47 protein-coding genes and 2 tRNA genes (1 of these 49 running past the window's edge) are annotated in these 57,671 nt (G+C 70.7%); 8 read left to right on the top strand and 41 right to left on the bottom strand.

The window, feature by feature from the left end:
• Positions 1-53: 53 nt before the first annotated feature.
• The 9 genes from AB0389_RS31305 to AB0389_RS31345 form a co-directional block, all read right to left on the bottom strand.
• Positions 54-126, bottom strand: a tRNA-Ala gene (locus tag AB0389_RS31305).
• A 104-nt stretch (positions 127-230) separates the two neighbouring features.
• Entirely contained in the window at positions 231-464 is a 234-nt protein-coding gene (locus AB0389_RS31310; RefSeq protein WP_114659166.1) for a hypothetical protein, read from the bottom strand.
• 240 nt (positions 465-704) lie between these two features.
• Positions 705-777, bottom strand: a tRNA-Ala gene (locus tag AB0389_RS31315).
• A 96-nt stretch (positions 778-873) separates the two neighbouring features.
• Positions 874-1,527 carry a histidine phosphatase family protein gene (locus AB0389_RS31320; protein ID WP_366398943.1) on the bottom strand — a complete coding sequence of 218 codons (654 nt, stop codon included), beginning with the start codon at positions 1,525-1,527 and terminating at the stop codon, positions 874-876.
• A complete protein-coding gene (rsfS, locus tag AB0389_RS31325; RefSeq protein WP_366398901.1) occupies positions 1,524-1,985 on the bottom strand; it encodes a ribosome silencing factor in 462 nt (153 codons plus the stop codon). Before rsfS ends, AB0389_RS31320 begins: the two co-directional genes overlap by 4 nt.
• Positions 1,986-2,147: 162 nt before the next feature.
• On the bottom strand, positions 2,148-3,881 hold the full coding sequence (locus AB0389_RS31330) for an LCP family protein (protein ID WP_366398902.1): 1,734 nt from the start codon (positions 3,879-3,881) through the stop codon (positions 2,148-2,150).
• Between the two features lie 19 nt (positions 3,882-3,900).
• Positions 3,901-4,554 (bottom strand): nicotinate-nucleotide adenylyltransferase, encoded by a 654-nt coding sequence (gene nadD, locus AB0389_RS31335; protein ID WP_366398903.1) that lies wholly within the window; start codon positions 4,552-4,554, stop codon positions 3,901-3,903.
• A gap of 35 nt (positions 4,555-4,589) precedes the next feature.
• On the bottom strand, positions 4,590-4,751 hold the full coding sequence (locus tag AB0389_RS31340) for a hypothetical protein (RefSeq protein ID WP_366398904.1): 162 nt from the start codon (positions 4,749-4,751) through the stop codon (positions 4,590-4,592).
• Between the two features lie 101 nt (positions 4,752-4,852).
• Positions 4,853-5,005, bottom strand: coding sequence for a hypothetical protein (locus tag AB0389_RS31345; protein ID WP_366398905.1), 153 nt, complete (start codon positions 5,003-5,005; stop codon positions 4,853-4,855).
• A 152-nt stretch (positions 5,006-5,157) separates the two neighbouring features.
• On the opposite strand from AB0389_RS31345, the gene AB0389_RS31350 reads away from it, so the two are divergent.
• Positions 5,158-6,327, top strand: a complete 1,170-nt coding sequence (locus tag AB0389_RS31350; RefSeq protein WP_366398906.1) for a M48 family metallopeptidase — start codon at positions 5,158-5,160, stop codon at positions 6,325-6,327.
• A 51-nt stretch (positions 6,328-6,378) separates the two neighbouring features.
• On the opposite strand, the gene AB0389_RS31355 is transcribed toward AB0389_RS31350, so the two are convergent.
• The 5 genes from AB0389_RS31355 to proB all read right to left on the bottom strand — a co-directional run bounded on the left by AB0389_RS31355 (position 6,379) and on the right by proB (position 11,749).
• Positions 6,379-7,554, bottom strand: coding sequence for a hypothetical protein (locus AB0389_RS31355; protein WP_366398907.1), 1,176 nt, complete (start codon positions 7,552-7,554; stop codon positions 6,379-6,381).
• Between the two features lie 200 nt (positions 7,555-7,754).
• Positions 7,755-8,441 carry a hypothetical protein gene (locus AB0389_RS31360; protein WP_366398908.1) on the bottom strand — a complete coding sequence of 229 codons (687 nt, stop codon included), beginning with the start codon at positions 8,439-8,441 and terminating at the stop codon, positions 7,755-7,757.
• Positions 8,442-8,540: 99 nt separating this feature from the next.
• Positions 8,541-9,824, bottom strand: coding sequence for a glutamate-5-semialdehyde dehydrogenase (locus AB0389_RS31365; RefSeq protein WP_366398909.1), 1,284 nt, complete (start codon positions 9,822-9,824; stop codon positions 8,541-8,543).
• A 120-nt stretch (positions 9,825-9,944) separates the two neighbouring features.
• Positions 9,945-10,469, bottom strand: coding sequence for a hypothetical protein (locus tag AB0389_RS31370; RefSeq protein WP_366398910.1), 525 nt, complete (start codon positions 10,467-10,469; stop codon positions 9,945-9,947).
• Between the two features lie 143 nt (positions 10,470-10,612).
• Positions 10,613-11,749, bottom strand: a complete 1,137-nt coding sequence (gene proB, locus AB0389_RS31375; RefSeq protein WP_366398944.1) for a glutamate 5-kinase — start codon at positions 11,747-11,749, stop codon at positions 10,613-10,615.
• 368 nt (positions 11,750-12,117) lie between these two features.
• On the opposite strand from proB, the gene AB0389_RS31380 reads away from it, so the two are divergent.
• Entirely contained in the window at positions 12,118-14,172 is a 2,055-nt protein-coding gene (locus AB0389_RS31380; protein WP_366398911.1) for a glycosyltransferase family A protein, read from the top strand.
• Between the two features lie 76 nt (positions 14,173-14,248).
• Entirely contained in the window at positions 14,249-14,848 is a 600-nt protein-coding gene (gene rfbC / locus AB0389_RS31385) for a dTDP-4-dehydrorhamnose 3,5-epimerase (RefSeq protein WP_366398912.1), read from the top strand.
• A gap of 78 nt (positions 14,849-14,926) precedes the next feature.
• On the opposite strand, the gene AB0389_RS31390 is transcribed toward rfbC, so the two are convergent.
• The 10 genes from AB0389_RS31390 to rplU form a co-directional block, all read right to left on the bottom strand.
• Complete coding sequence (locus tag AB0389_RS31390) at positions 14,927-15,721, bottom strand: class I SAM-dependent methyltransferase (RefSeq protein WP_366398913.1); 795 nt, start codon at positions 15,719-15,721, stop codon at positions 14,927-14,929.
• Between the two features lie 83 nt (positions 15,722-15,804).
• Positions 15,805-16,704 (bottom strand): dTDP-4-dehydrorhamnose reductase, encoded by a 900-nt coding sequence (gene rfbD / locus AB0389_RS31395; RefSeq protein ID WP_366398914.1) that lies wholly within the window; start codon positions 16,702-16,704, stop codon positions 15,805-15,807.
• Entirely contained in the window at positions 16,701-17,699 is a 999-nt protein-coding gene (gene rfbB / locus AB0389_RS31400) for a dTDP-glucose 4,6-dehydratase (protein WP_366398915.1), read from the bottom strand. Before rfbB ends, rfbD begins: the two co-directional genes overlap by 4 nt.
• A complete protein-coding gene (locus AB0389_RS31405) occupies positions 17,696-18,763 on the bottom strand; it encodes a glucose-1-phosphate thymidylyltransferase (protein WP_366398916.1) in 1,068 nt (355 codons plus the stop codon). Before AB0389_RS31405 ends, rfbB begins: the two co-directional genes overlap by 4 nt.
• A gap of 175 nt (positions 18,764-18,938) precedes the next feature.
• Positions 18,939-20,177 (bottom strand): glycosyltransferase family 2 protein, encoded by a 1,239-nt coding sequence (locus AB0389_RS31410; RefSeq protein ID WP_366398917.1) that lies wholly within the window; start codon positions 20,175-20,177, stop codon positions 18,939-18,941.
• Between the two features lie 239 nt (positions 20,178-20,416).
• Positions 20,417-22,531 carry a hypothetical protein gene (locus AB0389_RS31415; RefSeq protein WP_366398918.1) on the bottom strand — a complete coding sequence of 705 codons (2,115 nt, stop codon included), beginning with the start codon at positions 22,529-22,531 and terminating at the stop codon, positions 20,417-20,419.
• A gap of 139 nt (positions 22,532-22,670) precedes the next feature.
• A complete protein-coding gene (locus AB0389_RS31420) occupies positions 22,671-24,176 on the bottom strand; it encodes a bifunctional cytidylyltransferase/SDR family oxidoreductase (RefSeq protein WP_366398919.1) in 1,506 nt (501 codons plus the stop codon).
• 319 nt (positions 24,177-24,495) lie between these two features.
• Positions 24,496-25,932, bottom strand: a complete 1,437-nt coding sequence (obgE, locus tag AB0389_RS31425; protein ID WP_366398920.1) for a GTPase ObgE — start codon at positions 25,930-25,932, stop codon at positions 24,496-24,498.
• Between the two features lie 147 nt (positions 25,933-26,079).
• On the bottom strand, positions 26,080-26,337 hold the full coding sequence (gene rpmA, locus AB0389_RS31430; protein ID WP_114659184.1) for a 50S ribosomal protein L27: 258 nt from the start codon (positions 26,335-26,337) through the stop codon (positions 26,080-26,082).
• 14 nt (positions 26,338-26,351) lie between these two features.
• Positions 26,352-26,672: a 50S ribosomal protein L21 gene (rplU, locus tag AB0389_RS31435; RefSeq protein WP_366398921.1), complete on the bottom strand. Its 321-nt coding sequence runs from the start codon at positions 26,670-26,672 to the stop codon at positions 26,352-26,354.
• Between the two features lie 277 nt (positions 26,673-26,949).
• Between rplU and AB0389_RS31440 the strand changes: the two genes are divergently transcribed.
• The 5 genes from AB0389_RS31440 to AB0389_RS31460 all read left to right on the top strand — a co-directional run bounded on the left by AB0389_RS31440 (position 26,950) and on the right by AB0389_RS31460 (position 33,636).
• On the top strand, positions 26,950-27,570 hold the full coding sequence (locus AB0389_RS31440; protein WP_366398922.1) for a DapH/DapD/GlmU-related protein: 621 nt from the start codon (positions 26,950-26,952) through the stop codon (positions 27,568-27,570).
• 125 nt (positions 27,571-27,695) lie between these two features.
• Positions 27,696-28,859, top strand: coding sequence for an acyltransferase (locus tag AB0389_RS31445; protein WP_366398923.1), 1,164 nt, complete (start codon positions 27,696-27,698; stop codon positions 28,857-28,859).
• A gap of 74 nt (positions 28,860-28,933) precedes the next feature.
• A complete protein-coding gene (gene wecB / locus AB0389_RS31450) occupies positions 28,934-30,037 on the top strand; it encodes a UDP-N-acetylglucosamine 2-epimerase (non-hydrolyzing) (protein ID WP_366398924.1) in 1,104 nt (367 codons plus the stop codon).
• A 132-nt stretch (positions 30,038-30,169) separates the two neighbouring features.
• Positions 30,170-31,498, top strand: coding sequence for a glycosyltransferase (locus AB0389_RS31455; RefSeq protein ID WP_366398945.1), 1,329 nt, complete (start codon positions 30,170-30,172; stop codon positions 31,496-31,498).
• On the top strand, positions 31,495-33,636 hold the full coding sequence (locus tag AB0389_RS31460; protein ID WP_366398925.1) for a glycosyltransferase family 1 protein: 2,142 nt from the start codon (positions 31,495-31,497) through the stop codon (positions 33,634-33,636). Before AB0389_RS31455 ends, AB0389_RS31460 begins: the two co-directional genes overlap by 4 nt.
• Before the next feature lie 78 nt (positions 33,637-33,714).
• Here the strand turns inward: AB0389_RS31460 and galE are convergent, their stop codons facing one another.
• From galE to AB0389_RS31545, 17 genes are all read right to left on the bottom strand, one after another.
• On the bottom strand, positions 33,715-34,683 hold the full coding sequence (gene galE, locus AB0389_RS31465; RefSeq protein WP_366398926.1) for a UDP-glucose 4-epimerase GalE: 969 nt from the start codon (positions 34,681-34,683) through the stop codon (positions 33,715-33,717).
• A gap of 77 nt (positions 34,684-34,760) precedes the next feature.
• Positions 34,761-36,044, bottom strand: coding sequence for a nucleotide sugar dehydrogenase (locus AB0389_RS31470; RefSeq protein WP_366398927.1), 1,284 nt, complete (start codon positions 36,042-36,044; stop codon positions 34,761-34,763).
• 10 nt (positions 36,045-36,054) lie between these two features.
• Positions 36,055-37,674 (bottom strand): glycosyltransferase, encoded by a 1,620-nt coding sequence (locus AB0389_RS31475; RefSeq protein WP_366398928.1) that lies wholly within the window; start codon positions 37,672-37,674, stop codon positions 36,055-36,057.
• Positions 37,671-38,699, bottom strand: a complete 1,029-nt coding sequence (locus AB0389_RS31480; RefSeq protein WP_366398929.1) for a Gfo/Idh/MocA family oxidoreductase — start codon at positions 38,697-38,699, stop codon at positions 37,671-37,673. Before AB0389_RS31480 ends, AB0389_RS31475 begins: the two co-directional genes overlap by 4 nt.
• On the bottom strand, positions 38,696-39,814 hold the full coding sequence (locus AB0389_RS31485; RefSeq protein WP_366398930.1) for a DegT/DnrJ/EryC1/StrS family aminotransferase: 1,119 nt from the start codon (positions 39,812-39,814) through the stop codon (positions 38,696-38,698). Before AB0389_RS31485 ends, AB0389_RS31480 begins: the two co-directional genes overlap by 4 nt.
• Before the next feature lie 361 nt (positions 39,815-40,175).
• Positions 40,176-44,471, bottom strand: coding sequence for an Rne/Rng family ribonuclease (locus tag AB0389_RS31490; RefSeq protein ID WP_366398931.1), 4,296 nt, complete (start codon positions 44,469-44,471; stop codon positions 40,176-40,178).
• Between the two features lie 242 nt (positions 44,472-44,713).
• Positions 44,714-45,508, bottom strand: a complete 795-nt coding sequence (locus tag AB0389_RS31495; protein WP_366398946.1) for a TIGR03936 family radical SAM-associated protein — start codon at positions 45,506-45,508, stop codon at positions 44,714-44,716.
• Positions 45,509-45,700: 192 nt separating this feature from the next.
• Positions 45,701-47,629, bottom strand: a complete 1,929-nt coding sequence (locus AB0389_RS31500; protein ID WP_366398932.1) for a TIGR03960 family B12-binding radical SAM protein — start codon at positions 47,627-47,629, stop codon at positions 45,701-45,703.
• 69 nt (positions 47,630-47,698) lie between these two features.
• Positions 47,699-49,240 (bottom strand): CYTH and CHAD domain-containing protein, encoded by a 1,542-nt coding sequence (locus AB0389_RS31505; RefSeq protein ID WP_366398933.1) that lies wholly within the window; start codon positions 49,238-49,240, stop codon positions 47,699-47,701.
• Positions 49,241-49,288: 48 nt separating this feature from the next.
• A complete protein-coding gene (gene rodA, locus AB0389_RS31510; protein WP_366398934.1) occupies positions 49,289-50,488 on the bottom strand; it encodes a rod shape-determining protein RodA in 1,200 nt (399 codons plus the stop codon).
• Positions 50,489-50,491: 3 nt separating this feature from the next.
• Positions 50,492-52,672, bottom strand: coding sequence for a penicillin-binding protein 2 (gene mrdA / locus AB0389_RS31515; RefSeq protein WP_366398935.1), 2,181 nt, complete (start codon positions 52,670-52,672; stop codon positions 50,492-50,494).
• Positions 52,669-53,334 carry a rod shape-determining protein MreD gene (gene mreD / locus AB0389_RS31520; protein WP_366398936.1) on the bottom strand — a complete coding sequence of 222 codons (666 nt, stop codon included), beginning with the start codon at positions 53,332-53,334 and terminating at the stop codon, positions 52,669-52,671. The genes mrdA and mreD overlap by 4 nt, the downstream gene beginning before the upstream one ends.
• A gap of 11 nt (positions 53,335-53,345) precedes the next feature.
• A complete protein-coding gene (gene mreC, locus AB0389_RS31525) occupies positions 53,346-54,452 on the bottom strand; it encodes a rod shape-determining protein MreC (RefSeq protein ID WP_366398937.1) in 1,107 nt (368 codons plus the stop codon).
• Positions 54,453-54,530: 78 nt separating this feature from the next.
• Positions 54,531-55,550, bottom strand: a complete 1,020-nt coding sequence (locus tag AB0389_RS31530; protein ID WP_114621988.1) for a rod shape-determining protein — start codon at positions 55,548-55,550, stop codon at positions 54,531-54,533.
• 248 nt (positions 55,551-55,798) lie between these two features.
• Positions 55,799-56,212, bottom strand: a complete 414-nt coding sequence (ndk, locus tag AB0389_RS31535; protein WP_366398938.1) for a nucleoside-diphosphate kinase — start codon at positions 56,210-56,212, stop codon at positions 55,799-55,801.
• Between the two features lie 85 nt (positions 56,213-56,297).
• Positions 56,298-56,681 (bottom strand): DUF4233 domain-containing protein, encoded by a 384-nt coding sequence (locus tag AB0389_RS31540; protein ID WP_366398939.1) that lies wholly within the window; start codon positions 56,679-56,681, stop codon positions 56,298-56,300.
• A gap of 4 nt (positions 56,682-56,685) precedes the next feature.
• A protein-coding gene (locus tag AB0389_RS31545; protein ID WP_366398940.1) for a folylpolyglutamate synthase/dihydrofolate synthase family protein crosses the window boundary here: on the bottom strand, positions 56,686-57,671 show its 3' portion. The gene runs 532 nt beyond the window's last position; 986 of the gene's 1,518 nt are visible here — the last part of the coding sequence; the start codon falls outside the window, past its right edge; the stop codon is at positions 56,686-56,688.

Raw genomic sequence — 57,671 nt, forward strand, 5'->3', positions numbered from 1 at the left:
GCGTCGGGAGCCAGCGGTATGCGTTCGCCCCGCTTCTCTTCGTTCTTCACCTGTGGAGCTAAGGAGAATTGAACTCCTGACCTCCTGCATGCCATGCAGGCGCTCTACCAACTGAGCTATAGCCCCTCATGAAGCGCCACCGGGGTTTCCCTCGGCGACATCCCCAACTTTAACGGTCCTGCTGCCCACCACCAAATCGATTCCGGAAGCGGGCCCGCCACGGTGAACGGTCAGGCCGTGGCGAACGAGTAGAACCGTTTCAGCGTGCAGTGGTCGTCGAGGAGACGGCCGTAGATCGGCTCACCCTCCAGCTCCCGGTACGTCTCGATCGGGTCGCCTTTTATGATCAGGGCCCGCGCGCACTCCTCGCACCAGTACTGGTAGTCGGCGCTCAGCGGATCCATGTCCCTGACGATCGGCGTACCGCTGCCGCACCAGTCGCACGTACGCCTGTGGGCGCCCATCGCGCGCTCCTTCCCGGTCCGGTTCCTCGCCCCCTCCGGCGGTTCGATTCTGCCACGCCCAAGCCTGCTGGTCAGCCCGAAATGGCGTGCTCGCAGGGGCTTCTGTACCCACTGAGCGGTACGGGACACACCAGAGCGGAAACCGGCGCGGGAAGAGGTACGGGGAGCGGCACGGGGACAGCAAAAATCCCGCCCCAGGAAGGGACGGGATTCTGTGGGTGACACTGACCGTGTCGATTGTGGAGCTAAGGAGAATTGAACTCCTGACCTCCTGCATGCCATGCAGGCGCTCTACCAACTGAGCTATAGCCCCGCGTGTTCCCCGCGCTCCGCGCTGCGAACAAGAAGAACTTTAGCCTGTGACCTGCCGGAAAGCGAAATCCGGTGCTGCCACTGCCCGGGAGCGCTCTCAGTCGTCGTCTCCGAGGACCGGTTCCGGGAGGGTGCCGGCGTTGTGCTCCAGCAGCCGCCAGCCGCGCGCGCCCTCGCCGAGGACCGACCAGCAGCAGTTGGAGAGGCCGCCGAGCCCCTCCCAGTGGTACGCCTCCAGGCCGAGCAGCCGGCCGATGGTGGTACGGATCGTGCCGCCGTGGCTGACCACGACCAGCGTGCCGCCGTCGGGCAGCTTGTCGGCGTGGTGCAGCACCACGGGCGCCGCCCGGTCCGCGACCTCGGTCTCCAGCTCACCGCCGCCGCGCCGGACGGACTCGCCGCGCTTCCACGCCGCGTACTGCTCGCCGAACCGCCCGATGATCTCCTCGTGGGTCAGCCCCTGCCAGGCGCCCGCGAAGGTCTCGCGGAGCGCGGCGTCGTGCTGGATGCCGAGGCCGGTCACGGAGGCCAGCTCGGTGGCCGTGGCGGCGGCCCGCCGGAGGTCGGAGGCGATGATCGCGTCCGGCTTCAGCGAGGCCAGCAGCCGGGCCGCGCGCCGGGCCTGCGCGACGCCCTCGGCGGTCAGCTCGATGTCCGTGGTGCCCTGGAAACGGCGTTCCAGGTTCCAGGCCGTCTGGCCGTGCCGCCACAGGACGACCCGGCGGCCCCTGCCCCCCTGCGCGCCGTTCAGCTCAGCTCACCGTCCGCGTCACCGGCGATCCCGGCGTGGGCGGCGGGCTCGCCGTTGACGTCGGCGTGCTCCTTGGCCTTGCCGCGGGTCTTGACGGCGTCCTCGGGCAGCGGCAGCTCGGGGCAGTCCTTCCAGAGCCGCTCCAGGGCGTAGAAGACGCGCTCCTCGCTGTGCTGGACGTGGATGACGATGTCCACGTAGTCGAGGAGGATCCAGCGGGCGTCGCGGTCGCCCTCGCGGCGCACCGGCTTGGCGCCCAGCTCCTTCTGGAGCCGCTCCTCGATCTCGTCGACGATCGACTTGACCTGTCGGTCGTTGGGCGCGGAGGCGAGCAGGAAGGCGTCGGTGATCGACAGCACATCGCTGACGTCGTACGCGATGACGTCGTGCGCGAGCCGGTCCGCGGCCGCCTGGGCGGCGGCGTTGACGAGCTGGATGGAACGATCAGTAGCGGTCACTGGCAGGCTTTCGTAGACGGTCGTGGAGATGTCCAGGGTCTCACGGACCACCGACAGCCGACGCAGCCCCGGGCACGGTGGGGGCCCGGACGCCGCGGGGGCGCCGGGCGGGACCTGTTCCCCCTGCCCGGCGCCCCGGATCGTCCGGTCCTCCCGAACCGTCTAGTCGACCTTGTAGTCCTGGCCGAGGACGACCGAGACATCGGCGTTCGCCGCCGCCTTGCCCTTCTCCACCGCGCTGTCCGGCAGTGAGAGCGTCTTGGCGACCTCTTCCGCCTGCTCCTTGTTCGCGTCGTCACCGTAGGTGACGCGGGACGACGCCACGGCCTCCGCGGTCCCCGCGTCCACGAAGGTGTAGCCACCGTTGACGAGAGCGATACGGGCGGACTCCGCCGCGTCCTGGTTACCGCTCGCGTTCTTGACGCCGACCCGGGCCGCCGCGCCCTTCTCCGGGGCGCTGACCGAGCCGCCGAGGACGTCCTTGACCACGCTCTCCGAGGTCTCCTCGCTGAGCGTGCCGTCCTCCTGTACGGGCAGGAGGGCCGTCTTGTAGTCGCCCGCCTTGGCGTGCTCGGCGAGCTTGGCGAGGGAGGCGCCGAGGTCCTTCTCGGGCAGCGAGGGGTCGAGGATCTGCCCCAGCGTCTCGACGGTGAGCGTGGCGGAGTCCGCGTCGCTGGAGAGCTTCCGCAGCGCGCCCTGGATCACCTGGCCGAACCGCTGGAGCTGCTTGGCCTCCTCCTCGCCCGGCGCGCGGTAGGTGGCGTACGCGACGGCCATCTTGCCGCTGAGGGTCTGCTGCTCGCCCTTCTTCACCAGCGCGCCGTCACTCTTCTTCGCGCCGGGCACCTCGGTGTCGGTGTCCACGTCGATGCCGCCGACCAGCTCGACGAGATTGTCCAGATAGGGGGTGTCCAGCCGCCAGGTACCGGAGATCTTGGTGCCGAAGAGGGTGCCGATGGACTCTCGTGTGGTGTCCGAGCCGTCCTCGTCCACGGACTTGCCGAGCGTGACGGAGGTGCCGTCGTCGGCCGCCACCGAGAGCGAGTTGGGCAGCAGCAGGGTGGATCCCTCCCCGGCCGTGGAGTTGTTGACCAGCAGCGCCGTGGAGGTGCCCTTGTCCTTCGTGTTGTGCATATGGACGACGATCACATCGCGCTTCTGTGATCCCGTCGCCGTAGTCGCCTTCGCCTCCGAGGAGGAGAGGCCGGGCAGCAGGTCCGCGTACCAGAGGTAGCCGGCACCGCCGAGGACCACCAGGGCGAACGCCACGACCAGGGCCACGCCCCGGCTGCGGCTCTGGCGCTTGGCCTCCTCACGGCGCTCGGAGCGGCTCTCGGTGAAGTTGAGCCAGTCGATGACGTCTTCGGAGGACTCGTTCGGCTCTTCTATGAAGGAGAACTGCTCGGTCTTGTAGTCGCCGTCCCCTGCCGCCTTCCCGGCCCCGGCGGCGGGCGCCTTCTCCGGCTCGGCGGCGGGCGGTTCGGGCGCGGGCGCGCGCGTAGGCGCGGGCGTGGGCGCCGGTTCGGAGACGGGGGCGGGCGCCGGCGCAGGCACCGGCGCGGCCTGCTGCTGCTGCTGCTGCGGAACGCTCCACTGCTGCTGGCCCGCGTCATAGCCGTAACCGGCGTTCCCGTACCCCTGCTGCGCGTACTGGTCGTACTGCGGCTGCTGCGGCTGCTGCGGCTGGACCTGCTGAGCCTGCTGGCCCTGATCCGGCTGCGCGTACGGGTCGTAGCCGTACGTCTGTTGCTGCTGGACCTGCTGCTGGACCTGCTGCTGCTGAACCTGTTGCTGAGGCTGCTGGTACACCGGCTGCCCGTACTCGTCGTACCCGACGATCTGGGGCTGCGCGTAATACGGGTCGTACGGATCGTACGGCTGCTGTCGGTCGTTCACCGGTGCCCCTCTCCGTGGCTCATTCGCCGCGGTACAACTGCCGCTTGTCGATGTAGCGCACGACTCCGTCCGGCACCAGATACCAGACCGGATCGCCCTTGCCGACCCGTCCCCGGCAGTCGGTCGACGAGATGGCCAGCGCGGGGACCTCCACCAGGGAGACGCCGCCCTTGGGCAGTCCGTCGTCCGTCAGATCATGGCCCGGCCTGGTGACTCCGATGAAATGGGCGAGCGCGAACAGCTCCTCGTGATCACGCCAGCTGAGGATCTGGGAGAGCGCGTCGGCGCCCGTGATGAAGAAGAGGTCCGCGTCGTCGTTGAGGGTCCGCAGATCCCGCAGCGTGTCGATCGTGTACGTGGCGCCGCCGCGGTCGATGTCGATACGGCTGACCGAGAACTGCGGGTTCGACGCCGTGGCGATGACCGTCATCAGATAACGGTCCTCGGCGGGCGACACCGCGCGCTGGCTCTTCTGCCACGGCGTCCCTGTCGGCACGAACACCACCTCGTCGAGGTGGAACAGCGCGGCGACTTCGCTGGCCGCCACCAGGTGCCCGTGGTGGATCGGGTCGAAAGTACCGCCCATGACGCCGAGTCGGCGCTTACCGCTGCCTGATCCGGTGTCGGGAACCGTGACGGGACCGGGACCGGTGGACGCTTGCTGCTCTCCCATGCGCCCAGAGCCTACTGGCACCGGATCCCGGCCTGTCAGCGGTCGCGGTTGAAGCGGGTGGTGATCCACAGCAGCAGGAACAGCGCCAGGAAAGCGCCGCCCCCGGTGAGGAGGGGATTGAGGCTTTCGTGATTGCCGCCGTGCTCGCCACCCTCGGCGAGCATGACCAGATGGGCGGCGGTGCCGGTGAGGCTCATCTTCTGCGGGCCCTTTTCTTCGGGGATCTGGGATCGGGGGAAGTCGGAGCTGAGACTTCGGGCACATCGTATGCGGGGCCCCCGGGCACGCTCACGCCGACTCAGTCGTTGTGATCGTTGTCGCGGTATCCGCGCAGCAGGAGCCAGGCGAGCAGGGCGGCGCCGACCAGGGCGACGACCAGCACGATCCGTACCGTATTGCCCGGTCCCCGCTGGTCCGATGCCGCGGCGAGCAGTGTGGCGATTTCCGGCATGTCGGTGGTGCTCCTCGGTCATTTCGGGCCGGGGCCCGGGGTCCTTCCCCCGGGAAACTCGGCCGCGGGCCCCCGCCACACCGTAGCGGCAGCCTCTAGGCTGGGGGCCGTCAGGGGGACGAGCCTTGGACTCGTACGAACAGGGGATATCCATGACAGACGACAACCACGAGGCGGCCGGTCACGAGGCTGCGGCCGGTCACGAAAGCCTGCCGAGCAGACAGCGCAGGCGCTTCCCCGGGATCTCCTCGCGGGCGTACGAACACCCGGCGGACCGCTCGGCGCTGGTCGCGCTGCGCAAGCTGAGCGGCTTCGACACGGTCTTCAAGGCGCTCAGCGGACTACTGCCGGAGCGCAGCCTGCGGTTGCTGTTCCTCTCCGACTCCGTACGGGTCAGCGACGCGCAGTTCGTCCATCTGCACGCCATGCTGCTGGACGCCTGCGCCATCCTGGACCTGGAGAAGGTCCCCGCCATGTACGTGGCGCAGGACCCGAAGCCCAACGCGATGTGCATCGGGCTGGACGAGCCGATCATCGTGCTCACCACCGGGCTGGTGGAGCTGCTCGACGAGGAGGAGACGCGGGCGGTCGTGGGCCACGAGGTGGGCCACGCGCTCTCCGGCCACTCGGTCTACCGGACGATACTGCTCTTCCTCACCAACCTGGCTCTCAAGGTCGCCTGGATCCCGCTCGGCAATGTCGCGATCATGGCGATAGTGACGGCGCTGCGCGAGTGGTTCCGCAAGTCCGAGCTGTCGGCCGACCGGGCCGGGCTGCTGGTCGGGCAGGACATCCAGGCGTCGATGCGCGGGCTGATGAAGATCGCCGGTGGCAACCATCTGCACGAGATGAACGTGGACGCGTTCCTGGCCCAGGCCGCGGAGTACGAGGCGGGCGGCGATCTGCGCGACTCCGTACTGAAGATCCTCAACGTGCTGCCGCGCAGCCACCCCTTCACCACGGTGCGGGCGGCCGAGCTGAAGAAGTGGTCCGAGAGCCGCGACTTCCAGCGGATCATGGACGGCCACTACCCGCGCCGCTCGGAGGACAAGGACGCCTCGGTCACGGACTCCTTCCGCGACTCGGCCGCGCACTACGCGGATACGGTGCGCGGCAGCAAGGACCCGCTGATGAAGCTGGTCGGCGACATCGCGGGTGGCGCGGGCGATCTGGGCGGCAAGCTGCGCGACAAGTTCACGGGCGGCGGCGGCTCGGGCGGCGGCCGTTCCACCGGCAACGGCGACAACGGCGACAGCGACGGAAGCAGCGGCAACGGCAGCGGCAGCGGCGACGACGGCAACCGGGGCCCGGGCACGTCCTGACGGTCGGGAGGCACGGTCGGGAGCGGCCCGGTCGGGAGCGGCCCGGCACGCTCAGGCAGCCGGCCCGCTCCCCGTCACCGTCGGCTGCGCCAGCGGGGAGAGCGTGCCGCACATCGCGGGCGCCACAGGACCGGTCGTGTACGGGTCGGTCGCGGCCGGGTTGTGCGGCTTCGCCCGCTCCCCCGCCAGCAGCGGACGCAGCGTCCGCGGCACCTCGGCCGAGCACGCCTGGGGCCCGGCCTGCACCGCGCTGCTCACGAGCACGGTCTGGTGCCTGGGCAGATCGTCCGCGGCGAACCGGAAGCTCAGCTCCCGCCGTACGGTGAACAGCGACGCGTCCCGCACCGGACCGGCCACGGACCGGTCCGTGGCCCCGTCGCCGGGACCGGCCGGCCGCAGCGCGTAGACGAAGAGATGGTCCGAGACGACCTCCAGCGTCCCTGGCGACGTCTCCTGGTACGTCAGGGTGCCGCGTACCCGCACCTGGGAGTCGGCGCGCGCCACCTTCGCCGGGTCGAAGCGCACGAGCCAGCCGATCGGGTCGTGCCGCCCGTCGTTGGCGGGGTCGGTGAGGCCGCGGTCGAACTGCCCCTGCTGCTCCGGGTCGAGCAGTACCCGTACGGGCCGTACCGTACGGCCCATGAGGACGTCAGGGTCGAGCGAGGACGCCACGAGGTAGTCCTTGACGGTCGTCAGCGCGGCCATCACCTGCCCCTCCGCGAAGTCCCCGGTGGCGCGGGCGCCCGGCAGGGTGATCCCGGCGGCCCCCTCCCGGAACTGTGCGGCGGGGCTGTGCGCGAACAGTTCGTCGGGGGTGCCGCCCGGCACCCGTCCCTCGGGCACCAGCGGGAGCACCGAGATCCGCGTCTGCTCGACGGCGCGGACGGGCGGTGGCCGGTACGGGTTGCGCAGGCCCAGATAGACCGCCGTGCCGAAGGACAGCACCAGCACCATGAGCAGCAGCAGAAGCTGCTTGGGTCCGTTCCCGAAGCCTCCACGGCGGCCCGGTCCGCCGACCCGGTCCGTGCCGGGCGGGTCCGCCGCCGGCTTCGGCTGCACCTTCCGTACCGCGTGGGAGTGGTCGGTCATCCGCTCGCGCGCGGAGTACTCCTGGAGGCGGGCAGCACGGATGAACGACTCGTCGAAGACGGTGGATCGGTACTCGTCGTCCTCTCCGCGGGGGGACCCCTCGGGTTCCCCTTCGGGAGGGTCTCCGTGCCCTGCCATACCTTGAGGGTAGGTCGAAGGGGCCGAACGTAAACGCTGTGGCAGTCGGCAAGTTCCGGTGGGCCCGCACTCACCCGTTCAGGTAACGCCCCGGGCGCGGGACAGGGTTTCCGGGGCCGGGCTCAGGGCCCGGTCTCAGGGTGCGGGCTCAGGGCCCGGTCTCAGGGTGCGGGCTCAGGGTGCGGGCTCAGGGCGCGGGCTCAGGGTGCGGGCGGTACGGCCGAGGCGGCCGGTACGGAGCCGATCGCCGCGGAACCGTCCGACGCCGTGGGGCCGGGCGCCGTGCGTCCCGCCGCCGCGGGATCGGCCGCCGCCGGGTCGGTCGCCGTGGCGTGCGGCGCCACGGCCGAGGGACCGGCCGTGCCGTGCTCGCCCATGCCGGTCGTGGCGGGCTGCGGCACCTGGTCGTCGCGGCTGCCCGACGAGGCGCCCCGGTAGACGGCCGTGAAGGCGAGGGCGACCATCCCGATGCCCATCAGCAGCGCCAGCAGCCAGGCGACGGGCCGGTGCCAGCGGGCGCTGCCCCGGTAGGGCCGCAGGGTGCCGCCGTGGCGTCCGTAGGGACCGGCGTCCCCGTCGGGGTCATCTGGGTCGTACCCGAACTCGTGGCCGTACTCAGGGCCGTACGCGCCGTCGCGGCCGTACAGCTCGTCGTACTGGTCGTCGTCGTGCGGTCCGCCGCCCGACCTCGCGCGGGCGGCCTCCGCCTCGGCGCGCGCCTGTGCGGCGGCGAGCAGCCGTTCCACGGCGGAGGGTTCATGGATGGTGGCGGATCTGACGAATTCCTCGTCGAAGACCACGGGGGCGAAGTCCTTGTCCGCGCCTCCGCGGTCGTCGTCGGGCTCGCGGCCGTCAGGAAACGGCCTGCCCCCCACGTCGTCCGGCACCTCTTCAGAGTAGACCGGAGAGGTCGCTTTGGGCAGGCGGAGTCCGCACTCTCCCGACTTGGCGTTCATCACATGACCCGGAGTGCGACCGGGTGTCCGCTACCGGGTGTGCCCGTCCCCGGTGACGATGTACTTCGTGGACGTCAGCTCGGGCAGCCCCATCGGCCCCCGCGCGTGCAGCTTCTGGGTGGAGATGCCGATCTCGGCGCCGAAGCCGAACTGTCCGCCGTCGGTGAAGCGCGTGGACGCGTTCACGGCGACCGTCGTGGAATCGACCAACTGGGTGAATCTGCGGGCGGCGGCCTGCGAGGTGGTGACGATCGCCTCCGTATGACCGGACGACCAGAGCCGGATGTGCGCGACGGCCGCGTCCAGCGAGTCGACGACCGCGGCGGCGATGTCGTACGAGAGGTACTCGGTCTCCCAGTCCTCCTCCGTGGCCGGCACGACCGTCGCCTTCGTCCCGGCGGCGTACGCGAGCACCCGCTCGTCGCCGTGCACGGTCACGCCGGCGTCCGCGAGCGCGTCCAGCGCGCGCGGCAGGAAGGCCGCCGCGCTGTCCTGGTGGACGAGCAGCGTCTCGGCGGCGTTGCAGACGCTGGGCCGCTGGGCCTTGGAGTTGATGAGGATGTCGACGGCCATGCCGAGATCGGTGTCGGCGTCCACGTACACATGGCAGTTGCCGGTGCCGGTCTCGATGACGGGGACGGTGGATCCCTCGACGACGGTACGGATCAGGGAGGCGCCGCCGCGCGGGATCAGTACGTCGACCAGACCGCGGGCCCGCATCAGCTCCCGGACGGCGTCCCGGCCCTCGCCGGGCACCAGCTGTACGGCGTCGGCGGGCAGCCCGGCGCCACCGACCGCGTCGCGCAGTACGCGGACGAGCGCGGTGTTGGAGGCGATCGCCGACGACGAACCGCGCAGCAGCACGGCGTTGCCCGACTTGAGGCAGAGCGCGGCGGCGTCCACGGTGACATTGGGGCGTGCCTCGTAGATGATCCCGACCACGCCGAGCGGCACCCGGACCTGCCGCAGGTCGATCCCGTTCGGCAGGGTCGAACCGCGGACGACCTCGCCGACCGGGTCGGGCAGCGCCGCCACGTCCCGTACGTCGGCGGCCATGGCCCTGATCCGCTCCGGCGTCAGCGTCAGCCGGTCGATGACCGACTCGGCGGTCCCGGCCTCCCGGGCGCGCGCGACGTCCTCCGCGTTGGCGGTGACGATCTCGTGGGTACGGACCTCCAGCGCGTCGGCGATCGCCAGCAGCGCGTCGTCCTTGGCCGCGCGTGGCAGTGGCGCGATATCGGCTGCCGCGGCGCGGGACCGGTAGGCGGTCCTGGCGACCGGCGTGAGGTTGTCGTACGGAGAGAGCGAGGTCATGCCCGCAGGGTAATGCGCGCCCTGCGGGCATTCCGCACGTATTCCGCACTCCGAGACGGCCGCCGCCGGGCCGTGTGCCCGGATCGGCGCCGCGTACCCGGATCAGGCACGTGACCGGGATCAGAACGGATGGACCCCGACCGTCGCCGCCGGGGGCGGACCGCACCCCTCCGCTATCCGCAGGTGGTACGTCTCACGGTCGATGACCTCCAGCCCCACGATCTCCCACGGCGGGAGCTGTGCGGTGGAGCGGTGCTCGCCCCAGAGCCGCAGCGCCACCGCGGCGGCGTCGTGCAGGTCCCGGGCCTCCTCCCAGTAGCGGATCTCCGCGTGATCGTTCGCGTATCTGCTGGTCAGCAGGAAGGGATGGTCGTGGGCGAGCTGCTCGAGACCGCGCCGGACCTCCGCCAGCGGGGCCTCCCCGCCCGAGACGCTCAGTGTGATGTGCCACAGCTTCGACACGGGACGCTCCGTCGCGCCCGCGTCCGCGCCCGCACCCGCGTCCTTCGCCGGAAAGTTGTCGGAATCGCCGAAGTCGTCCCCCGCTTCGACGCTGGTCAGGGCCCGTTCCTCGCCCATGGCCCGCCGGGCTCGGGCGCCGCCGCCAATCCCTCGGGGCAGCGCCCCCGGGCGCGCTCGTCTCACCAGCGGCCTCCTGTTACTGCGTCGTCGTGCCGTCCCCCGCCTGTACCCCTGGGACAAAGTTGACCAGTACCGGGAGGGACGTGGGGCGGTTTTGGTGAAGGTCCCTGCCCCAAGTCCGGAGTTTCAGCCGTTTCGGGTCCGGGTCAGGGATTCAGGATGACCAGATCGTCCCTGTGTACGACCTCACGCTCGTAGGCGGGCCCCAGCTCACGGGCCAGCTCACGGGTCGAGCGGCCCAGCAGCTGCGGGATCTCCTTGGCGTCGAAGTTGACCAGTCCGCGGGCCACGGCACGGCCCTCGGTGTCCCGCAGCTCGACCGGGTCGCCCGCCGCGAACTCGCCCTCGACGGCGGCGATCCCGGCCGGCAGGAGCGAGGTGCGCCGCTCCACCACGGCCCGGACGGCGCCGTCGTCCAGGGTGAGGGCGCCGAGCGGGGTGGAGGCGTGCGCGAGCCAGAGCAGCCGGCCCGCCGAGCGGCGTCCGGTGCGGTGGAAGTACGTGCCGGTGTCCCGGCCCGCGAGGGCGTCGGCGGCGTGGCTGGCCGAGGTCAGCACCACCGGGATACCGGCCTCGGCGGCGATCCTGGCGGCCTCGACCTTGGTGACCATGCCCCCGGTGCCGACCCCCGCCTTGCCGGAGCTGCCGATGGAGACGCCGTCGAGGTCGGCCGGGCCGCGCACCTCGGCGATACGGGAGGTGCCGGGGCGGCTCGGGTCGCCGTCGTACAGCCCGTCGACATCGGAGAGCAGGACGAGCAGATCGGCCCGTACGAGATGGGCGACGAGCGCGGCCAGCCGGTCGTTGTCGCCGAAGCGGATCTCGTCGGTGGCGACGGTGTCGTTCTCGTTGACGACGGGGACGGCGCCCATGCCCAGCAGCTGGTCGAGGGTGCGGTAGGCGTTGCGGTACGAGGCCCGGCGGCTGGTGTCGTCCGTGGTGAGCAGCACCTGCCCGACCCGGACGCCGTACCGCGCGAAGGAGGCGGTGTACCGGGCGACCAGCAGCCCCTGCCCGACGCTGGCCGCGGCCTGCTGGCGGGCCAGGTCGCGGGGGCGGCGGGCGAGGCCGAGCGGTGCGAGCCCGGCGGCGATGGCGCCGCTGGACACGAGGACGATCTCCCGGTCGCCGTCGCCGCCGCCCTCACCCGGTCCGTATGTCCGGCCCCGTACGGTGGCGAGCGCGTCGACCAGGGCGTCCACCCGGTCCGCGTCGAGTCCTCCGGAGGCGGTGGTGAGGGACGAGGAACCGACCTTGACGACGATCCTGCGGGCTTGTGCCACCGCGTCCTGCCGTGCCGCTGCCACCGTGCGCCGCCTCTGCTCTCGTACCGCTCGCGCATCGCTCGCGCGCTGCCGTTCCCGGCGGCCCAGCGTACGCGGGCGCGGCCGGGCGGCGGCGATCCATTTCAGTGGCTGGGACATGGACCGGGCCGCGGCGCGGGGGATCCGTGTTCATCCGGTCAAAGTCGCGTCAACAGAACAACCGGATGGCCGCGATGCCTGTCTTCCAGGTGTACCAACGGTGGAGGAAACACCGCTCGGCCACGCAGCGCTACGCTGCACCGGACGGCGCCCGCAGCACTTCGCCGATGCCGGCGACTCTGCCACTGAAGCTTCTGAGAATCACACACGAGATGGGCCATCGGTAAATGCCAGTAAAAGTGAGCGTCGTCATTCCGGTGTACAACCCGGGGAAGTACATCGATCCCTGCGTTGATTCACTGCTGGCACAGACGCTGCCGGCCGAGGAATTCGAAGTTCTCTTCGTCGACGACGGTTCGACGGACGACACTCCGGAACGGCTGGACAAACTGGCGGCGGAGCACCCCCATTTCCGCGTGATCCACATCCCCAACTCGGGCTGGCCCGGAAAGCCCAGGAACATCGGGGTCGCGGAAGCGGCGGGCGAGTACGTGCACTTCGTCGACCAGGATGATCACCTGGCCTCCGACGCGCTGCGCCGGCTCTACGCGATCGGCCACCGCAACGGCTCGGACATCGTCATCGGAAAGGTCGCGTCGAATTTCCGCGGCGTTCCGCACGGCGTTTTCAAGGTCACCCGCGAGAAATGCGACCTGACCAACGCCCCCCTGTACGACAGCCTCACCCCGCACAAGATGTTCCGTACGGAGTTCCTCCGCGAGAACGGCATCGCCTACCCCGAGGGAAAGCGCCGTCTGGAGGACCAGCTGTACATGATGCAGGCGTATTTCCCGGCCAAGGTCGTCTCGATCCTGGGGAACTACACCTGCTACTACTACTCGAAGCGGGACGACGGCAAGAACGCCGGATCCACGCGGATCGTGCCCTCGGGGTACTACGGCAACCTCCGCGAGGTCCTCGAAGTCGTCGTAAAGAACACTGAACCGGGTGAATTCCGGGACCGGTTGCTGCGCCGCTTCTACCGGGTCGAGATGCTCGCACGGCTCAGCGAACCGTCGGTTCTCGGCTACGAGCCGGAGTTCTTCGCCGAGATGTGCGACGCGATCCAGCCACTCGCCCGGGACTTCATGCACGACGGTGTGCACGACGGGCTCGGCTCGCTGACCCGGCTGCGCTCCACCCTGCTGCGCGCCGACGACCGCGAGGGGCTGCTGAAGGCCGCGCGCTTCGCCAAGTCCGTGGTGGGCGCGGCCCGTCTGGAGGATCTCGGCTGGGAGCCCGACGGCCGGATGGCGCTCACGGTGACCGCCAGGCTGGTGCACGGCGAGGACCGGGAGCCGCTGCGGTTCGTACGCCGTGACGGCCGGTACTGCCTGCACCCGGAGCTGACCGCGGACTTCCTGCCGGACGGCGAACTGCTGGACGTCACCGACGACATGGACGAGTTCAAGGGCGAACTCTCGCTGCGCAACCGGGAGACGGCCGTCGAGTGGCCGTGCCCGGCGGAGTTCATCACCAAGATCGAGAAGCTCCCGAGGACCGGGGACGAGAGCGATACGGCGGAGGACGTGTACGAGGTCGTGCTGCACGGCTCCGGCCATGTCACCAGCGAGGCGGTCAAGGGCCGCGGCCGGGTCTCCCGGGGCTTCTGGGACATCTGGGTGCCGCTGCGCGGGGTGGGGCTGGTGCGCAAGGCCAGGCTCGGCGCCGACCGGGCGCCGCAGGTGGACGCCAAGTGCCTCCCGGCGCTGCTCGGCGAGCCCGCCCGGCCGGTCATCCCGTACTTCACCGACCCGCACGGCAATCTCACCCTCGATGTCGCGGGCCGCGCCAAGAAGCTCGCCGCCTACCTGGCCGACCGGCCCGTCTTCCGGATGCCGGGCAACCGGCCGGAGCTGCGCCTCGACCTCTTCACCGGCTCGGCGTCCGGTTCCCGTCCGGTCGAGCTGGTCGTGACCGGCGCGGACGGCACCGCCCGGACGGCCTCGGCGACGCTGCGCCCCGATCACGGCCGGGCCCATCTCGTGGTGCCCGAGCACGTCACGGGCCTGCCCGCGGGACCGGCGCGGCTGTCCGTACGGCTGGACGGCAAGACGTCCCCGGCGCTGGATCTCCGCGAGGTGCCCGTCACCGAAGGCGGCCGGATCCGGCTGGACCGCAGCGATCTGCCCCAGGTCGATCCGCTGCTCGTGCGGGTGGTGACGGTGCAGCGCCGCAGGGCGTCCGTGCGCCGGCTGCTCCGCTCGGTCGGCGGCCCGATCGTGCGCCGGCTGCCCCCGGCGACGCGCAAGAAGGTACGGCGTCTCGTGGCCCGGTTCTGACCGCCCGCGCCGCCTGCCCTCACCCTTCTCTCTGATGCACACGCAGAAGTAAACGTAAAAGCAAGGATGTGATCACGTGCGACCGCTCTCCGTCGAAGGGGCATGGGTGCATGAACCGAGGCTCTTCCCGGACAGCCGCGGCAGTTTCCACGAGTGGTTCGGTGACGAGGATTTCGCCAAGTCGGCCGGACACCGGCTGAACCTCGCCCAGGCCAACTGTTCGGTGTCCAGCCGGGGCACCCTGCGCGGCGTGCACTTCGCCGATGTGCCGCCGAGCCAGGCCAAGTACGTCAAGTGCGTGCGCGGCGCGGTCCTCGATGTGGTCGTGGACATCCGGGTCGGCTCGCCGACGTTCGGGCGGTGGGAGGCCGTCCGGCTCGATGATGTCGATCACCGGTCGCTGTATCTCGCCGAGGGGCTCGGGCACTCCTTCATGGCGCTGACCGACGACGCGACGGTGATCTACCTCTGCTCGGAGGGGTACGCGCCCCAGCGCGAGCACGGTATCCATCCGCTGGACCCGGCGCTGGGCATCGAGTGGCCGGCGGACATCGCCCCGCTGCTGTCCGACAAGGACGCGGCGGCCCCGACCCTCGCCGAGGCCGAGGCCCAGGGCCTGCTGCCGTCGTACGAGGACTGCCGGGCGTACTACGCGGAGCTGGCCGCCCGGGACTGACCGGCCCCCGGACAGGGAAACGGGTGAGGGCCCGCGCGATCGGATCGCGCGGGCCCTCCCTCGTACTCCCGGTCGGCGTCAGCCCGTGACGGCTTCGATCTGCCGGCGCAGCGGGACGAAGGCGGAGCGCGGACGGCGCAGGTTACGGGCCCGGACCAGGCCCGGCCAGAAGTCGGCGCGGAGCAGTTCCTCGGGCCGCACGGCGCTCTTGCGGGCGAGGATCTCCTCGGGCACGTCCTGCGGGTCCGGGACGACGTACTCCTCGATGATCTTGTCGTACGCGTTCTTCAGCACCGTGCTGTCGGGGTTCGCGCCGAAGACGGCCACGACCCCGGTCGGCGCGGTGTCGACGTCGACCACCAGCAGGTCGGGGCGGTAGCGCCGCAGCACCTGGGCGACCTTGTAGACGTCACCGGCCCAGAACTTGGTGTGCCGGTCGCGGGCTGCCTCGTCGACGTCGCGCGGCAGCATGTCGTCCAGGACGATCACGCTGGACCAGCGGGAGTGCTTCTCGACGTTCATGAAGTCGCGGAGCGCGTACTCGAAGAGGTGCATGCCGTCGATGAACGACAGCTCCAGCTTCGGGTCGCCGCCGAACAGGTTGACCGGATCGCGTCGGGCCAGCGCGCGGAACGGGTTGCGTCCGTTCCGCAGATGGATCAGCGGGTCCTTGCGCGCGAAGAAGTCGTCACTGGTGGCCTTGACCAGATGGACGTCACAGCTGATGTCCGTGACCACCCGGAAGGCCGGGTCGACGGCCACCGAGGGGGCCCGGGACAGCGCCAGACTGCGGCCGTCGTTGACCCCGATCTCCAGATAGGTGCGGGGTTTGTACACACGGTGCAGGTGGCGCAGGAAGCCGTGGCGATCCACGTAACAGGCCCTTCACTGAGAATCCACTACCAGAGGTTCGATTCTGAGTGAACTTAGTAGGCATACGTGACTTACGTAAACATCTACTGGTCGGTAACACCCTTTTGGCGGCCGGTTTTCAGCAGTACGGGGAGCGCCTCCGCGAGCGCGGCCCGCCAGTCCCTGATCGGTTCGATTCCTGCCGGTTTCCACCCCTCGTGCCCCAGCACGCTGTACGCCGGGCGGGGCGCCGGCCGGACGAACGCGGCGCTGGTCGTCGGGCGGACCCGCGCCGGGTCCGCGCCAAGCAGTCGGAAGATCTCCCGAGTGAAGCCGTGCCAGGTCGTCTCGCCGCCGCTGGTGCCGTGGTAGACGCCCGGTGCGGCCGTCCCCGCGAGCGCGCCCCGGCCAAGACGGACCAGCAGGGCGGCGAGGTCGGCGGTCCAGGTGGGCTGGCCGCGCTGGTCGTCCACGACGTCCAGGGTGTCCTTGACGGACTCCAGTTTGATCATCGTACGGACGAAGTTGGGGCCGCCCGCTCCGTACAGCCAGGCCGTACGGACCACGTAGCCGCGCTCCGGGAGCGTGTCGAGCACCGCGCGCTCCCCCGCCAGCTTCGTGCGCCCGTAGGCGCCCAGCGGGCCGGTGGCGGCGTCCTCGGCGTACGGCACCACGCCGTCGCCGGGGAAGACGTAGTCCGTGGAGAGCTGGAGCAGGACGGCCCCGGACTCCCGGCACGCCTCGGCGAGGACCCGGGGTCCGGTGCCGTTGACGGCGAGCGCCTCGGCCTCCCGGCTCTCGGCATCGTCCACGGCCGTCCAGGCGGCGCAGTTGACCACCACGGCCGGCCCGTGGGCCTCGAGGGCCGCGCGGACGGCGCCGGGGTCGGTGATGTCCAGCGCGGCCCGGTCCAGGCCGGTCGCGTCCTCGCCCTCGGCGGCGAGGGCGGCCAGCAGGTCCTGGCCGAGCATGCCGGCTGAGCCGGTGACGAGCCAGCGGCTCACAGCGCGGCCCGCGCCTTCAGCGGCTCCCACCAGGCGCGGTTCTCGCGGTACCACGCCACGGTCTCGGCGAGGCCGGTGGCGAAGTCCTTGCGCGGCTCGTACCCCAGCTCCTCGCGGATCCTGGCGCAGTCCACGGAGTAGCGGCGGTCGTGGCCCTTGCGGTCGGTGACGTACTCGACGCTGGTGTCCCAGTCGGCGCCGCACGCCTCCAGCAGCAGCCCGGTCAGCTCCTTGTTGGAGAGCTCGGTGCCGCCGCCGATGTTGTAGACCTGCCCGGCGCGGCCCTTCGTACGGACCAGCTCGATGCCCTGCACATGGTCGTCGATGTGCAGCCAGTCGCGGACGTTGCCGCCGTCGCCGTAGAGCGGGACCTTCGCGCCGTCCAGCAGGTTGGTGATGAAGAGCGGGATGACCTTCTCGGGGAAGTGGTGGTGCCCGTAGTTGTTGGAGCAGCGGGTCACCCGCACGTCGAGCCCGTGGGTGCGGTGGTACGAGAGGGCGATCAGGTCGCTGGACGCCTTGGCCGCCGAGTAGGGCGAGTTGGGCGCCAGCGGGTCGGTCTCGGGCCAGGAGCCCTCGTCGATCGAGCCGTAGACCTCGTCGGTGGAGATGTGCACGAAGGTGCGGATCCCGGCGCGGTGGGCGGCGTCGATCAGCGTGTGCGTTCCGACCACGTTCGTACGGACGAACTCGGCGCCGCCGTCGATGGACCGGTCGACATGCGATTCGGCGGCGAAGTGCACCACCTGGTCGTGCTCGGCCATCAGCTTGCCGACGAGTCCGGCGTCGCAGATGTCGCCCTGGACGAAGGCGAATCCGGGGTGGTCGCGCACGGCGTCGAGATTGGCTGGATTTCCCGCGTAGGTCAGGGCGTCGAGCACCGTGATCGCGACGTCGCCGGCGCCCGGGGAGCCCGGCTCCCGGCCGAGCACCGTACGGACGTAGTGCGAGCCGATGAAGCCCGCGCCTCCGGTGACGAGAATCCTGTCGGTCATGAGGAGATCTGCACCTTGCTGTGGTCACCGAGGACGAGTCGGTGGGCGGACGGGGTACGGGGCGCGGGGGTGATCTCGACGTCGCGGCCGATGAGCGACGCCTGCACCCGGCGGACGCCGGTGATGGAGGAGCCCCGGAGAACGATGGAGTACTCGATCTCGCTGTCCTCGATCCTGCATCCTTCGGAGATGGACGTGAAGGGGCCGATGTAGGCGTCGTGGATCACCGTGTCCGCGCCGATGATCGCGGGTCCGACGATACGGCTGCCGGTGACCCGCGCGCCCGCCTCGATCCTGACCCGCCCTATGATCTCGGTCGCCCCGTCCACGCTGCCGTCGCGGCAGGGCTCCACGGTCTCCAGCACCGATCGGTTGACCTCCAGCATGTCGGTGACGTTGCCGGTGTCCTTCCAGTACCCGGAGATCGTGGTGGAGCGCACGTCGCGCTTCTGGTCGATCAGCCACTGGATGGCGTGGGTGATCTCCAGCTCGCCGCGCCCGGAGGGCTCGATGGCGCGTACGGCCTCGTGGACGGCCGGGGTGAAGAGATAGACGCCGACGAGCGCGAGGTCGCTCTTGGGCTTCTCGGGCTTCTCCTCCAGGGCCACCACCCGCCCCTCGCCGTCGAGTTCGGCGACGCCGAAGGAGGTCGGGTTGGGGACCTTCGTCAGCAGGATCTGCGCGTCGGGCCGCTCCCCGCGGAAGCCGTCGACCAGCCCGGCGATGCCGCCGACGATGAAGTTGTCCCCGAGGTACATCACGAAGTCGTCGTCGCCGAGGAAGTCCCGCGCGATGAGGACGGCGTGGGCCAGCCCCAGTGGGGCGTCCTGCTGGAGATAGGTGACGTTTATGCCGAACTGCGAGCCGTCACCGACAGCCTCCTTGATCTCCGCCGCCGTGTCGCCGACGATGACGCCGACCTCCGTGATGCCCGCCTCGGCGATGGACTCCAGGCCGTAGAAGAGCACTGGTTTGTTCGCCACCGGGACGAGCTGTTTCGCAGAGGTGTGCGTGATCGGGCGCAGGCGGGTGCCTGCCCCGCCGGACAGTACGAGTGCCTTCACGATCCCCATCCGATGTACTGAGTTCGATGCTGTCCGGGCGTCGCCCGACAGTCCGATTTTACCCACCATCTCCATTAAGATCCGCTGTTGGCCATCTTGGGTGGATGAACCGGGGGCGCACGGTAGTGCACACCCGGCGCATCCGCGTGCACCCGCGCGCGGATCGTCAGGAGATCTAGGCCACGCGGTTTCTCAGCAGGGCGATGTGCCGCGCCTGCGTGCGGAGATGGCGCGCGACTCTGCGCGGCAGCGAATTGCGCCGGCGCACGGCCTCGGGGGCCTCGATCCGCTGACGTCCCGGCTTGCCCAGCCAGTCGGGCACGGTCACCCGGTACGACGCTTCCGTGAGCCCGGTCGACCGGTCCCCGAAGTGCGGGAGGACCAGGTACGGCGTGCGCGAGCGGCCCCGGTACACGACCTCGGGCACGGTCTCCGCCTTGACGAAGGCCAGCATGTCGGCGAGCAGATCGATCCGCCCCAGGGCGACGCAGTCCAGCCGCAGCCGCTCGGAGACCTTGATCCGGGCGGCCACCCCGGGTGTCCAGTAACGCTCCATCAGCGGGGCCGCCAGCGCCATCTTGTGCCGCTGGATCTTCTTCGGCTGTTTCAGGACACCGTGGCCGAACTGCTGGATGAGCCCGACCGTGAAGGGTCGGACCATGAGGCGGTCGCGCTTCGCGCCGGGTGGTACGAGTTCGGTGATGAGCGCCATCAGCGCGCCCGCGGAATCGAACCGCAGCGTATAACTGCCGCTCTTTGTCACATGTTTACCGTCGTCCCGGCCGACAAGGTAATAACAGGTGTAGTCGGCGATCACCGAGACGCCGTTTCCCCGGACGTACGCCTCCATGGTGAAGAGCGCGTCCTCGCCGGTCTTCAGCTCCTCGTCGAACCGCAGATTCAGCCGTTCGACGAGTTCACGCCGGAAGAGCTTCTGCGCGCTCAGCGTGTAAATCACCTGCGAGTCGTAAATGTCGACGCGCTCGGCGGTACGGCGCCACATCGACCCGGGCGCCCCCCTGTTCACCCCCTCGACCTTCCCCAGCACCACGTCCGTACGGGCGCGGTCGGCCATCGCGACCATGCGCTCCAGGGACTCTTCGGCGAAATAGTCGTCCGCGTCGAGGAAGAAGAGGTAACGGCCCCGGGCCATGCCGATTCCAACATTGCGCGGCCCGCTGGGACCGCCCGAGTTGGCCTGATGTACCACCCTGGTCGGGATGGACGTCCGGGCCGCGAAGTCATCCAGATATTCCCCCGTGCCGTCGGTCGAGCCGTCGTCTATGGCGACGATCTCGATACGGTCGGCGCCCAGCGTCTGGGCTTCGACCGATTTCAGGCAACGGATCAGGTAGGGCATCGCTTCATATGCCCCGACGATCACACTCACATCAGGAACAGACTTATTGTTCATCGGATATCAAGACAAGTTAAATCGAATATTGGTTGTCTCCCCGTACCCCTCAATATATGTGATGGCCATCACACAATTGTGGGGGAGTTGACCGGCCCTGTCCTGCGCGGGACGCACGGCCGCCGGACATCGGGACGCACGGCCGCCGGACATACGGAAGGCCCGGCGGAACGCCGTGAGGCGCCCGGGCCGGGCCTTCCACCGAGGTCTTGGCCGTCATACGGGCCAAACCCTGGGGGCTACCCCCGTACGGGTGAATCCAGCCCGCTGACCCCGCGCTCCACCGCCGGCGCGGCGCCCGCCGGGGGTGCCGTGCCCTCCGGCTCGGCGAGCCGCTGCTCGACGCCGGTGTTGCGCGCCTGCGCCTTCTCGGCCAGCGCCCGCGTCGCCGCGTTGAACTGCTCCATCGACGTCGGCTCGTCCGGCCCCAGCAGATACCGCTTCAGCTCGGTACGGTCGGCCGCCAGCCGGTCGGCGGCCGGGTCGGCCACGGCGGCGAGCAGCTCGTCCAGCTCCGACGCGCTGTTGGAGAGGATCACGGCGGCCCGTACGGCGGTGTTCTGCCGCTTGAACTCCTCCACACCCAGCTCGGCGGAGTCGGTCACCGCGTAGGGCTTGCCGCTCGCGATGAAGTCCGACACCACGCTGGAGATGTCGGAGACCATGGCGTCCGACTCGTTGAAGCAGTCGTACAGCTTCGGCTCGGGGCCGGTGACGACCTGGTGCTCCCAGTAGCCGAAGGTGCGCCAGTACGTGGCGTTCCACTCGGCGTGCAGCCGTGTGGCCTCGTCGAGCCGGCCCTGGTCGACCAGCGAGACGCGCGAGCGCTCCGCCTCGTCGCCGCCCGAGCGGCCCGGCGCGTCGAGCGCCGCCAGCGCCGCCTCGATCCGGGCCAGTTCGGCCCGCGCGGCGCTCTGCTCGGCGCCGGCCGCCGTGGCGGCCTCGGCCCAGCGGGGCTCGGTGAGCCGGGCGGCGGTGGCCGCGCTCAGCAGGTTCGTGATCCGCCCGTGCACGGCCTTGGCCTTGGGGTCGCGGATGCCGGTGAACGGGTGCGGCTTGTAGATCACCCGGACCGGCCGCTCGGCCGCGAGCAGCCGCTTGATGATGTTCTCGCCGGCCAGCAGCAGCGAGGTGTTGCCGGGGTTGTCGTCCCAGCCCTCCCAGGTCGGCGCGTACAGGACCGTGGGGATCGGGTTCTTCACGCCGCCGGTCCACGACTCGATCGGGGCCAGCTGCGGCCGTCCCACCTCGGCGATGTCCTCGTCACGCACACCGACGTCGGCCAGCGCGTAGCGGTCGCGGCCCGCCCGTCCCGCGGTCCACACCTCGTCGTACACCTTGCTGAACGGGTTGACGCTGGCGAGCTTGTCGCTGTCGCCGTGGCCGATGAAGACGTGCTTCATGGTCGGGACGCGCAGCAGGTGGATGTTCTTGCCGACGTTGGCCGCGTACAGCGCCACCCGGACCGTGGAGAGGTCCATGTTCATCAGATGGGTGCCGCCGGGCACACAGATCACCGGGACCGGAGTCGGGGCGAGCTGGGTGGCGATACCGCGCTCGCGGAGGAGGATCAACGGCCGTCCGTCGATCTGCTCCATCGTCTCCAGCCACATGTTGACCTGGTACGCCGACTCCTTGGAGCCGGAGAAGTAGAGCACCACGGTGGGCCGGTACTCGCGCAGCCAGTTGTCGACGGCGTCCAGTACGGCGTCGGGGGCAGGGACACGGCGGCGGCGGCGCAGATGCCACATGAGGGCGCCGACGTAGAGCAGGCCGAGGCCAAGAGTGAGGCCGACCCCCGCGTAGCCGTAGACGTAGTCGCCGGTCCACGCGGCGACGATCACACCGGCCACGGCGGGCAGGTCGAGGTGGAGCATCTTCTCGCCGGCGCGGCGCAGCAGGCCGGCGGGCGGGGCGTCGGGGATGCGGATGGCGCTCAGGTCGACGTTGCGGGTCGCGACCGGCATGGTGCGGCGCAGCCGGATCAGGGCCGCGAGCGCGCCGTGGCAGACCTGGAGGGCGTAGAAGGCCAGGAAGCCGCCGAGCATGACGTAGAAGATGGCGCGGTCCGCGAGGTCGAGCCGCGCCACGAGCAGGACCAGCAGCAGCTGACGCACGAGGAAGCGGATCGAGAGGCCGGCCCTGACCTTCTGGAGCCGGTTGACCAGATAACTGCCACGCATATGCAGGAAGCGGTCGGCCCCGTAGGTCGCGGCCGCGGCCACGGCGAAGAAGCCGAGATTCGGAATCAGCGCGGCGAGCAGAACGCACGGATATCCCAGCCCGAGCAGGGCCGCCGCGGCCAGCTCGGACCGACTGCCTACACGGGCCAGTCGAATGGCGGTCGAAATCACGAAGAACCCGCTCCAGAGGAGTGCTGGTTATTTCACGTTATGTGATTCTTGTAAAGATAGTGCTGTACGCACTCGGGCCTCGGCGATACGCCGCGGAGGCGATCACAGAGGCCCGAAACCATGCAAGTTCCAAAAATTATTACACATCTTCCTGGCGGTCGAGTACGGCGGCCAGGGCGTGCTCGAAGTCGGACGCCTCGGAGGCGCCGCGCGTCGGGTCCTGCTGCCGTACGTCGATGACATGGCCGGTCAGCTCGGAGAGCAGCACGTCCAGGGAGGTCCTGGCGACCGCCTCGGAGGAGAGCAGCGACCCCTCGGGCTCAGCGCCGAACGCCTTCGTACGCATAGGGGTGGCGGTGCGCTCGGGGTTGACGCAATTGACGCGGATCCCCTCGCCCGCCCATTCGTCCGAGAGCGCCTGGGTGAGATTCACCATGGCGGCCTTCGTGGACGAGTAGAGGCTGTACTCGGCGCGGCCCCGGGTGTAGCTGCTGGAGGTGTAGAGCAGCAGCTGGCCCTTGGTCTCCACCAGGTACTTGTACGAGGCGCGCGCGATCTGCACCGGCGCCAGGTAATTGACGTTCAGCGCTTCCTGAATGGTGGTGTTGTCGGTCTCGGCGAGCTTGCCGATACGCAGCACACCCGCGGTGTTGATGACGTAGTCGATGCGGCCGGTCTCGCCGTACGCGCGCGAGAGGGCGTCGTCGACGTGCTCCGGGTTCTCCACGTGCGTACCGGTGGTGGAGCGGCCCAGCGCGTAGACCTTGGCGCCGTAACCCTCGGCGAGCTGCGCGATGTCGGCGCCGATGCCGTACGAACCGCCGAAGACCACCAGCGTCTTGCCGGCCAGCAGCTCGCGGTAGGCGTCCTCGGAGACCTGCTGCGGGGCGGCGGTGGAGGCCAGCTGGAAGAGCTTGTCGGCGATGAAGACGTCGACCGGCTGCGTCACCTTCATGTTGTACTCGTCGCCCGCGACGACGTAGATCGGCACGTCCGGCAGGTACTTGAGCACCACGGAACAGTCGTCCGTCGCCTGGAAGTTGGGATCGCCCGCGGCCACCTCGTACGCCCTGCGGATGGTGGAGAGCTTGAACGCCTGCGGGGTCTGGCCGCGCCGCAGCCGGGACCGGTCGGGCACGTCCGTGATGAACTCGCCGTCGCCGCCGTGCGTACGGGTCACGATGATGGTGTCCGCGGACGGGATCGCCACGTCGACGGCCTGGTAGCGGCCGAGGGCGTCCACGCAGTCCGCGATGACGCGCCGTGACAGCAGCGGCCGTACGGCGTCGTGGAACAGGACGTTACGGTCCTCCCCCGGCGCCAGCCCCTCGCCCAGCGCCTCGATGGCCCGCTCGGTGGTCTCGTTCCTGGTGGCGCCGCCCTCGATGACGCGGCTGACCTTGGACAGCCCCGCCTTGGCGACGATCTTCTCCACGTCCGGCACATAGCCCGGCGCCATCAGCACGATCACATCGTCGATCACGTCGCTCTGCTCGAAGATCCACAGGGTGTGCTCGATGACGGACTTCCCCGCGATCTTCAGCAGCTGCTTCGGAATCGACAGGCCCACACGCTGACCGGTACCGCCCGCCAGGACGACGGCGGTGGTGCGGGGCTTCGCGGGCGGCGCGGAAGTTGCAGACACAGGACTGACCTACCTTGCGGGCTCAGAGGATGAAGCGATGGTCCCACCCGTGGCAATCCTCGTGCAAGGCGGACCACAGACGCCGGACACCGGCTCGCCACCCCTGGTTCACCTGCGACAACGGGTGCGCCCGTGGTGCGGGAGCGGGCATCGTCAGTGAAGGACACCACATAAGTTTCACGTACGAGCACCAGGGACCCCACATGAGAGGTTACGCGCGGGAGTGGCACGGTAACCCCATGCGACAACGGGCGGTCAGGGCACCTGCCATGACCGCCCGAAGCAGTACGCGATCCCGCCGGTCCCGATGGGGACAGGACTAGAAGGGCTTGAACTGGTCGTACTCCTTCTGCGCCTCGTCGCGCTCGGCGTCCCGGTCCCGGCGGCGCTGGGCCGCCGGACGCGGCTCCTCGAGACGGTGGTCCTCACCGCGCCGGCCGAGCATCTCGGCGCCCGCCATCATGGTCGGCTCCCAGTCGAAGACGACCGCGTCGTCCTCGGGCCCGATGGCCACGCCGTCGCCGGAGCGGGCGCCCGCCTTCATCAGCTTCTCCTCGACGCCGAGCCGGCTCAGCCGGTCCGCGAGATAGCCGACGGCCTCGTCGTTGCTGAAGTCGGTCTGCCGGACCCAGCGTTCGGGCTTCTCGCCCCGTACGCGGTAGATGCCGTCCTCCTCCAGCGCCACGGAGAAGCCCATGTCGTCGACGGCCTTCGGACGGATGACGATCCGGGTCGCCTCCTCCTTCGGCTTCTCGGCGCGCGAGGTGGAGACGATCTCGGCGAGCGCGAACGACAGCTCCCTGAGCCCGGTGTGGGCCACGGCGGAGACCTCCAGCACCCGGTAGCCGCGCGCCTCCAGGTCCGGCCGGATCATCTCGGCGAGCTCCTTGCCGTCCGGGATGTCGATCTTGTTGAGGACGACCACGCGCGGCCGGTCACCGAGCCCGCCGTACTGCGACAGCTCCTCCTCGATCACATCGAGGTCGGTGAGCGGGTCCCGGTCGGACTCCAGCGTCGCGGTGTCCAGGACGTGGACGAGGACGGAGCAGCGCTCGACATGGCGCAGGAACTCCAGCCCGAGCCCCCGCCCCTGGCTGGCGCCCGGGATGAGCCCGGGGACGTCCGCGATGGTGTAGACGGTGGAGCCGGCGGTGACCACGCCCAGGTTGGGGACGAGCGTGGTGAACGGGTAGTCCGCGATCTTCGGCTTGGCTGCCGAGAGTACGGAGATCAGCGAGGACTTCCCGGCGCTCGGGTAGCCGACGAGCGCCACATCGGCGACCGTCTTCAGCTCCAGTACGACATCCCCGCCACGCCCCGGCTCCCCGAGCAGCGCGAAGCCGGGCGCCTTGCGGCGGGCGGAGGAGAGCGCCGCGTTGCCGAGGCCGCCGCGGCCACCCTCGGCGGCGACGTAGGTGGTGCCCTCCCCGACCAGGTCGGCGAGGACGTTGCCGCTCTTGTCGAGGACGACGGTCCCGTCCGGCACCGGCAGGACCAGGTCCGTACCGTCCTTGCCGGAGCGGTTGCCGCCCTCTCCGGGCTTGCCGTTGGTGGCCTTGCGGTGCGGCGAGTGGTGGTAGTCGAGCAGCGTGGTCACGGACTGGTCGACGACCAGGGTGACGTCCCCGCCCCGCCCGCCGTTCCCGCCGTCGGGGCCGCCGAGCGGCTTGAACTTCTCACGGTGTACGGAGGCGCAGCCGTGGCCTCCGTTACCCGCGGCGACATGCAGCTCGACGCGGTCCACGAAGGTGGTCATGGGGATTGCCTCCAGTACATACGGAAATGCGCAACGTGAAACAAATGTCTCAGGTGAAACAAACGAAGGGCGGACCCGCTTCCCGTCTCCGGGAAGTGAGGTCCGCCCTCGCGAAGAAAACCGCTCTACAGCACCGCGTCGTGAAGACTAGGCGGCGACCGGAACGATGTTCACGACCTTGCGGCCACGGCTGGTGCCGAACTCCACCGCGCCCGCGTTCAGCGCGAACAGCGTGTCGTCGCCGCCACGGCCGACGCCGGTACCGGGGTGGAAGTGCGTGCCGCGCTGGCGGACCAGGATCTCACCGGCGTTGACGACCTGACCGCCGAAGCGCTTCACGCCGAGCCGCTGAGCATTGGAATCGCGCCCGTTCCGAGTGGACGATGCGCCCTTCTTATGTGCCATGTCTCCTCAGTCCCTTACTTCGCAGCCGCGGGGATACCGGTGACCTTGATCGCCGTGTACTGCTGGCGGTGACCCTGGCGACGGCGGTAACCCGTCTTGTTCTTGTAGCGGAGGATGTCGATCTTGACGCCCTTGTGGTGGTCCACAATCTCGGCCGTGACCTTGACACCGTCCAGCACCCACGGGTCGCTGGTGACGGCGTCGCCGTCGACCAGGAGCAGGGTCGAGAGCTCGACCGTGTCGCCAACCTTGGCGGTGGGAATCTTGTCAACCTCAACGATGTCGCCGACAGCAACCTTGTGCTGTCGACCACCGCTGCGCACGATGGCGTACACGCGATCTCACTCTCGCTTCGAAACGGAAACCCCTGATGCCAGCCGCTCACACGGCCCGGGGACCGTGAGAATCCGGATGAGGGACGAGCGGCCTCTTCCAACCGCACCACGAAGGCGCCGGGAAGGTAGGTGCTCAGGGGTGGGCGCGCATACAAACACGCCGACGGTCAACACTACGGGCCGCCCTGCGGAGAATCAAACCGACCCGGACCGCCCGCCGCCCGGGAACCCCGGACGTATGCTCGCCGGGCGATACCGCCATCGGAAAGGCCACAGAGTGAGCTACAGGGTCCAGCCCACCGCCCAGGTCGACGCGACCGCCGTGATCGGCGACGGGAGCAGCGTCTGGGACCTCGCGCAGATTCGCGAGCACGCGACGCTCGGGGACGGGTGTGTGGTGGGGCGTGGGGCGTACGTCGGCAGTGGTGTCCGGATCGGGGACAACGTCAAGATCCAGAACTACGCCCTGGTGTACGAGCCCGCCGAGCTGGCCGACGGTGTGTTCATCGGCCCCTCCGTGGTGCTCACCAACGACCACAACCCGCGCTCCGTCGACCCCGAGGGCAAGCAGAAGCGCGGCGACGACTGGGAAGCGGTCGGGGTGAAGGTCGCCGAGGGGGCCTCGCTCGGCGCCAGGTCCGTCTGTGTGGCGCCGGTTCGCGTCGGCCGCTGGGCCATGGTCGCCGCCGGTGCCGTGGTGACCAAGGACGTGCCGGACTTCGCGCTGGTCGTCGGGGTGCCCGCGCGCCGTATCGGCTGGGTCGGCAGGGCCGGCGTACGGCTCGTGGAGCGCGACGGGGAACGCGACGGGGAGCCGGGGGTGTGGGAGTGCCCGCGGACCGGCGCGCTGCATGACGAGGAGGACGGCGTACTGACGGAGCGCACGGACCGACCGTAAAAAAGTTCGGTCGTCGCATACATCCCTCGGCCACCGTTGAGCGTCTGTTCTGACGGCCGTACACACGTGTGTGTCACGCGTGTGTACGGAAGCAACGGGACCCGAGAAAAATGGTGACACCCTCCGTGCCGACAGGACCGATGGCCGCACCCGCAGGACCGCCGGCCGCACCCGCCGGACGCGTCCTCCTGCCCTCGCTCACCGGGCTGCGCTTCTGGGCGGCCCTGGTCGTGGTCCTGTACCACCTGTCGCGGCAGGCGGGCACGCTCCCCTGGATCAGCGAGATCACCTGGTACGGGCGGACCGGCGTCACCTTCTTCTTCGTCCTGTCGGGCTCCGTCCTCGCCTGGACGTACGACGGCAAGCAGGTGCCGGCGAAGGTCTTCCTCTGGCGGCGGTTCGCCCGGATCTGGCCGCTGCTCGCGGCCTCGGTCGTGGCCTCGGTGGTGGTGTGGACCGCGCTGGGCAAGGAGTGGTCGCTCGGGGGAACCCTTGCCACGCTCGGGCTGGTCAACGCCTGGTTCCCCGAAGGGGACTTCCTCAAGGGCGGCAACCCCGCCGCGTGGTCGCTCAGCGACGAGGCCTGGTTCTACCTGATCTTCCCCGTGCTGCTGGCGCTGCCCCTGCTGCGTACGCCCCGGGGGCGGTGGACCACCGCGGTGGTGGTCTGCGTCCTCTCCGCGGGCGTCTGGTGCGCGGGGTCGCTGTTCGCCGATCCGGCCGTACGCTCCTGGGCGCTCGACTACTTCCCGCCGACGCGCACGCTCCAGTTCGTCCTCGGTGTGGCCGCCGGGCTGGCCGTGAAGCGGGGATGGCGGCCGCCGGTCGGACTGCCGGTCGCGGCCGGACTGGTCGTGGCCTGGCACCTCGCGCTGGTGCCCTGGTCGGACGCGGTGCCCGACCGGCTCTGGTACGGCCCCTACCACGCCTCCCAGCTGCTCTCGGCGCCGCTCTTCGCACTGCTGGTGGCCGCCGCCGCACACGCCGACCTCGACGGCCGGCGCACCGGACTCGGCGGCCCGTGGATGATCCGCCTCGGTCACTGGTCGTTCGCCTGGTACCTGTTCCACGAGATCGTGATCCGCTCGCTTCTGGGTGCCTTCGGAAAGCCCGAACCGGGCCTCGATACCGCCCTGTTCTGGCTCGTGACACTTCTCATAAGTCTCACAGTGGCGGCCATTGCCTACTATTACGTGGAACATCCACTCGAACGCATGCTGCGCCGCGTCGGCCCCGCCGATACCGGCAGCCGTGGTGCGGACGCTCCTCAGCCGGCACACCGCGGCTGAGGAGCCGTTCAGAGCCGTTCCACCCCCCTCGCACGACCAGCCGCCACCACCATGGCCTTGAAGAAGAGTGTTCGATGAAAGTCGTCAGCATCGTCGGTGCCCGCCCCCAGTTGGTGAAACTCGCGCCCGTCGCGGCCGCGTTCGCGGGCACGGAGCACCAGCACTTCATCGTGCACACGGGACAGCATTACGACGCCGATCTCTCCGACGTCTTCTTCGACGGCCTCGGCATCCCCGCCCCCGACATTCACCTCGGCGTCGGCTCCGGTAGCCACGGTGTCCAGACCGGTGCGGTGCTCTCCGCGCTCGACGCGGTCTTCGAGGCGGAGAAGCCCGACTGGGTCCTCGTGTACGGCGACACCAACTCGACCGTCGCGGGAGCCCTGTCCGCGGTGAAGATGCATCTGCCGGTGGCGCATCTGGAGGCTGGGCTGCGCTCCTTCAACCGGCGCATGCCCGAGGAGCACAACCGCGTCCTCACCGACCACTGCGCCGATCTGCTGCTGGCCCCGACCGAGGAGGCCATGGGCCATCTCGCCAACGAGGGCCTGGCCGGCCGCGCCCGGCTGGCCGGGGATGTCATGGTCGACATCTGTCTGCGGATCCGGGACGCCGTACGCGCCGGCGAGCACGCGGCGCCCGTACTGCCCGAGGGCATCGACCCGGACCGGCCGTTCCTGCTCGCGACGCTGCACCGGCCGGACAACACCGACGACCCCGCGCGTCTCGCCGCGCTCGTCGACTCGCTCGCACGACTCCCCCTGCCGGTCGCGCTGTTGGCCCACCCGCGGCTCGTCGCACGGGCCGAGGAGTACGGCATCAGCCTCACCCGGGGCTCCCTCCACGCCGGCCGCCCGCTCCCCTACGCGGGGCTCGTCGCCGCTGTACTCGCCTCCTCCGGCGTGGTCACCGACTCGGGCGGCCTCCAGAAGGAGGCGTTCCTGCTGGAGCGGATCTGCACCACGGTGCGCCCCGAGACCGAATGGGTGGAAACGGTCAGAACCGGATGGAATGCCCTGGTCGCCGATCCGCACGAGCTCTCCGACGAGAAGTGGGCCGCCACGGTGACGCGGAGCGCCCCGGCCGGAGACGCCGGCACCCCGTACGGCGACGGACGCGCCGCCCAGAATGTTGTCAGGCTCATGGAAGAGTGGAAGAGAGGTAGCCGGCTCGTGTGACACCCGGAGCGGACCTCGGAGCTCCCCGCCGGAGCTCCGTCATGTCCCTTCCGCGTACGTCACCGTGCCAGCACATCCGTTATGTCAGCGATCCCCAGGTCCGGGCCGCCCGTTGAGGCGGGGCGCCCTCATCTGATCTATCTCGCCATTGGATTCCCGCCGGCTGCCAAGAGCTGCGCCTACCGGATGCGCGAGACGGCCAACCAGTTCATCAACACGGGCTGGGACGTCACCGTCGTCACGATCGCCCAGGAGTCCTGGGAGCGGGATTCCGGCATCGACCTCACCCTGCTCGATCAGGTCGACCCCCGCGTGAGAATCGTCGAACTGCCGCTGTCGAGGGAGGACCTGGAAACGGATATCCGTCTCTTCTCCGAAGAACGGGCGATCAGCCCCACGGGCTGGGTCGCCAAGCTGCGCGAGCGGCAGACCGAGGCGTTCCCCGAACCCAACTTCGGGGCGTGGCGCGGCGATCTGGAGCAGGCCGTACTCGACATCCACGCGGAACGGCCCGCCGATCTCCTGCTGGCCAGCTGCGTCCCGTACGTCAATCTCGCGGCTGCCTGGAAGCTGTGGGAAGAGGCCCGGGTGCCGTACGCGGTGGACTTCCGCGACGGCTGGTCCATCGATGTCATCGACGGGGTCGAGGCGTTCTCCCGCGACTCCGAGGAGGCGCGCTGGGAGAAGAAGATCCTGGCGAACGCCCTCTCGCTGTGGGTCGTCAACGACCCCATCGCCGGGCATTACCGTACGCGCTACCCGGATCTCGCCGACCGTGTCCATGTCGTACGGAACGGCTATGACGCCGACAGCTCTCCCGGCCGGTCCCACACGCCCGACCCCGAGGCCGGGCTGGTCTTCGGCTATCTCGGGACGGTCAACTTCACGACGCAGCATCTGACGACCGTCCTGAACGCCTGGAAGGCCGCGCGGGAGCGGGAGCCGCTGCTGGCCAACGCGCGCTTCGAGGTACGCGGCCACATCGGCAACGGCGCGGGCCGCGAGGCCAACCGGCACACGGAGATCCTCAAGCGGGCCGAGGCCGATGGTGTCTCCTTCGGCGGTCCCGCCGCGAAGGCCGAGGTCGCCTCGCTCTACGCCGGCTGGGACGCGATGGTGCTGATCCTCATCGGCGGCCGGTACGTCACCTCCGGCAAGGTGTACGAGTACATGGCCACCGGTCTGCCGATCGTCTCCGCCCATCTCGTGGAGCACGACGCCTCCAACGTGCTGAAGGGGCACCCGCTCTGGACGGGGGCCGTGGGGCTCGACGAGGAGCGGCTGACCGTCGCGTTCACCGAGGCCGCGCACCTGGCCGTCGAGACGGACGACGCCATGCACGCCGAAGCGATGTCGCACGCCGACCAGTTCACCCGCGAGGCCCTCATGACGGTCGCAGTGCGGGACCTGGTCGCCACATTCACCACGCGGTACGCGACCGCGGAAGGAAGCACGCCGTGACCGTTGTCCTGCTCGTCGCCGCGACCCGGCCGCAGCTCGCCGTACTCGCCGATTCGGTACGGAAGTTCCATGACCTGGGTGCCCAGGTGCAGCTGGCGGGGACCTTCCATCTGGCACCGGTGACCGGCGAACTCACCGAAGCGGACCTGGACGGGGTACGGCAGCTGCCGCGTTCGGTACGCGGCAGCTCGGCGCTCCGCCGCAAGGCCGCCGAATCGCCCGTCGGGATGCGGGTGTGGCTCCAGGCGAAGGGCGACGACTGGCTGCGCTCGCACGCCCGCAAGGCGGATGTCCTGGTGGCGCTCGACGCCAAGGCGGTGTACACCGTGTGGCGGCTGGCACAGCACAACCGCGGCGCCGAGGCGCTGTTCGGCCTCGCCCCCGCGCTGCGTGCCGTCGAGGCCCGGCGGGATCTGGGCGACGCGGCCCCGCGCCGCGGGATGCGCGACAGCCTGCCGTCGGCGGCGGTCGTGGCCCGCGATGTGCGGCGTTCCGTGACCGGTCTGCCCGCCGTGGTGATGCGGACCGCCACCGCGCGCCCCGTGATGCGCTCCGCCGTCGGGGCCAGGCTGTGGCGCGGCGCCGTGACCGCGCCGGGCGTGCCCGCCCGGCTGCGGGTCTCGGCCTCCCGTTACGTGGCGGAGGGCATGGAGTCGGCCGGCCGGACCAGCGGTGCGGCGATCGCGCTGGCCGCCGCGGCATCCAAGGTCGGTGACCTGGGGCTCCGGGCGTCGCTGCTGGACGATTCGGTGATGCGGGAGATCTCGAACGGCCTCGTGCCGGGGAAGCTTCCTCAGGCGGTCGCCGCGCAACTCGCCCACGCCGATGACCGGTTCGCCAGGAGCGACTTCCAGGGGGCGGCCACGGCCCTGAGCCGGGCGCTCAACCTGAACTTCCACCGGGTGGTGCATATCGACCAGTTGTCCTCGCCCCTGGCGCGGAAGGCCGGCGCGTATGTGGAGCCGCTCTACGCCTCGAAGGTCATGCGGGCCGTCGGCGTGCCCCGGGGCCGCCGGACTCCGCACGCGCCGGCGCCCACCGGCCGTCCGCTGCGGCTGCTCGTGACCACGAGCGGCAACGCCAACTTCCTCCAGCACATCCTGTCCCACTTCGGGGACCACCCCGGGGTCGAGCTGCGCTTCCTCGACCTGGCCGCGCAGAAGGCCCTGATGCGGATCTCGTGGGCGGGCCGGCGGATTCTGGAGGACCGGCTCGCCGGGGACACGACCGACTACCAGGAAGAGGTCGAGCGGCTGATCCGGCCGTATCTGGACTGGGCGGACACCGTCTTCCTGGACTGGGCGGTGGGGCCGGCCTCGATGCTCACCACCATCGATCCGGGCGACACGCGGATCGTCGTACGGCTGCACAGCTACGAGGCGTTCACCCGGTGGCCCCACTCCACGGACTTCTCGCGGATCGACGACCTGGTGTTCGTCGCGCCGCACGTCCGGGATCTGGTGACCTCCTTGGTGCCGCAGCTCCGCGGCGAGCACGCCCCCCGTACGCATGTCATCGACAACGCGATGGAACTCGCCGGTTTCGCCCGCCCGAAGCCGGCCGAGGCCCGCTTCGAGCTGGGGCTGGTCGGCGTCGGTCAGGTCGCCAAGGATCCGCTGTGGGCCGTCGAGGTGCTGCGTCTGCTGCGGAAGGAGGACGAGCGCTACCGGCTGCTGCTGGTGGGCGGTGACATGAGTGCCAAGACGAGCCATGCCACCCGTGACTACCTCCAGCGCTTCGAGAAGGCGCTCGCGCCGCTGGTGAAGTCGGGCGCGGTGGTACGTCTCGGTGCGACCGACGACGTGGCGTCCGCGCTGACCGGCATCGGCACGATCCTCAGCTCTTCGGTGCGCGAGGGCTGTCACGTGGGTCTGATGGAGGGCGCGGCGAGCGGCGCCCTCCCCGTCGTCCGCGACTGGCCCTTCTACGCGGGCCGTCCCCACAGCGCCCGCACGCTCTACCCGGAGGGCTGGGTCGTGGAGACCCCGGCGGAGGCAGCCGACCGGATCCGCCGTCACACCGGCACCGAGGAAGCCTGGCGGAAGGCGGGCGCCGCCGCCTCCGCCCACGCGCTGACGGCATGGGACTGGCCCGTGGTGCGGGCCCGCTTCGAGAGGCTGTTCCTCGGTACGGAGTGACTCCGTACCGAGCGACCGGCCGGCGCGGTGGCGGTGGCTCCCCGGACCCGTCCGGGGAGCCACCGTGGCTACGGGCGCTCAGGGGTGGCGCAGACGCCAGCCCGCCCAGGCCGAAGCCACCATCGCGCGCACATCGTGGCGCGCCTGCCACCCCAGTTCCGTACGGATACGGTCCGCCGACGCCACGACCCGTGCCGGGTCCCCCGGGCGCCGCGCCACGACGCGTGGCACGAGGTCGGTGTGCCCGGTGACGTCCCGGACGATTCCGATCATCTCGGCGACCGAAACGCCCTCGCCGCGCCCGACGTTGAGGACAAGGGACGCCGCCTTGTCCGCGGCGAGCCGCCGGGCCGCCGCGACGTGCGCGGACGCGATGTCCTCGACGTGGATGTAGTCGCGGACGCATGTGCCGTCGGGGGTCGGGTAGTCGGCGCCGAAGACGAGCGGCGGCGCACCGGCCTCGACGCGGTCGAAGACCATGGGCACCAGATTGGTCACCCCGTCGTCGCCGAGTCCGGGCGTGGCCGCTCCGGCGACGTTGAAGTAGCGGAGCGAGGCCGTCGCCATGGAGTGCGCGGCGCCGGCCGCCGTGACCAGCCACTCCCCCGCCAGCTTGGTCTCGCCGTACGGGCTGATCGGCCGGCAGGGCGTCCGCTCCGTGACGAGGGTGACGTCGGGCATGCCGTAGACGGCCGCCGAGGAGGAGAAGAGGAACCGGCTCACCCCGGCCGCGGTCGCCGCGTCGAGCAGCACCCGCAGCCCCTCGACGTTCTCCCGGTAGTAGTGCAGCGGCTTCCCGATGGACTCCGCGACCTGTTTCTTTCCCGCGATGTGCACCACACCGGTGACGGCATGGGTGCGCAGTACCTCGGTGACGCGGTGGTGGTCGAGGACGGTGCCGGTCTCCAGGGGAACCCCGGCGGGCAGCCGCTCGGCCCTGCCGGTGCTCAGATCGTCGAGCACGACGACGCGCTCTCCCGCGTCGGTCATCGCCTTCACCACGTGCGAGCCGATATATCCGGCGCCGCCGGTGATCAGCCAGGTCATAGCCGTTTCCTCCATGCCGCGGCCCCGCCCCCACCGACCGGCGGGGCGGGGCCGCCACTGCTCGTACGGTCCGGGGCTCAGCCGCCGATGACGACGCGCCGTACGCCCTTCCACGCCTCCGGGTCCGTGGTGCGGCGCCCGTCGACCAGCACGGTGACGTCCGGCAGGTCCGCCGGGGTCAGCGCGCGGTACTCGGCGTGGTCGGCCTGGAGGATCGCCGCGGTGACCTTCTCGCCGTCGTGGGGCGTGAGGCCGTGCGCGGTCAGCTCCGCGGCCGTGTACATCGGGTCCGAGACGTACGCGACGGCGCCGCGCGCCGTCAGCGCCTCGACGGTCGGGAAGACCCCGGAGAACGCGGTCTCCTTGACGCCACCGCGGTACGCGGCCCCCAGCACCAGGACGTTCACGCCGGTCAGGTCGCCGTACGCGGCGGCCAGCAGATCGACGGCGTACTCCGGCATCGCCGCGTTGGCCTCGCGCGCCGACCGTACGACCGTGGCCGACGGGTCGTTCCACAGGTACATCCGCGGGTAGATCGGGATGCAGTGGCCGCCGACCGCGATACCGGGCTGGTGGATATGGCTGTACGGCTGGCTGTTGCAGGCCTCGATGACCTTCTTGACGTCGATGCCGGCCTGGTCCGCGAAGCGCGCGAACTGGTTCGCCAGCCCGATGTTGACGTCCCGGTAGGTGGTCTCGGCGAGCTTGGCCAGCTCGGACGCCTCCGCCGTACCCAGGTCCCAGACACCGTTCGGCCGGGGCAGGTCGTCGCGCGCGTCGAAGTCGAGCACCGACTCGTAGAACGCGACTCCGTGGCGCGCCGACGCCTCGTCGATGCCGCCGACCAGCTTCGGGTAGCGGCGCAGGTCAGCGAAGACCCGGCCGGTCAGCACCCGTTCCGGCGAGAAGACCAGATGGAAGTCCTCGCCGGCGGTGAGGCCCGAACCCGCCTGGAGCATCGGCGCCCAGCGCGTACGGGTGGTACCGACCGGCAGGGTGGTCTCGTACGAGACGAGCGTGCCCGGCCGCAGGCCCTTGGCGATCGCCTCGGTGGCCGAGTCCATCCAGCCGAAGTCCGGGACGCCCTCGGCGTCCACGAAGAGCGGGACGACGACCACGACGGCGTCGGACTGCGCGACCGCGGCCGTGGTGTCCGTCGTCGCGGTGAGCAGCTCCTCGCCGACGGCCCGCTTGAGCTTGACGTCGAGATCGTGCTCGCCGGGGAAGGGCTCGGTGCCGGCGTTGACCAGCTCGACGACCTTCTCGTTGACGTCCGCGCCGATCACCCGGTGACCCTTGGCCGCGAACTGCACGGCGAGCGGCAGGCCGATCTTGCCGAGCGCGACTACACAGATATTCATCGGATTCGATTCACTTCCTCTTCAGCCGGGGCAGCAGCCTGCGCAGCCGCGCGCCGGGACCGGTCCGGGGCTCCCACACGGGAGCCGTGGTGATCACCAGCCGCCCCTTGTTGTTCACCTGGGCCGCGACACGGTGGGGAACGCTCGTGCCCCACCGGCGCGCCTGCACTCCCGGCAGGCCGTCGGCCCTGACGGGTATCTCGTACGTGGCGCCCGCGACCTCGACGTAGACGCGTACCCCGCGTTTGGCCGTGCCCGGCTCGATGGGGATACGGGCGGTCACGATCGTCCCGGCCCCGTCGGGCGCTTCCTCGTAGCTGAACCGGCCTACGGGCGCGGGCAGTTCGTGGTCGGCCGGAAGGCGGCGCGCGCCCAGCTTGTCGGCGGTGTCGGGCATCGCGCTCCGGGCGAGCCGTACCACCGCGGAGGAGGTGTCACCGACGACGCCGACCCGTGCCTTGAGCACGAACGTCATCGCGTCGGTGGTCTGCTCCCAGCCGACGGACACCATCTCGGTACCGGCGGATATCCGGCCCGTCACGGTCTCGCCGAGCAGCTCGAAGCCGCGGTCGGGCACGGCGACCGCCGGATCGCGCAGCCCCGGGTAGCGGGCGTAGGCGTGGCCCTTCTCCAGCAGGAAGGGCGGCGCGCCGTGCTCGGCCTCGTCCGTGATGGCCCTCATCAGCTCGTCGACGGAGCCGCTCCTGGCCAGCAGGAGCCGCGCGCGGCGCTTGACGCCCAGCGAGTCCCGCAGGGCGTCCGACAGATAGGTGTCCACGAGCCGGCCGACACCGTCGCAGACCATGCGCCGGGTGTCGGGGTCGAGGAGGGCGAGGTCCTCACGGAGCAGCTTGCTGAGTTCCCAGGTGAAGTGGCGCTTGAAGACGGCGTCGCGCCGGGGACCGGGCTCTATCAGCCCGGCGGTGTGCTCCATGATCCTGGCGGTGCAGCGCAGCCGGGCCAGCTGATCGGCCCGGTAGGTGATGTTGCCCGCGTCGCCGCGCTTCACCGCGTAGTAGTACGTGTAGTCGCCGAGCACCGAGATCTTCCGGGCCCGTACGCACGCCTCGATGGTGAAGGGCTGGTCGCTGCCGACCGGCAGGTCCTCGGGGAAGCGGAGTCCGTGCTTCTCGACGAGTTCGCGGCGGAAGAGCTTGGTGTTGGCCAGGGCGAACGGCAGTTCCTTGCCGTACAGGCTGAGGTCGGGATCGTTCTTCCGGTAGAGCGTCTGCCGTACGTAACGTCCGTTGGTGCCGACCATCTTGCCGATGACCACGTCGGACTCGTGCTCGTCCGCGTAGGCGACCATCCGGGCGAGGGCCTCTTCGCCGAGGTAGTCGTCGGATCCGATGAAGTAGACGTACCGCCCCGTGGCGACATCCAGCGCCCGGTTGCTCGGCGCGGCGGGCCCACCGGAGTTCTCCTGGTGGATGACCTTGACCGTACCCGGGTACAGCGCGGCGAACCGTTCGAGTTCCGCGCCACTGCTGTCCGTGGAACCGTCGTTGACGGCGACGACTTCGAGCCGGTCCAGGCCGATGGTCTGTCCGACGAGGGAGTTCAGACATTCGGTGAGGTACGGCATGGTGTTGTATACGGCGACGACGACGCTGACGTCGGGCTGGGTCAACTGGCCACTTCCTGAAGGGAGATGCTGTCGAAGGACACATTCACGGTGTTCCCGCCGGCCGCCGATTCCAGCACCGCCGCCGCGACCTCCACCGTCCGCAGCCCCTGCCGCAGCGTGCAGATGTCGCTCGGCTCGCCCAGGACCGCGTCGCGGAAGAGTTCGTGCTCGACGAGCAGGGGCTCGCGCTTGGGGATCGCGTAGCGGATCATGTCGCCCTCGGCGACGCCGCGGAAGGCGCGCAGGGCCTCCCACTCGGTGGTGACGGCCGCGTTCGAGTGGAACGTGAGGTCGGCGGTGAGGGTGTCGGCGATGAAACAGCCGCGCTCGCCGGTGACCGAGGTGAAGCGTTCCTTGAGCGGGCTCAGCCAGTTGACCAGGTGGTTGACCATGGTGCCGTCGGTCAGCCGGCCCACCGCGGAGACCATGTCCTCGTGCGGACGGCCGCTCTTGGACACCGTGTGGGCGGAGATCGAGGTGTAGTCCTGGCCCGTCACCCAGCCGGTCAGGTCGATGTCGTGGGTGGCCAGGTCCTTGACCACGCCGACATCGGCGATGCGGTGCGGGAAGGGGCCCTGGCGGCGGGTGACGACCTGGTAGACGTCGCCGAGTTCGCCGGCCTCCAGCCGGGCGCGCAGGCTGAGCAGCGCCGGGTTGCAGCGTTCGATGTGGCCGACGCCGGCCACCAGGCCGCGGGACTCGAACGCCTCCACCAGGCGGCGCGCGCCCTCGACCGTGTCGGCGAGGGGCTTCTCCAGGAGGGCGGGCACACCGGCCTCGGCCAGCTGGAGGCCGACCTCCTCGTGCAGTGCGGTGGGGCAGGCGACGACCGCGTAGTCGACGCCGAGTTCCAGCAGTTGGTCGACGGTCGGCAGCACGGGAGCGCCCTGCGCGAAACCGTTCTTGTCCCCCATCGGGTCGACGACCCCGACGAACCGGACGCCCTCAAGACCGGCCAGTACCCGGGCGTGATGACGTCCCATCGAACCGAGCCCGATCAGCCCGGCTCTCAGCCCCCCACTGCTCACAGTTTCTCTCCCGGTGTGTTGACGGCGGCGACGATGCGCTCCAGGTCCTCCGCGGTGAGCGCGGGGTGCACGGGCAGCGAGACGACCTCGGCCGCCGCGCGCTCCGTCTCCGGCAGATCCCAGACACGGCCGGCCTTCTGGTCCGGCTCCCAGTACGGCTTCAGCCGGTGGATCGGCGTCGGGTAGTAGACGGCGTTGCCGATGCCCGCCTCCGAGAGCCGTGCCATCGCCGCGTCGCGGTCCCCCCGGATCCGGACGGTGTACTGGTGGTAGACGTGCCGGGCGCCCTCGGCGACCGGGGGCGTCACCACGTCCGGCGCGGTGATGTGCGCGTCGAGGTACGCCGCGTTGGCCCGGCGCCGCTCGGTCCATCCGCCGAGCTTCGTCAGCTGGACGCGGCCCACGGCGGCGGAGACGTCGGTCATGCGCATGTTGGCGCCGACGATCTCGTTGGCGTACCGCTGCTCCATGCCCTGGTTGCGCAGCAGCCGCAGGGTGCGGGCGACCTCGGCGTCGCCGGTGGTCACCATGCCGCCCTCCAGGGCGTGCATGTTCTTGGTGGGGTAGAAGCTGAACGTCCCCCCGGAGCCGAAGGCGCCGACCGGCGTGCCGTGGAGAGCCGCGGCGTGTGCCTGGCAGGCGTCCTCGACCACGGCGAGTCCGTGCTTCGCGGCGAGGGGCATCAGCCGGTCCATCGCGGCGGGGTGACCGTACAGGTGTACGGGCATGATCGCGGCGGTACGCGGGGTGATCGCGGCCTCGACCGCGGCCGGGTCCAGACAGAAGCTGCCCGGTTCGATGTCGGCGAAGACGACATCGGCGCCCACCAGCCGGACCGCGTTCGCCGACGCGGCGAACGAGAACGACGGCACGATCACCTCGTCGCCGGGGCCGATGCCCAGCGCGAGAAGCAGCAGATGGAGCGCCGAGGTGCCGGAGTTGACGGCCACGCAGTGGGCGCCTTCCACCAGCTCCGAGAAGCCCGCCTCGAAAGCGGCCACTTCGGGTCCCTGTACGACACGGCCGGTACGCATGACACGTACGGCGGCCTCGATCTCATCCTCCCCGATGACCGGGCTGGCAGCCGGGATGGGCCGCGCGTCACTGCTCGGCATGGACGTCCTCCTTGAACACCGCGAGAGATCTCCGGAACAGAGGTCTGGAGCGCGGCGGACATCGGACGAGGCCGCGTCACCCCCCGGCGCGAAACCCACGTTCTGCCGGAGGAGGGGAGACGGCGGGTCGGACGGCGGATCGGGCCGGGCGGTCACCACGGTCTCCAGGCAGGGAAGGCACACATCGGCGACCGCCGGTCAGATTATCAGGGTTTTCTCATCAAATTGCCGACACGTTAACGCTCCCGGCGCCTTGTATTCCGCCCGCCGACATGGCCGGACAGCACAGTGCCCCGCCCTGGAAATCCAGGACGGGGCACTGTGCGTCAGCGGTGTGCTGTCAGCGGCGTTCCACCGGCGGTCAGTTGTCCGTCGGCGCCGATACTCCGCGCGGCGTCTGCTGCTCGGCCGCCGCGGTCTTCTTCGACGCCGACTTGACCGCGGTCTTCTTGACCGTCGCCTTCTTCGCCGTCGTCGTCTTCTTGGCGACCGTCTTCTTGGCCGTCGTCTTCTTCGCCACCGCCTTCTTCGCGGGGGCCTTCTTGGCGGGCGCCTTCTTGGCCGCCGTCTTGCGGACGGCCTTCTTGGCCGGGGCCGGCTCGGCCGGCTCGGTCAGCTCAGTCGGCTCGGTCAGCTCCGCCACCTCGGCGACGGGCTCGGCGGCCGGTACGGCGGCGGGCTCCTCGGCCCTGGCCGACTCGACCACGACGACGGCCGCGTCCTCGGCGCCCGACGGCGAACCGGCGGGGGCGCTGACCTTACGGGTCGCCCTGCGGCGCGCACGCGGCGGGGCGGCGACGGGCGCCTCCTCGACGGCGGGCGCCTCCTCGGCAGCCGCGACGGGCTCCGCGACCGGCTCGGCCACGGGCTCCGGAGCGGACTCCGGCTGAACCGGCAGGACCACCTCGGCCACCGCCGCCTCCGCGTCGGCCGCCTTGGGCGAACCGGCCGGGGCCGACGCCTTACGGGTGGCCCGGCGACGCGTACGGCCCGTGGGAGCCGCCTCGACCGGGGCCTCGACCGGGACCTCGACAACAACCTCAGCCTCAGCCTCGGCCTCAACAACCGGAGCCTCGACCGGAACAGCCGCCGGCTCAACCACCGGAGCCTCCTCCGCCCGCGCCTCCGCACCGCGCGGCGACCCGGCCGGAGCCGACGCCTTGCGCGAAGCCCGGCGGCGCGACCGGCCACGTACGGCGGCCTCCGCCTCCGCGACGCTGCTGTACAGCTCCTCGTCGGGGACGAACTCCGGCGCCAGGAGCGCGACCGGAGCGGCCACCTCCGCCGCCAGTTCGGCCTCCGACTCGTGCTCGGTCTCGGCCTCCAGCTCTGCCGCCGTCACCGCGTGCTCGTGCTCGTGGTCCGCACCCGACCCGCCGCGGCGCTTCTTGGCGCGCTTGCCGGCGCCGCTCGCGACCGTACCGCCGCCACCGCCGGACGCCGTCGGCTGCTCCATGTGGACGATGACGCCACGGCCGTTGCAGTGGACACACGTCTCGGAGAAGGACTCCAGCAGCCCCTGGCCGACCCGCTTGCGGGTCATCTGGACCAGGCCCAGCGAGGTGACCTCGGCCACCTGGTGCTTCGTACGGTCCCGGCCCAGGCACTCCAGCAGGCGTCGCAGCACCAGGTCCCGGTTGGACTCAAGCACCATGTCGATGAAGTCGATGACGACGATGCCACCGAGGTCGCGCAGCCGCAGCTGACGCACGATCTCCTCGGCCGCCTCCAGGTTGTTCCTGGTGACGGTCTCCTCCAGGTTGCCGCCCTGGCCCGTGAACTTCCCGGTGTTGACGTCGACCACGATCATGGCCTCGGTCTTGTCGATCACCAGCGAACCGCCGCTCGGCAGCCAGACCTTGCGGTCCAGCGCCTTCATCAGCTGCTCGTCGATGCGGTACGTCGCGAAGACGTCGACCTCGCTCGTCCAGCGCGAGAGCCGGTCGGACAGGTCGGGCGCGACATGCGCGACATAGCCGTGGATGGTCTGCCACGCCTCGTCGCCGCTGACGATGACCTTCGAGAAGTCCTCGTTGAAGATGTCGCGGACGACCCGGACGGTCATGTCGGGCTCACCGTAGAGAAGGGTCGGCGCGTTGCCGCTCTTCGCCTTCTTCTTGATGTCCTCCCACTGCGCCTGGAGCCGCTCGACATCGCGGCGCAGCTCGTCCTCGCTGGCGCCCTCCGCGGCCGTACGGACGATGACGCCCGCGTCCTCGGGGACGATCTTCTTGAGGATGGTCTTCAGCCGGGCCCGCTCGGTGTCGGGCAGCTTGCGGCTGATGCCGGTCATCGAGCCCTCGGGCACGTACACGAGGTAGCGGCCGGGCAGGGACACCTGGCTGGTGAGGCGCGCGCCCTTGTGGCCGATCGGGTCCTTCGTCACCTGGACGAGCACCGACTGGCCGGACTTGAGCGCGGTCTCGATGCGGCGCGGGCCGTTGGCCATGCCGAGCGCCTCGAAGTTGACCTCACCGGCGTACAGGACGGCGTTGCGGCCCTTGCCGATGTCGACGAAGGCGGCCTCCATGGACGGCAGTACGTTCTGCACCTTGCCCAGGTAGACGTTGCCGACGTAGCTGGTGGCCTGCTCCTTGTTGACGTAGTGCTCGACGAGCACGTTGTCCTCGAGAACGCCGATCTGGGTGCGCTCGCCGCTCTGGCGGACGACCATCACCCGCTCGACGGCCTCGCGGCGGGCGAGGAACTCCGCCTCCGTGATGATCGGGACCCGGCGGCGGCCCTGCTCGCGGCCCTCGCGGCGGCGCTGCTTCTTGGCTTCGAGACGGGTCGAGCCCTTGATGGACTGCACCTCGTCGGAACCGGCGCCGGACTCGCGCTCGCGCTCGGCGAAGTCCTTGACGCGCCGCTCGCGCGGCTCGCGGACCTTGACGACCGTACGCTCCGGGTCGTCGCCCGTGCCCGTGCCGGAGGACGCCTCGGCCTCGGCCGCGCCGTCTCCGCTGCGGCGGCGCCTGCGGCGACGGCGACGGCTGCTGGACGAGCCTCCGCCGGAGGACGCCTCGGTGTCGTCGTGGTCCTGCTCGTGGTCGTGGTCGTCCTCGTCGGAGGAGGGGGCCCCGGAGTCGCGGTGGTCGTCGCGCCCGGCCTCGGCCGCGTCCTCGGCGGAGTCCTCGTGGCGGTCGGCCGGCTCCTCGCGGCGCTCGTCGCGCTCGGCGTCCTCGGCGGACTCGCCCCGGCGACGGCGACGGCCACCCCGGCGGCGACGGCGCGAGGGACGGTCCTCGTACTCGTCGGAGTCGTCGCCCTCGGCCGAGGGCTCGGCCTCGGTGTCCGCGTCGACGTCGGCGATCTCCTCGACGGGCTCGCGGGGCGCCTCGGCGGCGGCGCGCGGGGCCTCGGCGGGCTCCACCGGGGCCTCGCCGCGGCGGCGGCGCCTGCTGCGGCGGCCGGTGGGCTCGGGCGCGGCGGCGGGCTCGGGGGCGGCCACGGCCTCGGCGGTGGTCTCCTCCGTCTCCTCCTCGTCGGCCTCGTCGACCTGCCCGTAACCGGCGGCGGCCATGGCGGCGGCCGTCTCCGGCGTCTGGAACATCGGCTCGGTGAAGACGGGCGCCTGGAAGACGGCCACGGCGGGCCGCGCGGCACGGCGGCGCGTACCGCGCTCGGCGGCGCGCGTCTCCTTCACCGTCTTGGGCGCGGGCGCGGCGGGCACCGCGACAGGCGCGGACTCGACAGCAGCGGGGGCGGGCGCGGCGGCCTGGACCGGCTCCGGCGCGGCGGCGGGCGCCGGCGCGGTCGCGGGCGAGGTGGCCCTGCGGCGCGTACGGCCCCGGGTCGCGGCCTTCTCGGCGGCCCTGACCTGGTCCTGCTCCCCGTCCGTGGTGATCTCGGTGACGGTGCTCTGCGGCAGGCTCTCGCCCTCCGCGACGGAGGCGACGGAGGCGGCGGCAGCCTGCGCCGGAGCCTGCTCCGGCGCACCGGCGGGCGCGGTGGCCCTGCGGGTGGCGCGACGGCGCGGGCGGGCGGCGGGCACGGCCTCCTCGGCGGCGTTCTCCTCGGCCAGGGGCGCCACGACCGGCGCGGGCTCGGACTCGGCGACGCGCACCGGCTCGGCGACGATCTCGGCGGCGGCCTCGGACACGGCGGCCTCGGGGGCCGTGGCCTTACGGGTGGCGCGGCGGCGCGCACGCGGCGGCGCGGCGGCGGCCGGCTCCTCGACGGGCTCGGCGGGCTCAGCAGCGGCTTCGGGCGCGACCTCCGCGACCTCCGCGGCGACCGCCTCGGGCGCCGAAGGCGCGGCGGTCTTACGGGTCGCACGACGGCGCGCACGCGGGGCGGCGGCAGCGGCCTCCTCCGCGACGGGTGCGGCCGGGGCCTCGGCGGCGGGATCGGCGACCGCGGTGGCCTCGGCGGCAACCGCGGCGGCCTCGGGCGCGGCGGTCTTACGGGTCGCACGGCGCCGGGCACGCGGCGCTGCGGCGGCGGGCTCCTCGGCGGCCGACTCCTCGGCGGCGTCCGACGTGATCGTCTCCGTCACGCTCCCCGGGTCCCTGACCTCGGCGGCAGCGGCGACGGGCGGGCCCGCCGGACGCGACGCGGCGCGGCGCCTGCGGCGCGGCGGCAGCGTGTCGCTGGGTGAGCTGTTCTCTTCGTTGGTGTGGTCCCCGGGGGTGCCGGGTTCGGTGGACTCAAGCATGCGGGCGGTTCTCCCGTCACGCTCCCGGGCGCCGCGCCTTGTTCCGGTCCGGCCGCGGCACGCGCAGTGCGCGATGGCCGCCGTCCGGGGCGCGGGCGCCGCACGGGAGCTGTATGTCTGTGGGTCGCCGGTTCCCTACGCGTTGTACGCACGGCCTGGCGAAAGTCTTCAAGTAGTCAGTCAGTGCGCCGCCCGACCCCGGTGGCTTCCCGGGTCCTTGGGCTGCGCTACAACGACCGCTCCTACGCGGAACCTGCACCTTCAGGCACCTTCGCGGCGGCGGTTCCGGCGGCCTCGGATGGGGCGGGCCGGACTGCCTCGCGGTCGGGTGCGAGCGGGTCGGTCACCGTGCCGCTCTCCTCGTCGAAGAGCCCCTGCGCCAGCCTGGTCACCGCTGCGGGGACCGGCGGCGCCAGGTCGGCCACAGCTCGGAGACCGGACAGGACGTCGTCGGGTCGTACGGCAGGTGTTACGTGCCGAACCACCAGCCGCAGTATCGCACAGGGCCCGTCCCCCGGCCTATCAGCCTGTGGACGGGTCGGCTCCGGGAGGGTCTCCAGGGCGGCCACGGCGGGCCGCGCGTCGAAGGTCCGCAGCCCGTTCTTGCCGCGCCGCGACACCTCGACCGACTCGGCGGCGAGGAAGGCGGACACGGCGCGCCCGGCCTCCTCGGCCCCGACGCCGTCCAGCCTCAGCTCCCATACGGAAGCGGTCAGCCGGTCGGCGAGACCCGAGGTGCGGGCCTCGACAGCGTCGATGATGTCAAGTCCCGCCGGCAGCGACTCGTCGAGCAGCGCACGCAGCTTCTCCGGGTCGCGCGCCTCGGCGAGGGCGATCTCCAGGAACTCGGCCTCGCTGCCGGTGCCGGTGGGTGCGGCATTCGCGTACGACACCTTGGGGTGGGGCGTGAACCCCGCCGAGTACGCCATCGGCACCTCGGCACGGCGCAGTGCCCGCTCGAAGGCGCGCTGGAAGTCACGGTGGCTGGTGAACCGGAGGCGGCCGCGCTTGGTGTAACGCAGTCGGATGCGCTGCACCGCCGGTGCGGGCGGCGGGCCTTCGGGCTGTCGCTTGCCCAGTGGTTCTTCTCCTCGGTGCGAGCGGTACGCGGTCACGCGCCGCCCTTGGACGTGGGGCGATCCTTGTACTACCCAGAGTACGCGTACAGCCGCCCGGCGGTTCCCGAGCCCGGCGGACGGCTGTAGTACGGGCCCGAGCCCGCGCCCGTGCTACTTCACGACCGTGAGCGGCAGCAGCTTCTTCCCCGTCGGGCCGATCTGGATGGACGTGTCGAGCTGCGGGCAGACGCCGCAGTCGAAGCACGGCGTCCAGCGGCAGTCCTCGACCTCGGTCTCGTCCAGCGAGTCCTGCCAGTCCTCCCAGAGCCAGTCCTTGTCGAGACCGGAGTCCAGGTGGTCCCAGGGCAGGACCTCCTCGTAGGTACGCTCGCGCGTCGTGTACCAGTCGACGTCCAGGCCGACCGCCGGCAGTTCCTTGGCCGCGCACGCCATCCAGCGGTCGTACGAGAAGTGCTCGCGCCAGCCGTCGAAGCGCCCGCCGTCCTCGTAGACCGCGCGGATGACCGCGCCGATCCGCCGGTCGCCGCGCGAGAGCAGGCCCTCGACGATGCCGGGCTTGCCGTCGTGGTAGCGGAAGCCGATGGAGCGGCCGTACTTCTTGTCGGCGCGGATCTTGTCGCGGAGCTTCGCCAGCCGCGCGTCGGTCTCCTCGGCGCTGAGCTGCGGCGCCCACTGGAAGGGGGTGTGCGGCTTGGGCACGAAGCCGCCGATGGAGACCGTGCAGCGGATGTCGTTCTGGCCGGAGACCTTGCGCCCCTCGGCGATGACCTTGACGGCCATGTCGCCGATCTGGAGGACGTCCTCGTCGGTCTCGGTGGGCAGGCCGCACATGAAGTACAGCTTCACCTGGCGCCAGCCGTTGCCGTAGGCGGTGGAGACCGTACGGATCAGGTCCTCCTCCGAGACCATCTTGTTGATGACCTTGCGCAGCCGCTCGGAGCCGCCCTCGGGCGCGAAGGTGAGCCCCGACCTGCGGCCGTTCCTGGTCAGCTCGTTGGCGAGGTCGACGTTGAAGGCGTCCACACGGGTGGACGGGAGGGAGAGGCCGATCTTGTCCGCCTCGTAGCGGTCCGCCAGGCCCTTGGCGATGTCACCGATCTCGCTGTGGTCGGCGGAGGAGAGCGAGAGCAGCCCGACCTCCTCGAAGCCGGTCGCCTTCAGCCCCTTCTCGACCATCTCGCCGATGCCGGTGATGGAGCGCTCGCGCACCGGCCGGGTGATCATGCCGGCCTGACAGAAGCGGCAGCCGCGCGTGCAGCCGCGGAAGATCTCCACGGACATCCGCTCGTGCACGGTCTCGGCGAGCGGGACGAGCGGCTGTTTCGGGTAGGGCCACTCGTCCAGGTCCATGACGGTGTGCTTGGACACCCGCCACGGGACCCCGCTCCGGTTCGGCACGACACGGGCGATCCGGCCGTCCGGCAGGTACTCGACGTCGTAGAAGCCCGGCACGTACACGCCACCGGTCTTCGCCAGCCGGAAGAGCACCTCCTCGCGCCCGCCGGGGCGGCCCTCCGCCTTCCAGGCGCGGACGATGTCGGTGATCTCCAGCACCGCCTGCTCGCCGTCGCCGATGACCACGCAGTCGACGAACTCCGCGATCGGCTCGGGGTTGAAGGCCGCGTGGCCGCCCGCGAGCACGATGGGGTGGTCGACGGTACGGTCCCGGGCCGCGAGCGGAATGCCCGCGAGGTCGAGCGCGGTGAGCATGTTGGTGTAGCCCAGCTCGGTGGAGAAGCTCAGCCCGAAGATGTCGAAGGCGCCCACCGGCCGGTGCGAGTCCACGGTGAACTGGGGGACCTTGTGCTCGCGCATCAGCGCTTCCAGGTCCGGCCAGACACTGTACGTGCGCTCCGCGAGCACGCCCTCACGCTCGTTCAGTACCTCGTAGAGGATCATGACGCCCTGGTTGGGCAGCCCGACCTCGTACGCGTCGGGGTACATGAGCGCCCAGTGGACGTCGCAGTCGTCCCACTCCTTCACCGTGGAGTTGAGTTCACCGCCGACGTATTGGATGGGCTTCTGCACATGCGGGAGCAGGGCTTCGAGCTGTGGGAAGACCGACGCAGCAGCAGACATCTCGCGACTTTCGTGGGCTGGCAGGCCCGTCTCCGGGCCGGGGATGACCATCCAGACTACCCCGGGGCGTCACCCGGTCAGCGCCGCCCGGATCCGGCGGTCCGCGGCCTTGGCCCACACCCGGGGCAGCTCCCGCTCCAGCCGCTCGGCCCGCGCCGCCTCCTCGCCGTACAGCAGCCCCCAGGTGAACGCGGACTCGCCCGCCGCGTGCGCCGCGACCGCGAGGTCCCGCAGGGTCTCGCGCGCCACCACGCTGTCCTGGTGGTCGCCCAGCAGGGTCTGTACGTCCTTCATCCGCCGCGCGAAGCGGCCGGCCGGGCCCCCGAGGGCGGGACGGGCCGCCTCGGCCGCGTACCGGGCCCGCTTGGCGGCCTTGCGGGCGCTGTGCAGGGCGAGGTCCCGCTCCCGGCCCGGCGGGAGCGCGACGGCGTGCTCGATACGGTCCGCGAGCCGCCCGTACGCCGCGAGGATCCGCCCCGCGAGCGCCTCGGCGGGCGGCGCGCCGGCGCCGGTCCTGACGGGCGGGGCGGCGAGGAACGCGTCGAGCCCGTCGAGGAGGGCCGTGTAGCGCGCACTGTCGAGTACGGCGAGGGTCCGCGCCCGTGAGCCGGTCCGGCGCTCCGTGTGCCACTCCTGGAGCCGCGCGGACACCGGGCCGAGGAGCAGCGGTTCCGGCAGCGCGCCGATCCGGGCGGCCAGCCGCGCGGACAGCACCTCGTGGTCGCGGTCGACGCCCAGCTCCGCCGCGAGCCACCGCAGCTCCTCGCCCGCCGGCTCGGTGACCGCCCGGTCGAACCAGGAGCGGTACGTGCGCAGCGCGGAGCGCAGCCTGCGGCTCGCCACCCGCATCTGGTGCACGGCGTCCGGCAGATCGCGGCGGACGGCCGGGTCCAGCGCGACGAGCGCGGCGGTCTGCGCCCGCAGGTGGGCGACCACATGGTCCCCGGCGGTCACGGGCGGGCGCGTGTCCGGGGCCGCCACCGCGAACCCGGTCTCCGCCAGCGCCCTGGCGAGCTTCGACGCGTAGCGCGCGGGCCGCAGCCCGGCGGCGCGCAGCCACGCGTCCAGCGCGTCGAGGACCTCGGGGCCGGCGTCCGGGCCCAGCTCCGCCTCGGCCTCCGTCCAGGCGGCGGTGGCGCCGGTGGGGGCGCCGTCCGCGCCGAGACGCTCCGCCCGTACGGTGTCGGCGCTCACCTCGGCGAGCAGCGCGTTCCCCGCGCCGTGGAGCCGGCTCGCCACGCGCGCGGACCGCAGCCGTACGACGGGGATCAGCGGGGCGTCCCGGGTGCGGGAGCGGACGAGCGCGACCAGGGCATCCGGGAGGGTCTCCGAGAGCGGCAGGCGGATCTCGTCCCGTACACCGGCCGCGACGGGGAGCTTCAGGTGCCAGCCGGCGTCCGCGCCGCCGGTGCGCCGGCGCAGGGTGACGGAGGCGGCGGCGAGGCGCAGGTCCTGCGTGTCGTAGTGGACGGCGTCCACCTCCGTGCGGCCCTGGGGCAGAACGGCGACGGCGCCGCCCGCCCCGGACAGGTCCGGGAGCGCGGCGGCGCCGGGGGGAAGCGAGTACTTCCGCTCGGTCTCCCGTACGGTCTCCGGCTCGGTTCGGGCCATAGTCCGAGCGTAAGACCGGCCGGCGGAAGACGGACCGGGCTCAAGGGCTCAGGCCGTTATCGGCCGCTGCACCCGGATCGACTGGAGCAGCCCGATCGCGATCCACACCGCGAACATCGAGGTGCCGCCGTACGACACGAACGGCAGCGGCAGCCCGGCCACCGGCATGATGCCGAGGGTCATCCCGATGTTCTCGAACGACTGGAACGCGAACCAGGCGATGATCCCGGCGGCCACGATCGTCCCGTACAGCTCGGTCGTCTCGCGGGCGATGCGGCAGGCGCGCCACATGACGACGCCGAGCAGCAGCAGGATCAGCCCGGCGCCCAGGAAGCCCAGCTCCTCGCCGGCGACCGTGAAGACGAAGTCCGTCTGCTGCTCGGGCACGAACTGGCCGGTGGTCTGCGAGCCGTGGAAGAGCCCGGTGCCGGTGAGTCCGCCCGAACCGATCGCGATCCGCGCCTGGTTGGTGTTGTAGCCGACACCGGCCGGGTCGAGGTTCGGGTTGGCGAAGGCCGCGAAGCGGTTGATCTGGTACTCGTCGAGCACGCCGAGCGCCGCGACGGCGACCGCGCCGAGGATTCCGGCGCCGACGAGGCCGATGATCCAGCGGTTGGACGCGCCGGAGGCGAGCAGCACCCCGAGCACGATGACCGCCATGACCATGACCGAGCCGAGGTCCGGCATCAGCATGACGATGGCCATCGGGATCACCGCGAGGCCCAGCGACTTGGCGACCGTGCGGTGGTCGGGATGGAGCTGGTCACCGGCGTCGACCCGGGCCGCGAGCATCATCGCCATGCCCAGGATGATGGTGATCTTCGTGAACTCGGACGGCTGGACGGTGAAGCCGCCGCCGACCACGATCCACGAGTGGGCGCCGTTGATGGTCGCGCCGAGCGGGGTGAGCACCAGCAGCACCAGCAGTACGGAGAAGCCGTACAGGATCGGCACGGCGCCGCGCAGGGTGCGGTGGCCCAGCCAGATCGTGCCGATCATCAGGGCCATGCCGATGCCGGTGTTGAGCAGATGGCGGAAGAGGAAGTAGTACGGGTCGCCCTGGTTGAGATGGGTGCGGTTGCGGGTCGCCGACCACACCAGCAGGGAGCCGAGCACCGACAGGGCCAGCGCCGAGAAGAGCAGCGGCCAGTCGAGCCGCCGCACCATCGAGTCACGGGCCGAGAGCCGGGCCCAGGTGGAGCGCTGGGGCCCGTAGCCGGAGACCGAGAAGCTGCTTGTGCCGGCCATTGCCTAGTCTCTCCGCTCGGGGCTCGGGGCGGCGGGCGGGCCCGCGAGGACCGGTTCGCCGGCCGGGAGTTCCTTCTCCGGCTCGTACGGCTTGATCTGCGGGGCGTCGATGGAGCCGTCGGGCTGGATCTTGGGGAGCGCCTTGGCGGGCGTCGGCATGAGCGCCTTCTTCAGGTTCTGCTTGCCTTCCTGGTCCAGTCCGTACATCGCCTCGTAGATCTTGCGGACGGCGGGCCCCGAGGCGCCGGAGCCGGTGCCGCCCTGGGAGATCGTCATCACGATCGTGTAGTCCTTGGTGTACGAGGCGAACCACGAGGTCGTCTGCTTGCCGTAGACCTCGGCCGTACCCGTCTTGGCGTGCATCGGGATCTTGTCCTGCGGCCAGCCGCCGAACCGCCAGGCGGCCGAGCCGCGGGTCGCGACACCCGCGAGGGCTTCGTCTATCTTGTCGCGCGTGTCCTTGGTCATCGGCAGCTTGCCGTGGGACGTGGGCTTGATCTCCTTGACCTGCTTGCCGTCGGGGCTGATGACGGCCTTGCCGACGGTGGGGTTGTAGAGGGTGCCGCCGTTGGAGATGGCCGAGTAGATGGTGGCCATCTGGATCGGGGTGACGAGGGTGTCGCCCTGGCCGATCGAGTAGTTGACGGAGTCACCGGCGCGCATCAGGTTGCCTTCGAGGCAGCCCTCGTAGGCGAGCTGCTCGACGTAGGTGCCGCCCTTCTTCCCCTGCTTGCACCAGCCGCCCTTGTTGGCCTCCCAGAAGTTCTGCTTCCACAGGCGGTCGGGGACACGGCCGCTGACCTCGTTGGGGAGGTCGATGCCGGTCTCCTTGCCGAGGCCGAACTGGTGGGCCGTCGTGTAGAACCAGTTGTGGGCGTCCTTCTTGGGCTTGGTGCCGCCGTCCTTCTGCCACTCCTTGTGCGCGAGGCCGTAGAACACGGTGTCGCAGGAGACCTCAAGTGCCTTGCCGAGGGTGATGGAGCCGTAGCCCTTGGACTCGAAGTTCTTGAAGACCTGGCTGCCCACGCTGTACGAGCTGGGGCAGGGGTAGTTGCCGTCGAAGGGGTATCCGGCGTTGACGGCGGCGGTCGACGAGACGACCTTGAAGATCGAGCCGGGGGCGGCCTGGCCCTGGATGGCCCGGTTCAGCAGCGGGAAGTTGGACTTCTTGCCGGTGAGCTTGGCGTAGTCCTTGGCGGAGATGCCGCCGACCCAGGAGTTGGGGTCGTACGTCGGCTGGGAGGCCATGGCGACGACGCGGCCGGTCTTGGCCTCCATGACGACGACGGCCCCGGAGTCGGCCTTGTAGTTCTCGTTGGTGTTGCGGTCGAGCTCCTTGCGGGCGGCCTTCATGGCCTCGCTGAGTTCGTACTCGGCGACGGCCTGCACGCGCGCGTCTATCGAGGTGACGACATTGGCTCCGGGCTCGGCCTTGTCGCTCTTGGCCTCGCCGATGACCCGGCCGAGGTTGTCCACCTCGTACCGGGTGACGCCGGCCTTGCCGCGCAGCTGCTGGTCGTACGTACGCTCCAGGCCGGAGCGGCCGACCTGGTCGGAGCGGAGGTACGGCGAGTCGGTGTTCTGCGCCTTGGCGATCTCGTCGTCGGTGACGGGCGAGAGGTAGCCGAGGACCTGCGCGGTGTTGGCGAGGCCGGGCGCGGCGTAGCGGCGTACGGCGGTGGGTTCGGCGGTGATGCCGGGGAAGTCCTCGGCGCGCTCGCGGATCTGGAGTGCCTGCTGGGTGGTGGCCTCGTCGGTGACGGGGATCGGCTGGTAGGGCGAGCCGTTCCAGCAGGGCTTGGGCGTCTTGGAGTCGCAGAGCCTGACCTTGTTGATGACCTCGTCGGGCTTCATCCCGAGGACCTCGGCGAGCCGGGTCAGGACGGCCTTGCCGTCGTCCTTCATCTTTATGAGGTCGGTACGGCTGGCGGAGACCACGAGCCGGGTCTCGTTGTCGGCGAGCGGGACACCCCGGGTGTCGAGGATCGAGCCGCGTACGGCCGGCTGGACGACCTGCTGGACGTGGTTGTTCTTGGCCTCGTCGGTGTACTCCTGGCCGTTGCGGATCTGGAGGTACCAGAGGCGTCCGCCGAGGGTGAGGAGCAGCGAGAAGACGAGGACCTGGATGACGATGAGCCGGATCTGGACCCGCGGGGTCCGGCCGGTCTCGGGAATGTTGCTCACAGGCGCTTGACCCCCTTGATGCGTCCGGCCCGGCCCGCGCGGTTCCTGGCGGCCTTGACGCGCAGTCCGCCGCGCTGGCCGCCGATGCGCAGTCCGGTGCCGCTGGTGATCCAGCCGGCGGCGACGTCGGTGCCACCGTCCCTGGTCTCAGCGAGCGGATCGTTGTCGGCGCGTCTGGCCAGCCACATCACCAGCGGGACGGTGAACGGCGCCAGCAGCAGGTCGTAGACGGCGGCGGTGAACAGCAGTCCGCCGAGGCCGACATGGCGGGCGGCGGTGTCCCCGACGAGGGCGCCGACGCCCGCGTACAGCAGCGTCGAGCCGAGCGCCGCCGCGACGACCGCGGCCATCGGGACGAACGCGGAGCGGATCTGGCCCTTCTCGGGCCGTACGAGCCCGGCGAGGTAGCCGATGACGCAGAGCACGAGGGCGTAGCGGCCGGCCGCGTGGTCGGCGGGCGGGGCGAGGTCGGCGAGGAGCCCGGCGCCGAAGCCGATGAGCGCGCCGCCCACGTGCCCGTACACGAAGGCGAGGGCGAGGACGACGAGGAGCATCAGGTCGGGGACCGCGCCGGGGAGCTGGAGCCGGGCGAGGACGGAGACCTGGAGGACGAGGGCGACCACGACCAGCGTGGCCGAGAGCAGAATCCGGTTGAAGCGCATGGGGATCAGCTCTACTCCTGCTCGTCTGCGGGGCCGTTGGCGTTCGCGTCGGCGTTCGCGTTGGCGCCCGCGTCGGCATTGTTCGCGTTCGCGTTGGCGTTCGCGTTCGCGTCGGCATTGGCGTTGGCGTTGGCGTCCGGCTGACCTGCCGCGTCTCCGACGGCGTTCGGGTCGGCCTCGCCGTCCTGGGTCAGCTGGGTGTTGAAGTCCGGCGACGGGGTGACCGTGACGGTGACGGTCGGCGTCGGGACGGGCTTGGGCTTGGGCGGCAGCACCGTGTCGCGCGGGTCCTGCCGGGGCGCCTCCACGACGACGCCGACGATGTCGAGCTTGGTGTAGCCGACGAACGGCCGGACGGAGAGCGTACGGGTGAGGTCGCCGCCGGACGGGTCGACCCTGACGACCTCGCCGACCGGCACACCGGGCACGAACGGCCGGTCCTTGCTGGAGCCGAAGGTGACCAGCCGGTCGCCCTTCTTGATCTTCGCCTTGCCGTTGAGGAGCTGGACGGAGAGCGGCCGGTCGCCCTGTCCGGTGGCGAAGCCCAGCTCGTCGTTGCCCTCCATGCGCGTACCGACCGTGAAGCCCGGGTCGTTGGCGAGGAGCACCGTCGAGGTGTTCGGGCCGACGGTGGTGACCCGGCCGACGAGACCGTCGCCGTTGATGACGGTCATGTCGCGTGTGATGCCGTCGTCGCGGCCCATGTCGATGGTGATCGTCCAGGAGAAGCCCTGCGCGGCTCCTATGGCGATGACCTGGGCGCCCTTGATGCCGTACTGGCCGGCGCCGGCCTGCTTGAGCATCTTGTCCAGCTCGCGCACCCGGCTGCGGTTGCGGTCGTCGCTGCCGAGCCGCTGCTTCAGCTCGGTGTTCTCCTTCTGGAGCGCGGCGATCCGGTTGTGCCGCGAGCCGGAGTCACGGACGGCTCCTATGGCGTTGCCGACCGGATTGACCGCGGCCGCGACCCCGTTCTCCACCGGGCCGAGGACCGTCGCGGCGGCCTGCCGCGCGCCGTCGACCGGGGAATCCTGACCACCGCGGATGTCCACGGTGATCAGGGCGAACGCGATCGCGATCAGCAGCACCAAGAGCAGACGGCTCTCTCGTGTGTCCCTCACGTGCGGCGGCCGTGCCTTCCTCGTAGGAATGTTTCTGCGTGTGTACCAACGACCCGCCGCACCCCTGGTGTCTCCCGGCTACCGGCGCGGCTGCGCGTCCAGCACCTGCTGGAGCGCCTCGAACTCCTCGACGCACTTGCCGGAGCCGAGCGCGACGGAGTCCAGCGGGTCCTCGGCGATATGGATGGGCATGCCCGTCTCCCGGCGCAGCCGCTCGTCGAGACCGCGCAGCAGGGCGCCGCCGCCGGTGAGCACGATCCCACGGTCCATCACGTCGCCGGACAGCTCGGGCGGGCACTTGTCGAGCGTGGTCTTCACCGCGTCGACGATCGCGTTGACCGGCTCCTCGATGGCCTTGCGGACCTCGGCGGCGGAGATGACCACGGTCTTCGGCAGCCCGGAGACCAGGTCACGGCCGCGGATCTCGGTGTGCTCGTCCTTGTCGAGGTCGTACGCGGAACCGATGGTGATCTTGATGCTCTCGGCGGTCCGCTCGCCCAGCAGGAGGGAGTACTCCTTCTTGACGTGCTGGATGATCGCGTTGTCCAGCTCGTCGCCGGCCACCCGGATGGACTGCGCCGTGACGATGCCGCCGAGCGAGATCACCGCGACCTCGGTGGTGCCGCCGCCGATGTCGACGACCATGTTGCCGGTCGCCTCGTGGACGGGGAGGCCCGAGCCGATGGCGGCGGCCATGGGCTCCTCGATGATGTGCACCTGTCGCGCGCCGGCCTGGGTGGACGCCTCGATGACGGCGCGGCGCTCGACTCCGGTGATACCGGAGGGCACGCAGACGACGACACGGGGACGGGCCAGATAGCGGCGCTTGTGAATCTTCAGGATGAAGTAGCGCAGCATGCGCTCGGTGATTTCGAAGTCGGCGATCACGCCGTCCTTCAGTGGCCGGACCGCGACGATATTGCCGGGCGTCCGGCCGATCATCTTCTTCGCCTCGGAGCCGACCGCGAGAATTCCGCCCGTGTTGGTGTTGATGGCGACCACGGACGGCTCGTTGAGTACGATGCCCCGGCCCCTGACGTACACCAGCGTGTTGGCGGTCCCGAGGTCGACAGCCATGTCACGGCCGATGAACGACATGTTGTTCCCCATGAGGATGCGTCTGGCCTTCCCAAGCGTTGATGGCTTTTCAGGATGGCGAGGTGGGTGCTCTGGCGTGGAGGTTTCCATCGTAGTGCCGCCGGGACGTCAACGGCGCGCTGGCCCACCTCAATAAGGGTGACGATGTGTCGGACCGATGCGTTCCCGGAAGTGGCTTACATATGCCCAAAGGCGACCGAATTCCTTCGGTCGCCCCAGACGGTCAGCGCCGTTTGGCTGACACCCGGTCAGGAAAGACCCGGGAAGAAGATCTTCAGTTCCCGAATGGCGGACTCCTCGGAGTCCGAGGCGTGGATCAGGTTCTCCCGGACGATGGTCCCGAAGTCCCCCCGGATGGACCCGGGGGCCGCGGCGATCGGGTCGGTCGGGCCCGAGAGCGTCCGGATGCCCTCGATGACACGCTCACCGTCGACGACGAGCGCGACGACCGGACCCGAGGCCATGAACTCGACCAGCGGCTCGTAGAAGGGCTTGCCCTTGTGCTCGCCGTAGTGCAGCTCCAGCGTCTCCTGGTCGAGCGTGCGCAGCTCCAGCGCGCTGATGGTCCAGCCCGCCTTGCGCTCGATACGGCCGATGATCTCGCCGATGAGCCCGCGCCGGACGGCGTCGGGCTTGAGCAGGACGAGAGTGCGCTGAGTCATGTACGGCTCCTTGCAGGCATATAAGTGCAGTGGGGTGGAGATTACCGGGAGCGACGGAGCCCGTAGCACCCGGTACGAGCCACCCTCAGGCGGTCTCCGCCCCGGCCGCTCCGGTCGCCCCTGCCGGGTCCGCCGCCCCGGCCTGCGCCGCCCAGCGCGCCTTCGCCTCGTCGATCTTGCGGCCGTAGTGGACGGAGGCCCACCACAGCGCCGCGAAGACCAGCCCCAGCACGAACATCTCCGTGACCACGAAGCCACTGGCGACCAGCAGGAGCTGGAGCGCCCAGCCGAGCTGGACACCGCCGGGCCGGGTGATCACTCCGCAGAGCAGCACGGACAGCAGCATGCCGACACCGCAGACCGTCCAGACGGTGGCCATCGACAGATCGTCCGACTTCATGGCGACCAGACCAGCGAAACCGATCACAAAACATTCACCGATGAGCGTCGACGCGCAGAGCGTACGCATGGGTTCAGCGCCCCCTTCGCAGCAGCAGCCGGGCCTCGCCGACCGTGATGACGGAGCCGGTCACCAGCACACCGGCGCCGGCGAACTCGGAATCCTCCTCGGCGAGCGTGATCGCCGCCTCCAGCGCGTCGTCGAGCCGGGGTTCGACCTGCACCCGGTCGTCGCCGAAGACCTCGACGGCGATGCCCGCCAGCCGGTCGGCGTCCATCGCGCGCGCGCTGGAGTTCGCCGTGACCACCAGCTCCGTACAGATCGGTTCCAGCGCTTCGAGGACGCCCCTGACGTCCTTGTCGTCGCTGGAGCCGACCACACCGATCAGCCGGCTGAAGCCGAAGGACTCGGTGACGGCCTCGGCCGCCGCCCGCGCGCCCGCCGGGTTGTGCGCGGCGTCCAGCACCACCGTCGGCGAGCGCCGTACGACTTCGAGGCGGCCCGGCGAGGAGACCGCGGCGAACGCCTTGCGGACGGTGTCCATGTCCAGCGAACGGGCGTGCTCGGCGCCGATGCCGAAGAACGCCTCCACGGCCGCGAGCGCCACCGCCGCGTTGTGCGCCTGGTGCGCGCCGTACAGCGGCAGGAAGACCTGCTTGTACTCGCCGCCGAGGCCGCGCAGCGTCAGCAGCTGGCCGCCGACCGCCACCTCCCGGGCGACGACGCCGAACTCCATGCCCGCGCGCGCGACGGTCGCGTCCACGTCGACGGCCTTCTTCAGCATGACCTGCGCGGCGTCCACCGGCTGCTGCGCCAGGATCACCGTCGCACCCTGCTTGATGATCCCGGCCTTCTCCTTGGCGATCTCGCCGGGCGTGGAGCCGAGCCGGTCCGTGTGGTCCAGGTCGATCGGGGTGACGACGGCGACCGAGCCGTCGATGACGTTCGTCGCGTCCCAGGTGCCGCCCATGCCGACCTCGACGACGGCGACGTCCACCGGCGCGTCCGCGAACGCCGCGTACGCCATGGCGGTCAGCACCTCGAAGAAGGAGAGCCGGT

This window comes from Streptomyces sp. NPDC093109, from assembly GCF_040701725.1.
In the GTDB taxonomy this organism is placed as follows: domain Bacteria; phylum Actinomycetota; class Actinomycetes; order Streptomycetales; family Streptomycetaceae; genus Streptomyces.

Coding starts and splice junctions, on each gene's coding strand:
- AB0389_RS31310 (WP_114659166.1), bottom strand. CDS start 464: ATGGGCGCCCACAGGCGTACGTGCGACTGGTGCGGCAGCGGTACGCCG.
- nadD (WP_366398903.1), bottom strand. CDS start 4,554: ATGGGAGAGCAGCAAGCGTCCACCGGTCCCGGTCCCGTCACGGTTCCC.
- AB0389_RS31340 (WP_366398904.1), bottom strand. CDS start 4,751: ATGAGCCTCACCGGCACCGCCGCCCATCTGGTCATGCTCGCCGAGGGT.
- AB0389_RS31345 (WP_366398905.1), bottom strand. CDS start 5,005: ATGCCGGAAATCGCCACACTGCTCGCCGCGGCATCGGACCAGCGGGGA.
- AB0389_RS31350 (WP_366398906.1), top strand. CDS start 5,158: ATGACAGACGACAACCACGAGGCGGCCGGTCACGAGGCTGCGGCCGGT.
- AB0389_RS31355 (WP_366398907.1), bottom strand. CDS start 7,554: ATGGCAGGGCACGGAGACCCTCCCGAAGGGGAACCCGAGGGGTCCCCC.
- AB0389_RS31365 (WP_366398909.1), bottom strand. CDS start 9,824: ATGACCTCGCTCTCTCCGTACGACAACCTCACGCCGGTCGCCAGGACC.
- AB0389_RS31380 (WP_366398911.1), top strand. CDS start 12,118: ATGCCAGTAAAAGTGAGCGTCGTCATTCCGGTGTACAACCCGGGGAAG.
- rfbB (WP_366398915.1), bottom strand. CDS start 17,699: ATGACCGACAGGATTCTCGTCACCGGAGGCGCGGGCTTCATCGGCTCG.
- AB0389_RS31410 (WP_366398917.1), bottom strand. CDS start 20,177: ATGAACAATAAGTCTGTTCCTGATGTGAGTGTGATCGTCGGGGCATAT.
- obgE (WP_366398920.1), bottom strand. CDS start 25,932: ATGACCACCTTCGTGGACCGCGTCGAGCTGCATGTCGCCGCGGGTAAC.
- rpmA (WP_114659184.1), bottom strand. CDS start 26,337: ATGGCACATAAGAAGGGCGCATCGTCCACTCGGAACGGGCGCGATTCC.
- wecB (WP_366398924.1), top strand. CDS start 28,934: ATGAAAGTCGTCAGCATCGTCGGTGCCCGCCCCCAGTTGGTGAAACTC.
- galE (WP_366398926.1), bottom strand. CDS start 34,683: ATGACCTGGCTGATCACCGGCGGCGCCGGATATATCGGCTCGCACGTG.
- AB0389_RS31470 (WP_366398927.1), bottom strand. CDS start 36,044: ATGAATATCTGTGTAGTCGCGCTCGGCAAGATCGGCCTGCCGCTCGCC.
- AB0389_RS31485 (WP_366398930.1), bottom strand. CDS start 39,814: ATGCCGAGCAGTGACGCGCGGCCCATCCCGGCTGCCAGCCCGGTCATC.
- AB0389_RS31490 (WP_366398931.1), bottom strand. CDS start 44,471: ATGCTTGAGTCCACCGAACCCGGCACCCCCGGGGACCACACCAACGAA.
- AB0389_RS31500 (WP_366398932.1), bottom strand. CDS start 47,629: ATGTCTGCTGCTGCGTCGGTCTTCCCACAGCTCGAAGCCCTGCTCCCG.
- AB0389_RS31505 (WP_366398933.1), bottom strand. CDS start 49,240: ATGGCCCGAACCGAGCCGGAGACCGTACGGGAGACCGAGCGGAAGTAC.
- rodA (WP_366398934.1), bottom strand. CDS start 50,488: ATGGCCGGCACAAGCAGCTTCTCGGTCTCCGGCTACGGGCCCCAGCGC.
- mreD (WP_366398936.1), bottom strand. CDS start 53,334: ATGCGCTTCAACCGGATTCTGCTCTCGGCCACGCTGGTCGTGGTCGCC.
- AB0389_RS31530 (WP_114621988.1), bottom strand. CDS start 55,550: ATGTCGTTCATCGGCCGTGACATGGCTGTCGACCTCGGGACCGCCAAC.
- ndk (WP_366398938.1), bottom strand. CDS start 56,212: ATGACTCAGCGCACTCTCGTCCTGCTCAAGCCCGACGCCGTCCGGCGC.
- AB0389_RS31540 (WP_366398939.1), bottom strand. CDS start 56,681: ATGCGTACGCTCTGCGCGTCGACGCTCATCGGTGAATGTTTTGTGATC.